Origin of the sequence: Nocardioides sp. CF8, from assembly GCF_000389985.1 — a bacterium.
Classification (GTDB): Bacteria; Actinomycetota; Actinomycetes; order Propionibacteriales; family Nocardioidaceae; genus Nocardioides; species Nocardioides allogilvus.
Genome location: NZ_CM001852.1, coordinates 2563488 through 2618026 on the forward strand (window position 1 = coordinate 2563488; position 54539 = coordinate 2618026).

The 54539-nt window shown below is 69.1% G+C and carries 63 protein-coding genes (1 of these 63 only partly in view); 25 read left to right on the forward strand and 38 right to left on the reverse strand.

All coding sequences use genetic code 11. From position 1 onward, the window contains the following. From CF8_RS12445 to CF8_RS12460, 4 genes are all read right to left on the reverse strand, one after another. On the reverse strand, positions 1 to 894 hold an 894-nt coding region (locus tag CF8_RS12445; RefSeq protein WP_036490909.1), incomplete at its 3' end, for a BtrH N-terminal domain-containing protein. Between the two features lie 175 nt (positions 895 to 1069). Next, positions 1070 to 2272, reverse strand: coding sequence for an NAD(P)/FAD-dependent oxidoreductase (locus CF8_RS12450; protein ID WP_010833467.1), 1203 nt, complete (start codon positions 2270 to 2272; stop codon positions 1070 to 1072). Then, positions 2269 to 3660 (reverse strand): cytochrome P450, encoded by a 1392-nt coding sequence (locus tag CF8_RS12455; protein WP_010833468.1) that lies wholly within the window; start codon positions 3658 to 3660, stop codon positions 2269 to 2271. Before CF8_RS12455 ends, CF8_RS12450 begins: the two co-directional genes overlap by 4 nt. A 22-nt stretch (positions 3661 to 3682) precedes the next feature. Next, the gene (locus tag CF8_RS12460; protein ID WP_036493038.1) at positions 3683 to 4003 is read right to left on the reverse strand and encodes a 2Fe-2S iron-sulfur cluster-binding protein; all 321 of its coding nucleotides are present in this window, start codon (positions 4001 to 4003) and stop codon (positions 3683 to 3685) included. 108 nt (positions 4004 to 4111) lie between these two features. Between CF8_RS12460 and CF8_RS12465 the strand changes: the two genes are divergently transcribed. The 5 genes from CF8_RS12465 to CF8_RS12485 all read left to right on the forward strand — a co-directional run bounded on the left by CF8_RS12465 (position 4112) and on the right by CF8_RS12485 (position 8465). Continuing rightward, positions 4112 to 5134: a helix-turn-helix domain-containing protein gene (locus CF8_RS12465; RefSeq protein ID WP_036490912.1), complete on the forward strand. Its 1023-nt coding sequence runs from the start codon at positions 4112 to 4114 to the stop codon at positions 5132 to 5134. Positions 5135 to 5736: 602 nt separating this feature from the next. Continuing rightward, positions 5737 to 6402 carry an ArsR/SmtB family transcription factor gene (locus CF8_RS12470; protein WP_036490915.1) on the forward strand — a complete coding sequence of 222 codons (666 nt, stop codon included), beginning with the start codon at positions 5737 to 5739 and terminating at the stop codon, positions 6400 to 6402. Further along, on the forward strand, positions 6399 to 6866 hold the full coding sequence (locus CF8_RS12475; protein WP_010833472.1) for a hypothetical protein: 468 nt from the start codon (positions 6399 to 6401) through the stop codon (positions 6864 to 6866). The genes CF8_RS12470 and CF8_RS12475 overlap by 4 nt, the downstream gene beginning before the upstream one ends. Beyond that, entirely contained in the window at positions 6859 to 7569 is a 711-nt protein-coding gene (locus tag CF8_RS12480) for a DsbA family protein (protein ID WP_010833473.1), read from the forward strand. Before CF8_RS12475 ends, CF8_RS12480 begins: the two co-directional genes overlap by 8 nt. Further along, positions 7566 to 8465, forward strand: a complete 900-nt coding sequence (locus tag CF8_RS12485; protein WP_010833474.1) for a cytochrome c biogenesis CcdA family protein — start codon at positions 7566 to 7568, stop codon at positions 8463 to 8465. Before CF8_RS12480 ends, CF8_RS12485 begins: the two co-directional genes overlap by 4 nt. Positions 8466 to 8492: 27 nt before the next feature. On the opposite strand, the gene CF8_RS12490 is transcribed toward CF8_RS12485, so the two are convergent. Together CF8_RS12490 and CF8_RS12495 are read right to left on the reverse strand one after the other, a co-directional pair. Then, entirely contained in the window at positions 8493 to 8759 is a 267-nt protein-coding gene (locus CF8_RS12490) for a metal-sensitive transcriptional regulator (protein WP_010833475.1), read from the reverse strand. Then, positions 8759 to 9163, reverse strand: coding sequence for a DUF302 domain-containing protein (locus tag CF8_RS12495; protein ID WP_010833476.1), 405 nt, complete (start codon positions 9161 to 9163; stop codon positions 8759 to 8761). The genes CF8_RS12490 and CF8_RS12495 overlap by 1 nt, the downstream gene beginning before the upstream one ends. 154 nt (positions 9164 to 9317) lie before the next feature. Here CF8_RS12495 and CF8_RS12500 point away from each other — a divergent pair, with 154 nt between their 5' ends. The 10 genes from CF8_RS12500 (at position 9318) to CF8_RS12545 (ending at position 19310) form a co-directional block, all read left to right on the forward strand. Next, on the forward strand, positions 9318 to 9620 hold the full coding sequence (locus tag CF8_RS12500; RefSeq protein WP_010833477.1) for a rhodanese-like domain-containing protein: 303 nt from the start codon (positions 9318 to 9320) through the stop codon (positions 9618 to 9620). A gap of 7 nt (positions 9621 to 9627) precedes the next feature. Then, on the forward strand, positions 9628 to 11118 hold the full coding sequence (locus tag CF8_RS12505; protein ID WP_010833478.1) for an MBL fold metallo-hydrolase: 1491 nt from the start codon (positions 9628 to 9630) through the stop codon (positions 11116 to 11118). Between the two features lies 1 nt (position 11119). After that, positions 11120 to 11944, forward strand: a complete 825-nt coding sequence (locus tag CF8_RS12510; protein WP_010833479.1) for a sulfite exporter TauE/SafE family protein — start codon at positions 11120 to 11122, stop codon at positions 11942 to 11944. Positions 11945 to 11982: 38 nt separating this feature from the next. Further along, positions 11983 to 14145, forward strand: a complete 2163-nt coding sequence (locus tag CF8_RS12515) for an MMPL family transporter (RefSeq protein WP_010833480.1) — start codon at positions 11983 to 11985, stop codon at positions 14143 to 14145. 312 nt (positions 14146 to 14457) lie between these two features. Then, a complete protein-coding gene (locus CF8_RS12520) occupies positions 14458 to 14661 on the forward strand; it encodes a YgaP family membrane protein (RefSeq protein ID WP_036490917.1) in 204 nt (67 codons plus the stop codon). Then, on the forward strand, positions 14658 to 15275 hold the full coding sequence (locus tag CF8_RS12525; protein ID WP_036490918.1) for a class I SAM-dependent methyltransferase: 618 nt from the start codon (positions 14658 to 14660) through the stop codon (positions 15273 to 15275). Before CF8_RS12520 ends, CF8_RS12525 begins: the two co-directional genes overlap by 4 nt. 460 nt (positions 15276 to 15735) lie before the next feature. After that, entirely contained in the window at positions 15736 to 16323 is a 588-nt protein-coding gene (locus tag CF8_RS12530; protein WP_198016846.1) for a hypothetical protein, read from the forward strand. 520 nt (positions 16324 to 16843) lie between these two features. Then, on the forward strand, positions 16844 to 17122 hold the full coding sequence (locus CF8_RS22035) for a hypothetical protein (protein ID WP_156887217.1): 279 nt from the start codon (positions 16844 to 16846) through the stop codon (positions 17120 to 17122). 83 nt (positions 17123 to 17205) lie between these two features. After that, positions 17206 to 18705, forward strand: coding sequence for a S8 family serine peptidase (locus tag CF8_RS12540; protein ID WP_010833484.1), 1500 nt, complete (start codon positions 17206 to 17208; stop codon positions 18703 to 18705). Positions 18706 to 18824: 119 nt separating this feature from the next. Then, complete coding sequence (locus CF8_RS12545; protein ID WP_198016847.1) at positions 18825 to 19310, forward strand: SRPBCC family protein; 486 nt, start codon at positions 18825 to 18827, stop codon at positions 19308 to 19310. Between the two features lie 57 nt (positions 19311 to 19367). Here the strand turns inward: CF8_RS12545 and CF8_RS12550 are convergent, their stop codons facing one another. After that, positions 19368 to 19646, reverse strand: a complete 279-nt coding sequence (locus CF8_RS12550) for a hypothetical protein (protein WP_010833486.1) — start codon at positions 19644 to 19646, stop codon at positions 19368 to 19370. A 167-nt stretch (positions 19647 to 19813) separates the two neighbouring features. Between CF8_RS12550 and CF8_RS12555 the strand changes: the two genes are divergently transcribed. Next, complete coding sequence (locus tag CF8_RS12555) at positions 19814 to 20632, forward strand: ERCC4 domain-containing protein (protein WP_156887218.1); 819 nt, start codon at positions 19814 to 19816, stop codon at positions 20630 to 20632. 193 nt (positions 20633 to 20825) lie between these two features. Further along, positions 20826 to 21167 (forward strand): hypothetical protein, encoded by a 342-nt coding sequence (locus CF8_RS12560; protein ID WP_036490920.1) that lies wholly within the window; start codon positions 20826 to 20828, stop codon positions 21165 to 21167. Positions 21168 to 21308: 141 nt separating this feature from the next. On the opposite strand, the gene CF8_RS12565 is transcribed toward CF8_RS12560, so the two are convergent. The 7 genes from CF8_RS12565 to CF8_RS12590 form a co-directional block, all read right to left on the reverse strand. After that, positions 21309 to 21641 carry a hypothetical protein gene (locus CF8_RS12565; protein WP_036490923.1) on the reverse strand — a complete coding sequence of 111 codons (333 nt, stop codon included), beginning with the start codon at positions 21639 to 21641 and terminating at the stop codon, positions 21309 to 21311. Positions 21642 to 21745: 104 nt separating this feature from the next. Further along, positions 21746 to 23365: a putative helicase gene (locus CF8_RS12570; protein WP_010833488.1), complete on the reverse strand. Its 1620-nt coding sequence runs from the start codon at positions 23363 to 23365 to the stop codon at positions 21746 to 21748. Positions 23366 to 23567: 202 nt separating this feature from the next. Then, positions 23568 to 24440, reverse strand: a complete 873-nt coding sequence (locus tag CF8_RS22040) for a hypothetical protein (RefSeq protein ID WP_156887219.1) — start codon at positions 24438 to 24440, stop codon at positions 23568 to 23570. 304 nt (positions 24441 to 24744) lie between these two features. After that, on the reverse strand, positions 24745 to 25209 hold the full coding sequence (locus tag CF8_RS20990; RefSeq protein WP_010833489.1) for an MGMT family protein: 465 nt from the start codon (positions 25207 to 25209) through the stop codon (positions 24745 to 24747). 53 nt (positions 25210 to 25262) lie between these two features. After that, entirely contained in the window at positions 25263 to 25733 is a 471-nt protein-coding gene (locus tag CF8_RS12585) for a tRNA (cytidine(34)-2'-O)-methyltransferase (RefSeq protein WP_010833490.1), read from the reverse strand. A gap of 47 nt (positions 25734 to 25780) precedes the next feature. Next, entirely contained in the window at positions 25781 to 25942 is a 162-nt protein-coding gene (locus CF8_RS22045) for a hypothetical protein (protein WP_156887220.1), read from the reverse strand. Between the two features lie 31 nt (positions 25943 to 25973). Then, a complete protein-coding gene (locus CF8_RS12590) occupies positions 25974 to 26369 on the reverse strand; it encodes a helix-turn-helix domain-containing protein (RefSeq protein WP_232211503.1) in 396 nt (131 codons plus the stop codon). A gap of 134 nt (positions 26370 to 26503) precedes the next feature. Between CF8_RS12590 and CF8_RS12595 the strand changes: the two genes are divergently transcribed. After that, positions 26504 to 27997: a SulP family inorganic anion transporter gene (locus CF8_RS12595; RefSeq protein ID WP_051204487.1), complete on the forward strand. Its 1494-nt coding sequence runs from the start codon at positions 26504 to 26506 to the stop codon at positions 27995 to 27997. Here the strand turns inward: CF8_RS12595 and CF8_RS22580 are convergent. From CF8_RS22580 to CF8_RS12615, 4 genes are all read right to left on the reverse strand, one after another. Then, positions 27981 to 28247, reverse strand: a complete 267-nt coding sequence (locus CF8_RS22580; RefSeq protein ID WP_010833493.1) for a haloacid dehalogenase, type II — start codon at positions 28245 to 28247, stop codon at positions 27981 to 27983. The genes CF8_RS12595 and CF8_RS22580 overlap by 17 nt on opposite strands. 465 nt (positions 28248 to 28712) lie before the next feature. Further along, entirely contained in the window at positions 28713 to 29114 is a 402-nt protein-coding gene (locus CF8_RS12605; RefSeq protein WP_010833494.1) for a four-helix bundle copper-binding protein, read from the reverse strand. Positions 29115 to 29167: 53 nt separating this feature from the next. Then, positions 29168 to 29878 (reverse strand): PAQR family membrane homeostasis protein TrhA, encoded by a 711-nt coding sequence (gene trhA, locus CF8_RS12610; protein WP_232211504.1) that lies wholly within the window; start codon positions 29876 to 29878, stop codon positions 29168 to 29170. Between the two features lie 25 nt (positions 29879 to 29903). Continuing rightward, complete coding sequence (locus tag CF8_RS12615) at positions 29904 to 30470, reverse strand: dihydrofolate reductase family protein (RefSeq protein WP_010833496.1); 567 nt, start codon at positions 30468 to 30470, stop codon at positions 29904 to 29906. Positions 30471 to 30643: 173 nt separating this feature from the next. On the opposite strand from CF8_RS12615, the gene CF8_RS12620 reads away from it, so the two are divergent. Together CF8_RS12620 and CF8_RS12625 are read left to right on the forward strand one after the other, a co-directional pair. Then, a complete protein-coding gene (locus tag CF8_RS12620; RefSeq protein WP_036490936.1) occupies positions 30644 to 30865 on the forward strand; it encodes a DUF7218 family protein in 222 nt (73 codons plus the stop codon). A gap of 11 nt (positions 30866 to 30876) precedes the next feature. After that, positions 30877 to 31722: a DUF72 domain-containing protein gene (locus CF8_RS12625; RefSeq protein ID WP_010833497.1), complete on the forward strand. Its 846-nt coding sequence runs from the start codon at positions 30877 to 30879 to the stop codon at positions 31720 to 31722. 6 nt (positions 31723 to 31728) lie between these two features. Here the strand turns inward: CF8_RS12625 and CF8_RS12630 are convergent, their stop codons facing one another. Genes CF8_RS12630 through CF8_RS12640 form a run of 3 tightly spaced genes read right to left on the reverse strand, consistent with a single transcriptional unit; the run spans position 31729 to position 35161 of the window. Continuing rightward, positions 31729 to 32556, reverse strand: a complete 828-nt coding sequence (locus CF8_RS12630; RefSeq protein ID WP_010833498.1) for a bifunctional allantoicase/(S)-ureidoglycine aminohydrolase — start codon at positions 32554 to 32556, stop codon at positions 31729 to 31731. Further along, on the reverse strand, positions 32553 to 33899 hold the full coding sequence (gene allB, locus CF8_RS12635) for an allantoinase AllB (RefSeq protein ID WP_010833499.1): 1347 nt from the start codon (positions 33897 to 33899) through the stop codon (positions 32553 to 32555). Before allB ends, CF8_RS12630 begins: the two co-directional genes overlap by 4 nt. After that, the gene (locus CF8_RS12640; RefSeq protein WP_036490941.1) at positions 33896 to 35161 is read right to left on the reverse strand and encodes a DUF6986 family protein; all 1266 of its coding nucleotides are present in this window, start codon (positions 35159 to 35161) and stop codon (positions 33896 to 33898) included. Before CF8_RS12640 ends, allB begins: the two co-directional genes overlap by 4 nt. A 110-nt stretch (positions 35162 to 35271) precedes the next feature. On the opposite strand from CF8_RS12640, the gene CF8_RS12645 reads away from it, so the two are divergent. After that, positions 35272 to 35547 carry a GlsB/YeaQ/YmgE family stress response membrane protein gene (locus CF8_RS12645; protein WP_010833501.1) on the forward strand — a complete coding sequence of 92 codons (276 nt, stop codon included), beginning with the start codon at positions 35272 to 35274 and terminating at the stop codon, positions 35545 to 35547. Between the two features lie 16 nt (positions 35548 to 35563). Here the strand turns inward: CF8_RS12645 and CF8_RS12650 are convergent, their stop codons facing one another. Next, the gene (locus tag CF8_RS12650; RefSeq protein WP_156887221.1) at positions 35564 to 36334 is read right to left on the reverse strand and encodes a YczE/YyaS/YitT family protein; all 771 of its coding nucleotides are present in this window, start codon (positions 36332 to 36334) and stop codon (positions 35564 to 35566) included. Between the two features lie 24 nt (positions 36335 to 36358). On the opposite strand from CF8_RS12650, the gene CF8_RS12655 reads away from it, so the two are divergent. Next, entirely contained in the window at positions 36359 to 36766 is a 408-nt protein-coding gene (locus tag CF8_RS12655) for a hypothetical protein (protein WP_156887222.1), read from the forward strand. A gap of 107 nt (positions 36767 to 36873) precedes the next feature. Here the strand turns inward: CF8_RS12655 and CF8_RS12660 are convergent, their stop codons facing one another. After that, positions 36874 to 37191 (reverse strand): MerR family transcriptional regulator, encoded by a 318-nt coding sequence (locus tag CF8_RS12660; RefSeq protein WP_232211505.1) that lies wholly within the window; start codon positions 37189 to 37191, stop codon positions 36874 to 36876. A gap of 79 nt (positions 37192 to 37270) precedes the next feature. On the opposite strand from CF8_RS12660, the gene CF8_RS12665 reads away from it, so the two are divergent. Continuing rightward, complete coding sequence (locus CF8_RS12665; RefSeq protein WP_010833505.1) at positions 37271 to 37699, forward strand: Hsp20/alpha crystallin family protein; 429 nt, start codon at positions 37271 to 37273, stop codon at positions 37697 to 37699. 109 nt (positions 37700 to 37808) lie between these two features. Here CF8_RS12665 and hisH read toward each other — a convergent pair whose 3' ends face one another. Genes hisH through hisD form a run of 4 tightly spaced genes read right to left on the reverse strand, consistent with a single transcriptional unit; the run spans position 37809 to position 41462 of the window. Next, positions 37809 to 38450 (reverse strand): imidazole glycerol phosphate synthase subunit HisH, encoded by a 642-nt coding sequence (hisH, locus tag CF8_RS12670; protein ID WP_036490949.1) that lies wholly within the window; start codon positions 38448 to 38450, stop codon positions 37809 to 37811. Further along, positions 38447 to 39064: an imidazoleglycerol-phosphate dehydratase HisB gene (hisB, locus tag CF8_RS12675; RefSeq protein ID WP_010833507.1), complete on the reverse strand. Its 618-nt coding sequence runs from the start codon at positions 39062 to 39064 to the stop codon at positions 38447 to 38449. Before hisB ends, hisH begins: the two co-directional genes overlap by 4 nt. Next, positions 39061 to 40167: a histidinol-phosphate transaminase gene (locus CF8_RS12680; RefSeq protein WP_010833508.1), complete on the reverse strand. Its 1107-nt coding sequence runs from the start codon at positions 40165 to 40167 to the stop codon at positions 39061 to 39063. The genes hisB and CF8_RS12680 overlap by 4 nt, the downstream gene beginning before the upstream one ends. Further along, positions 40164 to 41462 (reverse strand): histidinol dehydrogenase, encoded by a 1299-nt coding sequence (gene hisD, locus CF8_RS12685; protein WP_010833509.1) that lies wholly within the window; start codon positions 41460 to 41462, stop codon positions 40164 to 40166. Before hisD ends, CF8_RS12680 begins: the two co-directional genes overlap by 4 nt. Before the next feature lie 89 nt (positions 41463 to 41551). Between hisD and CF8_RS12690 the strand changes: the two genes are divergently transcribed. Continuing rightward, positions 41552 to 42214, forward strand: a complete 663-nt coding sequence (locus tag CF8_RS12690) for an LON peptidase substrate-binding domain-containing protein (RefSeq protein WP_010833510.1) — start codon at positions 41552 to 41554, stop codon at positions 42212 to 42214. Positions 42215 to 42224: 10 nt separating this feature from the next. Continuing rightward, complete coding sequence (gene ybaK / locus CF8_RS12695) at positions 42225 to 42716, forward strand: Cys-tRNA(Pro) deacylase (protein WP_010833511.1); 492 nt, start codon at positions 42225 to 42227, stop codon at positions 42714 to 42716. Between the two features lie 14 nt (positions 42717 to 42730). Here the strand turns inward: ybaK and CF8_RS12700 are convergent, their stop codons facing one another. From CF8_RS12700 to CF8_RS12750, 11 genes are all read right to left on the reverse strand, one after another. Beyond that, positions 42731 to 44407 carry a DUF3352 domain-containing protein gene (locus CF8_RS12700; RefSeq protein WP_010833512.1) on the reverse strand — a complete coding sequence of 559 codons (1677 nt, stop codon included), beginning with the start codon at positions 44405 to 44407 and terminating at the stop codon, positions 42731 to 42733. Positions 44408 to 44450: 43 nt separating this feature from the next. After that, entirely contained in the window at positions 44451 to 44981 is a 531-nt protein-coding gene (locus CF8_RS12705) for a hypothetical protein (protein WP_010833513.1), read from the reverse strand. Next, entirely contained in the window at positions 44978 to 48532 is a 3555-nt protein-coding gene (gene dnaE / locus CF8_RS12710; RefSeq protein ID WP_010833514.1) for a DNA polymerase III subunit alpha, read from the reverse strand. The genes CF8_RS12705 and dnaE overlap by 4 nt, the downstream gene beginning before the upstream one ends. Positions 48533 to 48675: 143 nt before the next feature. Beyond that, positions 48676 to 49647, reverse strand: coding sequence for a DUF2332 domain-containing protein (locus tag CF8_RS12715; RefSeq protein WP_010833515.1), 972 nt, complete (start codon positions 49645 to 49647; stop codon positions 48676 to 48678). Positions 49648 to 49657: 10 nt separating this feature from the next. Then, positions 49658 to 50194, reverse strand: a complete 537-nt coding sequence (locus CF8_RS20995) for an AAA family ATPase (protein ID WP_010833516.1) — start codon at positions 50192 to 50194, stop codon at positions 49658 to 49660. Then, positions 50191 to 50901 (reverse strand): GNAT family N-acetyltransferase, encoded by a 711-nt coding sequence (locus tag CF8_RS21000; protein ID WP_010833517.1) that lies wholly within the window; start codon positions 50899 to 50901, stop codon positions 50191 to 50193. The genes CF8_RS20995 and CF8_RS21000 overlap by 4 nt, the downstream gene beginning before the upstream one ends. Continuing rightward, positions 50891 to 51832 (reverse strand): RluA family pseudouridine synthase, encoded by a 942-nt coding sequence (locus CF8_RS12730; RefSeq protein WP_010833518.1) that lies wholly within the window; start codon positions 51830 to 51832, stop codon positions 50891 to 50893. The genes CF8_RS21000 and CF8_RS12730 overlap by 11 nt, the downstream gene beginning before the upstream one ends. Then, complete coding sequence (locus CF8_RS12735) at positions 51829 to 52398, reverse strand: signal peptidase II (protein ID WP_010833519.1); 570 nt, start codon at positions 52396 to 52398, stop codon at positions 51829 to 51831. The genes CF8_RS12730 and CF8_RS12735 overlap by 4 nt, the downstream gene beginning before the upstream one ends. Then, positions 52371 to 53213, reverse strand: coding sequence for a TraR/DksA family transcriptional regulator (locus CF8_RS21580; RefSeq protein ID WP_010833520.1), 843 nt, complete (start codon positions 53211 to 53213; stop codon positions 52371 to 52373). The genes CF8_RS12735 and CF8_RS21580 overlap by 28 nt, the downstream gene beginning before the upstream one ends. Positions 53214 to 53391: 178 nt before the next feature. Beyond that, a complete protein-coding gene (locus tag CF8_RS12745; protein ID WP_036493069.1) occupies positions 53392 to 54159 on the reverse strand; it encodes a DivIVA domain-containing protein in 768 nt (255 codons plus the stop codon). 136 nt (positions 54160 to 54295) lie between these two features. Further along, positions 54296 to 54539 carry the 3' portion of a YggT family protein gene (locus CF8_RS12750; protein ID WP_010833522.1) on the reverse strand. 47 nt of this gene lie beyond the right edge of the window, so only the last 244 of its 291 coding nucleotides appear in the window; its start codon lies off the right edge, out of view; its stop codon occupies positions 54296 to 54298.

Below are 54539 nucleotides of genomic sequence, written 5' to 3' on the forward strand. Positions count from 1 at the left end.
TGCCACCGCGGCTGCTTCTGCGGCTTCGGTTGAACCGAGGAGCTCGGCAACCTGCGCGCAGCCCTGGGACTGCAACAGCCGGAAGAGTCCCCCGCCGGTTCCTGCCTTGTCGACGAAGACCGGCAGCACCCGTAGCGCTGCCTCCAGGTCAACGGGGTCCAGCTCGTCCGGCCACGCTGCGACATCCTCGGCGAACGCCTGAACACCGCCCAGCCCCGAACCTGCGCATGCCCCGGGTGGCAGGATGGACAGGTCCACCAAGTCGTCGCCTCCGGTGAGCATGGAATGGGCGGACGCCGCGAACGCTTCAGCAGCGGTAACCGCCAGGTCCGGCAGGCTCTCTGGCCAGCGGACCGCGAAGGTGGCATGTCTCGTCGGAACCGGGAATGCGGTCGAGCTGCGAGCCTCGGCAAGCGCTTCGTAGGGCACTTCCTGGATGTCCTCGCGGTCGTTGTCAGCGACGAAGGCGGTGTTCGTGGCGTCGTCGTAGCCGATCACAACGATGTCATGTCGGCTCATCTGGAGTCGGACGCGCAGGTAAGGCAGCTTGGCGATGTCTGCCCACACCATGACGGGCCTGCCGGCGTCGAGCTCGTCGACCACCCACTGCCACCCGAGGATGGGGTCATCGGACTGCTTGAACTCGACGGCAGCGCCCAGCCTGCCGAGCACATCGAGCTCCATATCTCCCCCACGGCCAACGAGGTAGACGGGCGGCACCATTCCAGGGACACGAAGGTAGCTGAAGCCCAGCCCACCTCCGAGGGCGAAGACCAGGCCCTCCTGGGGCGGGCCGTCCCACCCGAGGCCTGCCCACTCGACCAGGTCGCGCAACGCGCCCGACCCGCAATGGCCCGCGCTGCGGTGGGGATAGTCCAGCAACACCCTGCTCACGCGGTCAGCTCCGATCCATGGATGGCTGTTTCATGCCGCACGACCGCGGCCGTGATCAGCGCGACGTTCACGATCGTGTTCTGCATCGGAGGTCCTTCCCCGTCAGGTGGAGCGAGCGAATGCGGAAGCGTTGATCAATCAGCGGTGGCAGCGCGCCTGAGCGGAGCAGACGAGATCAGTCGGCTGCGATCTGCAACAGCTCGGCGCGATCGGCCTCGAGCCCTTCGGTGATCTTCTGCTTGCTTCGCATGAAGTCGCGCGGTCGGTTGACGCAGTCGGCCGCGATCAGTTTCTGCTCACGCAGGTAGAAGCAGGTGAAGTCGCGGTCTTGAGTCGGGTCGCCGCTGAGCAGGATCTCGTCGTACCCGGTGCTCAGGCCGGCGATCTGGAGCTTGAGGTCGTACTGGTCGGACCAGAACCACGGCAGCGCGGTGATGGTCTTCTCCTTGCCGCACATCGTCGCCGCTGCGGCTTTTGCCTGCTCGCTGGCGTTGGGCACCGACTCCAGCCGGATCCTGCGCCCGTAGCGTGTCATCCAGTGGCTGGTGCAGTCGCCTGCAGCGACGATGTCGGGGTCGTTGGTGCGGGCGTGGTCGTCGATGACGACGCCGTCGTCGACGAGAAGGCCTGCGGCGGCTGCTAGTTCGGTGTTGGGCTCGATCCCCACGCCGATGACCACGAGGTCGGCGCGAAGCCGCTCCCCGCCGGCGAGCTGGACCTCACGGACGCGAGCGTCGCCTGTCATGGCCTCGACCAGGGCGCCGGTGCGGATCGTGACACCCGCCTCGCGGTGGATCCGCTCGTAGAAGGCTGACACCTCAGGCGCCGTGACCCGCATGAGCACCCGCTCGGCGGCCTCAAGGACGGTGACGTCCAAACCCAGTGCAAGGAGGGACGCTGCGGTCTCCAAGCCGATGTAGCCGCCGCCGACGATCACCGCATGTCTGCCCGGCTGCGCCGACTCCCGGATCTGCTCCACGTCGGCAAAGGTGCGCAGGTAGTGGACTCCCGGGAGATCGGCTCCCGGGACCGGAAGCAGCCGGGCTCGCCCGCCAGTGCACAGCGCGAGCTTGTCGTAGGACAAGCTGTCGCCATCGGCCATCACGAGCCGGCGCTCTGCTCGCTCGATCGACTCCACGCGGGCATCGAGCAGCTCGATCTCCTGCTTCGCGTAAAAGTGCGGCTTGCGGATCGCCAGCTCGCCGATGGCGCTCTTTCCCGACAGGTAGGCCTTGGACAGCGGCGGCCGGTGGTACGGAAGGACCGCCTCGTCGCCGATGAGGACGACTCGCCCGGACCACCCTTGCTGACGCAAGCCCGCTACCACCTGCGCGCCGGCGTGACTGGCTCCGACGACGAGCGCGGTCCCCTGCGTCATGCTGGGGTCTTCGGGGTCAGGCGCACCGTGAGCTTGCTGATTCCTCGGACGAAGTTGGACTGGACGTACTCGGGTTCGTCGACGACCTCGATCTTCTCGAAGCGGGTCAGCAGTTCCTCCCACAGGATCCGCAGTTGCATCTCGGCCAGGCGGTTGCCCATGCATCGATGCACGCCGAAGCCGAACGCGATGTGGTTGCGGGCGTTCTTGCGGTCGATGACCAGTTCGTCGGGACGATCGAAGACCCTCTCGTCGCGGTTGCCCGAGGCGTACCACATGACGAGCTTGTCGCCCTTGCGGATGAACTGTCCGTTGAGGACGGTGTCCTTCTTGGCGATCCGGCGCATGTAGGCCAGGGGGGTCTGCCACCGGATGATCTCCGAGACCATGTTCGGGATGAGGTCGGGGTTCGCCTTCAGTTTCTCGAACTGGTCGGGGAACTGGTTCAGAGCCAGCACGCCGCCACTCATCGAGTTTCGCGTGGTGTCGTTGCCCCCGACGATGAGCAAGGTCAGGTTGCCCAAGAACTCCATCGGACGGTCGATGAGGTCCTTGGTGTCCTCGTTGCTCTGCAGCATGGTGATGAGGTCGAAGCCCGGCTCCTCCCCTGCGGCGAGGCGAGTCTTCTTGTCGTGCCACAGCGCGCTGAGACCGCGCGCCATGTCAACCATGCCGCGGAAGACCTCGTCGTTGTCCGAAGGTCCTCCGTTCGCCTGCTCCATCGAGGTCGCCAGGTCCGACCACTCGACGAGCTTGTGTCGCTGCTCGTAGGGGAAGTCGAGCAGTGTGGCCAGCATGCGCGCCGTGAGTTCGATGGAGACCCGGTCGACCCAGTTGAAGGGTTGGTCGACGGGAAGCTCGTCCAGCACCTCCTTGACGCGGGACCGGATCAGGCCTTCCATCTCGCGCAAGTTCTTGGGCGCGACAACTCCCTGAACTGCCGCCCGCTGTCGGTCGTGTCGCGGCGGGTCCATGGCGATGAACATGGCGATGTCCATGAACCGCGGCGGCTCGCCGATGATGATGAAGGGCTCGGCGGAGAAGGCCTCGTGGTTCTTGTCGACGGCGATGATGTCGGCGTGGCGGGTGATCGACCAGAACGGTCCGAAGGGGCTGTTGGCCTGGTAGTGCACGGGCGCCTCGTTGCGCACCCGCTCGAAGTAGGACTGCCACCGGCCCTGCCGATACAGAAAGGGATTGCTCAGGTCGATGTCGGCGAGCTCGACCTCGTCCACCGGCGGGATCGGCCGCTCGACGAAGATCTTCTGCCCATCGGTCCGAGTCACGAAGCGACGGGTCTTGTCGTAGAGATGAGCCCCGCGGATCTGCAACTCCATCGGGACGACCGACTTGACCTTCTCACCAATTTCTTCTGCAACGTTGAACATCAACGGTCCACCTTCTCCTCAATCACATCTGGAACTCGGGCAGGTGGACGGTGAGCCCGTCCCATCCGTCGGTCACGTTCATCTGGCACGAGAGCCGAGATGTCGGCTGACGCTCGGGGGTCATCGACAACATCTCCTCCTCGACCGGGCCGGACCCACCCACCGTGTCGGCCCACTGTTCGTCGACGACCACGTGGCAGGTGCCGCAGGCGGCCTCGCCACCGCAGTCGCCGTCAATGCCGGGAATCCCGTTGTCCACCGCGACCTGCATGAGCGACTGGCCCTCTTCGAGCGGCGCCTCGTGCTTCTCGCCGTCGTGCGACACGAAATTGACAGCTGCCATGTTGACCATCTCCTCACTGAAACGTCCTTCCAGTGTTGGCCAGCCCCATGCATGGGGCTATGGTCACCAGAGTCATAAGGTTGTGATTTTGGATCAGAGGTCGATTGCATGAGGAGCGACGAGGTCGGGGTGCCTCCGTTGGCATTCGTGCAGCTGCTCAACAGCAATACGCTGGATGCGGGCTCGGTGGCCCACTTTCGCCGCATCATCGCCCGTCAGTTCGCTTCCGAGACGGAGCTGGTCGAACGCAACGTGCAGGTGCCCATCCGTTGGTTCCGGGAGGTCTACCCAGACCTGGACACCGACAACGCCACCCTGCTCGGCGTGGCCTTCGCCAAACAGGCACAGTTGACCTCGTTCGGACCTCTCAGCCTTCCGCTGGTCAGCTCCAGTTCGGTATCCGAGATCTTCGAGTTGCTCGGCTACCTTCCCGTCATCTCAACCGCTCTGCGCCCCCACTTCCATCACAACGAGCGTGGGCTGACAGTGGGCCTGAGCGGTCACACCGGCGACCCCTCCCTCGACTGCTTTGTGATCGCGTACGCCGGCTCAGCCCTGCTGCGGCTGCTCGACATGCTGGCTGGCACCCTCCCCACAGTGACGCTCAAGCTGGGCTGGCCGGCACCCCGGTCACAGCCTCGGCCCGAAAGCGCCTTCGGCGCGAGATTGATCTTCGACTCGCCCGCGTCATTCGTGGACGTCCCCGGCGACATCCTGGACACGCCTTGCCGGTTCGCCGACCCGGTGGCCTACCGCTTGGCCATTAACGAGCTGCGGCGCACCCTGGATCGACGCAGCACCGCCAACAGTGTCACGGAGAGTGTGAGGCGCTTGCTCGAGCAGGACCCCGAACGCCACCTCGGCCGTGAGGTGGCGGAACTGCTTTCCTTGTCTCCCAGCACCCTGAAACGGCGCCTGAAAGACGAAGGGACAACGTTTCGTGACGTCCGTCAGTCGTTGCTACGCGAGCGTGCGATCCTGCGGCTACTCGACCGCTCGATGTCGGTCAGCCAGATCGCCGCAGACCTCGGCTACGGAGACCTCACGAACTTCTCTCACGCCTTCAAGCGCTGGACCGGGCAATCCCCCAGCGAGTTCCGGAGCGTAGGCGGCCTCGAACGGGACGAGTGAGAGTTGGCAGTTGTTGGGAGCTTCGCGGCGCGCCGATGATGAGCGAGCCACCGTCATGTGCCGCGCCATCCACGCCTCCCAGGGAAAGCCGCCAGCGACGAGACACTAGCCACGTCGGTGCGGTCGGCGGGATGTACAGCCCGCATGTCGGTCGTTCGTCGCCACGCTGGGGCGTCGTTTTGATGGTTGTCATCGCACGAGCGTGAAGCGGGCTGACGCAGGTGCTCCGGCTCAGCCGCTGACGCCGCTGATACGGGATAGCCTGCTACATATCCGTTACAAACAGCCGGTCATCCTCGACGTTTGCGCAGGTCAGCATGGGTCAGTCAGTCAGTACTACGACATATAGTCACTTGTGAACGTAAAGCTCGAACTCACCGTTCGGGTACCGAGGGCCCTGGCTTAGCCGGGGCCCTCGTTGCGCCTCCGCGTCGTCGCGGGCAAGCCCAGGCGAAGGACTCAGCAAGGCGTCGCACCAATCCCGACTACTGCCCGTGCTTGCACCTCTCGGCGGTCGGTTAAGGGGCAGCGGGTGGGGTGCCCGCACTGAGCGAGCCACAGGTCCGCTACGCTCCCTTCTCCAATGATCTTTGGAGGACTGGATGAGTGACGCGAAAGACGGGCTGTTCGCCGAGCTGGCGGTGGTCGGCAAAGCGTTCGGTAGCGCCAAGCGGCTCGAGCTGGTGGATCTGCTCGCTCAGGGGGAGCGCACCGTCGAGAGCTTGGCCCGTGCAGCCGACATGGGGGTCAGCACGGTGTCGGCTCACCTACAGGTGTTGAAGTCCTCAAACCTGGTGCGGACGCGTCGGGACGGGACGCGCGTCTACTACCGACTGGCGGGCGATGACGTGGTTGCGCTGTACGGCGCGATGCTGACCGTTGCACGTACCCGGTCCGCCGACGTGGAGCAGGCGTTGGCGGCCTACCTCGGCGTTCCAGGCTCAGGTGAGATCGACATCGTGACCCGACAAGAGCTGCTCGACCTCCTCGAGGCTGGGTCGGCCGCTGTGATCGATGTCCGACCTTCGGAGGAGTACGCCGCGGGGCACATCCCAGGCGCCCGCAGCCTTCCGTTCGAGGAGCTGCCGAACGCCGTGGCCGACCTGCGGGCCGGCGGCGAGGTGATCACCTACTGCCGCGGCGCCTACTGCGTCCTCGCGCACGACGCCGTCCGGTTGCTCGCTACCGAGGGGATCCACGCCCGCCGCCTGGAGGACGGGATGCTGGAGTGGAGAACTCACGCACTCCCGGTGGAGGTCGGCGCGTGATCGCGGCGCTTCGCCTCTGGCCTGCTCGGCGATGGCTGACGGCGCTCGCTGCTGGTGCCGCGTTCGTCCTTGTCGTGGCGATTCCAACGGACCTGATCGACACTCCGATCTTCGGCCGCGAGGTGCCTCCCACGTGGTGGTCCTGGCCGTCTCTCATCCTCTCCTCGATCCTGGCTGGGCTACTGGTCGGGTCCTATGTGGCCGCCCCGGCACGTATGGGTGATGACCGCCAGGTCCAGCGCGGCGGATGGGTCGGCAGCGCGTTGACCTACTTCGCCGTCGGCTGCCCGGTGTGCAACAAGCTCGTACTCCTCGCTCTCGGTAGCGCGGGAGCGATGACCTGGTTTGAGCCCATCCAGCCGCTGCTGCAAGTTGCCGCGGTCGTTCTCCTCGCCTGGGCGCTACGGCGACGTCTGCTCGGCGAGATCTCCTGCCCCACCGATCTGAAGGAAGTTCATGCCTGAGTCGCATCCTGCCCGTAAGAGCCCCATCCTGCCGGCGATCGTCGCGCTCGCCGCCGCCGTCGCGCTGATCGCAGCGCTCGCCGGCGTATTCTCCGGCGACGACGAGGCCGACAGGTCAGTCGGGTCCCCCACAGACTCGCAGCGGTCGAGCACGAGCGACGACTCGCTGGCACGACGCCAGGTCGACGACCCGATGGCCAAGGGCGAGGCTGACGCCCCCGTAGTACTCATCGCCTACTCCGACTTCCAGTGCCCGTTCTGCGGCAAGTGGGCTCGCGACACCGCCCCGGCCTTGGAGGAGCAGTACGTCACCGACGGCACCCTCCGCATCGAGTGGCGCGACTTCCCCTACCTCGGGCCGGAGTCGGCGACTGCCGCTCTGGCCGGCCGCGCGGCCGCCGCGCAAGGCGCGTTCTGGGAGTTCCACGACGCCATGTACGCCGATCAGCTGCCGCCGAACAGCGGCAACCTAAATCAGGAGTACGTCGAGGGAATCGCCGATGAGCTCGGCCTGGACGTGCAGCAGTTCCGTTCCGACATGAAGTCCCAGACGACCGAGCAGCTTGTCGACGCCGACTTCCAGGAAGGCCAGGAACTGGGCATCACCGGAACGCCATCGTTCCTGATCAACGGCGTCCCGGTCATCGGCGCCCAACCAACCGAGGTGTTCGAGGACCTTATCGAGGAGGCCGACGCCGGATGATCGAGATCGGCGTCCTCGCGGCGTTCGCCGCCGGGGTCCTCGCGCTCCTCTCACCGTGCAGCGCACTGCTGCTGCCGTCGTTCTTCGCCTACGCGTTCGCCACCAAGCGCGCACTGGTGACCCGGACACTGGTCTTCTACGTCGGCCTGCTGATCACCCTGGTTCCGCTCGGGACCGGCGCCGCAGCCGCGTCACGCCTGATCTACGGCCACCGACCGCTTCTGATCGCGGTCGCCGGCTGGACCATCATCGGGCTGGGTGTCCTGCAGCTGCTCGGCAAGGGCTTCGCGCTGCCATTCGCTAGCCGCCTCCAGAGCTGGTCGGCCGCCCGCACGAGCCAAGGATGGGTCTCGACCCTGATCCTGGGGGCCGTCTATGGCCTCGCGGGCTTTTGCTCCGGCCCTGTGCTCGGCGCCATCCTCACAGTTGCCGCCACCCAGAGCACGCCGTGGCGAGGCGGAGCCCTCCTTGCGGTCTACGCACTCGGGATGGCAGCACCTCTCCTGGTGCTCGCCGCCATCTGGGACCGTTTCGATCTCGGCCGCCGCCGCTGGCTACGCGGCCGCACCCTGACCTGGGGGCCGCTGCGCGTCCACACCACATCCGCCACGGCCGGCGTCCTCTTCGTGATCATCGGAGTGGTGTTCCTCCGCTACGACGGCACCGCCGGCATCACCGGGGCCTTCGGCATCGCCGATACCGTGGAATTGGAGTTCACCGCCCAACAGACGGCAGCGACGTGGGCCGCCGCGGCGCCGGACTGGCTGTTGCCCGCAGTCATCCTGCTCGGGGCACTGACGGTCGCTTGGCGCCGACGCCACGGCAACTCGCAGAATGATGACCCGGCGTCTACCCCGAAACACGAGAAGATCGACGAGGACATGCGCTCCCGATAGCACCCCAGCGCGCCTGGTGGGGCCGCCTCAGGCAAGGGCGAGGAAGAGCTTCTCCATCTTCTTGACGTCAACGTCGTCAAGACCCTCGTCGGACTCGGTGAGGCACTGCTGCAGGCCGGTGGCGACGATGGCGTAGCCGGCGCGGGAGAGCGCCTTGTTGACGGCGGCCAACTGTGTGAGGACGGACTCGCAGTCAGAGCCCTCCTCCATCATCCGGATCACGCTGGCAAGGTGCCCGTTGGCGCGCTTCATGCGGGTGATGATCGCCTTGATCTCGGTGGGTTCGAGGTCCATCAGTTCTTCTCCAGTGCGGCCAGGGCCGCGGTCAGCCGCTGTCGTGCGTCGGTCGCGACGGTGCGGAGGGTGTCGCCGGCGTGACCGGCGAGGGACATCATGGCGTCGGGGTCGAAGGCCTCGACGACCGTGGTGGTGTCGTCGAGGGCGCGGACGACGACGTTGCAGGGCAGCAGTGCGGCGATGGAGGGATCGGCCTGCAATGCCTGGTGCGCTAGCTGGGGGCGGCAGGCCCCCAGGATGATCTGGGGTGCGACGTCGACATCGAGCTTGGCCTTCAGCGTGGCCTTGAGGTCGATCTCGGTGAGGATGCCGAACCCCGCGGCGGCGAGCTCAGCGCGCACCGCCTCGACGGTCTCGTCGTAGGGGCGGGGCACCGTGGTTTCGAGCGTGTACTGCGTCATGGGGTCTCTTCCTCTCGGGTACCGATCACGAGGTCCGTGGCTAGGCTGCACCCACAACTGTACAACCCCCCTGGGGGATGTGTTAATGTTTGGGCATAACCCCCCCGGGGGTTCCGTTTGGGTAGTTCGACGAGCCAGCAAAGGAGTCCCCTCTATGCGTGAAACCACCATCGACCAGCTCGCTGCGGCGCTCGATCAGGGCGCGTCGGTGGTCGACGTCCGTGAGCCTGCGGAGTTCCGCGAGGGTCACGTGCCGGGTGCGGTCAACATCCCGATGGGTCAGCTGACCGCCCGGCTGGGCGAGATCGACCGCGATCGTCTGGTGCACGTGGTGTGCGCCTCGGGCAACCGCAGCAGCGCGATGGCCGACGTTCTGACCGCTAACGGCTTCGAGGCGATCAACGTCGCCGGCGGCACCAGCGCCTGGGTCCGCTCCGGGCTACCGATTGAGAAGTGAGGCGAACATGACTGACGCCACCACCACCGAGACACCCGCACCGGCCTCGGCGACCGAGGAGGCCCAGCAGCGGCCGGCCGAGGGACTGACCGTCCGCACCCTCGAGACCTCATCGCTCGGGGACCGCACCTACGTGGTCCACGACGGCGAAGCCGCCCTGGTGATTGACCCTCAGCGCGACATCGACCGGGTGTTGGAGGTGCTCGAGGCCGACGGCGTGCGACTGACCCACGTGTTCGAGACCCACATCCACAACGACTACGTCACTGGTGGCCTGGCGCTCGCGCAGGCAACCGGAGCGGCCTACCTGGTCAACGGCGAGGACGAGGTGTCCTTCGACCGCACCCCGATCGCCGACGGCGAGGTCGTCGAGGTGGGCGACCGGATGCGCGTCCGTGCGATCGCCACCCCCGGTCACACCTTTACCCACCTGTCCTACGCGCTCTCTGTCGACGGGCCTGACGGCGAGGAGCCGTACGCCGTGTTCACCGGCGGCTCGCTTCTCTACGGCGCCACCGGTCGACCCGACCTGCTCGGAGAGGAGCACACCGACGCCCTGGTGCGTCACCAGCACGCATCGGCGCACAAGCTCGCCGAGCAGCTGCCCGACGAGGCCGAGGTCTACCCGACTCACGGGTTCGGGTCGTTCTGTTCGGCCACGCAGTCCGAAGCCACGGCCTCGACGATCGGCGAGGAGAAGCGCTCGAACCCGGTCCTGACCCAGGACGAGGAGACCTACGTCCGCGAGTTGCTGGACGGCCTCGGTGCCTGGCCGGCGTACTACGTGCACATGGGACCCGCCAACGCCGCCGGTCCCTCCGCGCCCGACCTCTCCCCGGTGCAGGAGGCCGACGCGACCGAGCTGCGGCGCCGGATCGACGCGGGTGAGTGGGTGGTGGACCTGCGCAATCGCAAGGCCTTCGCCGCTGGGCATGCCCCTGGAGCGTTCAACTTCGGACTCGACGGTGCCTTCTCGACCTACTTGGGCTGGCTGATCGAGTGGGGCACCGCCGTGACCCTGCTCGGTGAGACCGCCGAGGACGTGGCCACCGCCCAGCGTGAGCTGGTTCGGATCGGCATCGACCGGCCCGCAGCCCAGGCCACCGGCGGTCCGCAGGACTGGACCGACGGCGACCTCGGTAGCTTCCCGACCGCCACCTTCGCCGATCTGGCGCAGGTGCGCCACCACCGCGACGTCGTCGTACTGGATGTGCGCCGCGCTGACGAGTACGAGGGTGCAGCGATCGCCGGGGCGGTCAACATCCCGATCCACGAGCTGCCCCGCCGCGTCGGCGAGGTGCCGGCCGGTGAGGTGTGGGTGCACTGCGCCAGTGGTTACCGCGCCTCGGTCGCTGCCTCGTTCGTCGCCGCCGCCGGCCGGACCCCCGTCGCAGTCGACGACTCCTTCGAGAACGCCGAGAAGGTCGGCCTGCACCTGGTGCGCCCCGAGGGCGACACCACCGACCCCACCGACGGTGCCGACGGGCCCGACGTCTGAGATGACACTGCTCCTCGCCGTCGCCGCCGGCGCGCTCATCGGCCTGTCCCTGGGGGCACTCGGTGGCGGCGGCTCGATCCTGGCCGTGCCGGTGCTGGTGTACCTGCTCGACCAGTCCGCCTCCCAGGCGACGACCGGGTCGCTGGTGGTCGTCGGCGTCACCTCCCTGATCGGGGCGATCGCCGCGCACCGCGCGGGCAACGTGCTGCTCGGCCGCGGCCTGGTCTTCGGCCTGGTCGCGATCGGCGGGGCGGTGGCGGGAGCGGAGGCGTCCGATCGGGTCTCCGAGGAGGTCCTGTTGGCCGCCTTCGCCGCCCTGATGCTGCTGGTCGGCGGGATGCTGGCCTGGCGCCAGCTACGCCACCGTCGCGGAGACGACGCTCGGCACGTCGCGCGGCCCACCCTGGACGACCCGATCATCACGTTCAGCCCGACGTTCGCCTGCCAGTGCCCCCGGGCCCTCAAGGTGCTGCTGACCGCCACCGTCGTCGGGGCGCTGACCGGCTTCTTGGGCGTCGGCGGAGGCTTCCTCGTCGTACCCGCCCTCCTGCTCGCCCTCGCGCTGCCGATGGAGTACGCCGCCGGCACGTCCCTGGTGGTCATCACCATCACCAGCGCCGCAGCGCTGGTCGTCCGGGCCGGTTCTGGCGACCCACCGGACTGGGCGACCGTCGCCGTCCTCACGGCGACGTCAGCGGCAGCAGCCGTCGCAGGGGCCCGCCTCGCCGACCGTGTCGACACCCACCGCCTCCAGGCGGCCTTCGCCGTCCTGGTCCTCGGCGTCGCCGTCTACACGGCCGCCCGCGCGGTCCCCGCCCTTCTCTGATCACACCGATCGCTCACCCCTCACCGAACGGAACATCCATGAGCACCACCACCGCCCCGTCGAAGGGCGCCCCCGACTTCACTCCCGGCTTCCGCCCCGGACCCCTCGGCCGCCTCGGTCTCTGGGTGAGCGGCCACGCCAAGCTCGTCACCGGCGTCTGGCTGCTGCTCATCGTGGGCCTGGGCGCCTTCGCTCCCCAGGTCGAGCACAACCTGTCCGGCGCCGGCTGGCAGGCCGACGGCTCGGAGTCCGTCGCCGCCCGCGAGCTCGCCCAAGAGAGCTTCGGCGGTAACGCCTCCTCGGCCATCCAGGTCGTCGTGCACTCCACCGACGGACCCGTCACCGAGGGCCCCGGCGCCGAGGTCCTCGCTCAGGTGACCCGGATGCTCGAGGCCGAACCGCGCATCGCTGAGGTGATCGCGCCGATGCCCGGCGCGACCATCAGCCAGGACGGCAGCACCGCGATCATCCTTGCGGGCGCGGGTGCCGACACCAACGAGATGGTCCGGGTCGCCACCGACCTCAAGGGGGACCTCCAGGACCTCTCGGTCGAGGGCATCCAGGTCAACCCCACCGGGTCCTCGCTGCTGTGGTCGGACTTCAACGAGGCCAACCTCGAGGCGATGCTTAAGTCCGAGATGGTCTCCTGGCCCGTCACCATGGCGATCCTGGTGCTCGCCTTCGGCGCCCTGGTCGCCGCAGGCCTTCCCCTGATCCTGACCCTCGCAGGCCTCGTCGCCTCCGCCGGATCGTTGGTCCTCATCAACGAGCTCGTCCCGGTCTCCATCTGGGCGATGAACTTCGCGATGATGTTCGCCCTCGCGCTCGGCATCGACTACGCGCTGTTCCTCGTCGTGCGCTACCGCGCCTCCCGCATGGGTTCCGGCAACTCCGCGCGTCAGGCGGTCGCCGAGACCATGGACACCGCCGGAAAGGCCGTCCTGCTCTCGGGCGCTACCGTCTTGATCTCGCTGTCGGCGGTGATGCTGGTGCCCTCGCCGTCGTTCCGCTCGATGGCCGGCGGGATCATGCTCTCGGTCGTCTTCGTCCTGGCCGCAACCCTCACCCTGCTCCCGCTGGTGCTGTTCAAGCTCGACCACAAGATCAACAAGCTGTCCCTGCCCTGGGTAAAGACGGGCGAGCACCGCTCCCCGAAGTTCGCCGCATGGGGAGAGCGACTCTGGAAGCGCCCCCTCGTCTGGGGCCTGGGCGCACTCATCGTGCTGCTCGCACTCGCCGCACCCATCATCGGCCTCAAGACCGCCATGCCCTCCATCAAGGTCCTGCCCGAGGACGCCAGCGCACGCGTCGGCTACGACCTCGTCCAGGAGTCCTTCGGCGAAGGTGCGCCCGGCACGCTCCAGATCGTGATGAAGGCCTCCGACGCCGACGCCGCGAAGACCGTGCTCGCCTCCGACCCCGGCATCGCCGGAGCAATGCCCTCAATGCCGGCAGCCGACGACAGCGGACTGGTCCTGATCCAGGCCGTTCCGACCGTCGACCCGTCCGACCCCGCTCTCAACGACACCGTCGACCGGCTGCGCGCCGACCTGCCGTCGAGCGCCCTCGTTGGAGGCGCGGCGGTGGAGAACCTCGACCTCAAGGCCCAGCTCGACGAATCCACGCCGCTCGTGATCGGGGTCGTGCTCGTGCTCGGGTTCCTGCTGTTGCTGGTGGCGCTCCAGGCGCCGCTGATCTCGTTGCTCGGCACGCTGGCCAGCCTGCTGTCGACGGCTGCGGCGTTTGGCGTGGCCCGCCTGGTCTTCCAGGAAGGCATCGGCGCTGACTTCTTCGGCTTTGAGAGTCAGGGCTTCCTCGACGCGTGGGCCCCGGTGTTCTTCTTCGCCATGATCTTCGCGATCGCGATGGACTACACGGTCTTCCTGCTCGCGTCGGCCAAGGAGCACTACGAGCACTCGGGCGACCCTAAGGACGCGATGGTCGGCTCGCTCGCCCACTCTGGACGGGTCATCTTCGCCGCCGGCGCGGTCATGGTCGCGGTGTTCTTCACCTTCGCCCTCTCCGGCCCGCTGCCCCCCAAGGAGATGGGCATCGTGCTCGGCGTCGCTGTGCTCCTCGACGCCTTCCTCGTGCGGCTCGTGCTGCTGCCGGTCATGCTGCGCCTGACCGGCAAGGCGGCGTGGTGGTCGCCGGCCTGGCTTCGCCGTGTGTTGCCGACCATCACGTTCTCGCACGGCTGAGCGCTCCTCGACCGCCGCGGCGTATCCCCCTGCGCCGCGGCACGTGGTCCGGGCGCCCGACCCCACGGGGGTCCGGACCACACCTCCCCTTCCAGACTCACCACCCTCACCCCTCCCGCACGATCACCCGAACCAAAGGAGCTCCACCATGTGCCGAGCAGTCACTTGTAAGAAGTGCGGCAAGACCACCTGGGCCGGCTGCGGCCAGCACGTCGACCAGGTCCTCGCCCGCGTCCCTCGCGCCGACCGGTGCGCCGGCCACCCCCACGAGTCCGGCACCGGGTTCTTCAGCCGCCTCTTCGGAGGCAAGGGATGAACCTCGACCGCGCCGTTCTCCTCCTCGCCGGCACCATGACCCTGCTCAGCGTCCTGCTGGTGGCGCTCGTGTCACCGTGGTGGCTGCTGCTGACCGCCTTCGTCGGGCTCAACCTGCTCCAGTCGTCCATCACCGGCTTCTGCCCCGCGGCCGTCATCTTCCGCCGGCTCGGCGTCAGCAGCGGGTGCGCCTTCCGATGAGCGACGACGGCTCTCACCACTGGGATGCTGTCTTCGCGTCGCGTGACCTCGACACGGTGTCGTGGTTCGAAGAGACGCCAACCCACTCCGTGGAGCTCCTGCGCCAACAGCCCGGCTCGGTGATCGACATCGGAGCCGGCGCGTCCCGGCTCCCCGACGCGCTCCTCGCCGAGGGCCGCGACGACATCACCGTGCTCGACATCTCCCGCGAAGCGCTCGCAGTGACGCGCGAACGGCTCGGCTCCGCGGAAGGGCGGGTCGCCTACGTCGTCAGCGACGTCCTGTCTTGGGAACCCTCGCGCACCTACGACGCCTGGCACGACAGAGCCGTACTCCACTTCCTCACCGAGCCGGCCAACCACGCGGCGTACGTCGACCTGGCCGCCCGCACCATTTCCCCCGGCGGCCTGCTGGTCCTGGCCACATTCGGCCCCGACGGACCCACGTCCTGCTCGGGCCTGCCGACGGCCCGCCACTCCGCCGAGGACCTCGCCGCCCTCGTCGCGCGTGCCTTCACCCTTACCCATGCCGAAACGCGGATCCACCGCACCCCCGGCGGCTCCGAGCAGCAGTTCACCTGGATCAGCGCTCGGCGCACGGATGGCTCTCATTGATCTGCGCGACTCCCCGGGCTGGCGACGTTCAGCCGATCTAGAAAGCGGCTGACATCTAGATCAATCTAGGCGCTCCCACTCATCCGGGGACGCCCAGAGCAACGCGGTAGCCTGTTACACATCCGGTACAAACAGCCGGCCAACCTCGACGTTTGCGCAGGTCAGCATGGGTGAGTCAGTCAGTACTACGACATCTGAGGCTCGCCTCCCCGCTGGTCTCGCCGGTGATGGAGTCAGCCAGCAACCTGCCGCTGGTTGAGCAGCGAGGAACGAGCGTGTCGAAACCAAGGCACTGACGTCGTACGGCGGTCACCCACCCGGGTGGCCGCCGTTCGTCATTGGCGCATCTTCACGATCGGCCTCCCCCGGCGCCGCGTGACGCCACACTGCAACCGTGCGCATCGGAACTTGGAACCTGGCGGGGCGCTGGGACGCCCGACACCTCGCCCTCATCGAGACGATGGACTGCGACGTCCTGCTGCTCACCGAGGTGTCCGAGCGCGTCGATCTCCCGGCGCACGATCTGCACCTGGGATGTCTGGAGATGACGCTCAAGCGGCGCTGGGCGGCAGTCGCGTCCCGCCTTCCGATGCGGCCGTTGCCCGACCCGCACGGAGCCTCGGCCATGGCCGAGATCGAGGGCATCCGCTTCTGTTCCTCGATCCTGCCTTGGCGCTCCTGTGGCACCCGTGATCTCTGGGTGGGCGTCAACACCGCGGAGAAGACCAACACCGCCGTCGTTGCCCTGGAAGCCGCGGCACCCGAGGTGTGGGGCGGCGACTGGAACCACGCCCTGTCCGGGCGGGAATGGACCGGCTCCATCGCCGGACGAGCCTCGATCCTCGAAGCGGTCGAACGGCTGCGACTGCATGTGCCCACGGCCTCTTCGCCACACCAGATCGACGCTCTCCTCAGCATCGACCACATCGCCGTCCCGACGACCTGGGTGACGGGTGCTGCGCAGCGGTATCGAGCGTTCGACAGCGAGACCCGGATCTCCGATCACGACGCCTACGTGGTCGAAGTCCATCCGCGAGGCGTCGGCTGACAACGCGCGAGAGCACTGGCGAGCTCTTCGGGTCGGCCTACAGTGAGGTATGGCAGTGAAGCGCTCGATTCCGGACCGGTCCGCACCGACAGCTGCACCGTCAGGTGCCGTGGAGCACGTCGCCGCTCTGGGGGGCGTCGTGCTCTCTGTCCTCATCAACCGCGTGTACGGGCGCGGCCGACCACGCCCCCTGCACCCCCGTGGCGAGGCCCGGAACGCCTCCTGGACCATCGACACCCGCGGACCGTCACCCACGGGCGTGCCCTGCCTGGACGACCTGGGCCAACGGCCGTGCCAAGTGCGGCACAGCCGCGCGGTCGGTCTGCCGTCCGGGTGGCCCGACATCGAGGGCGTCGCCGTCCGACTGCCCCGTGGTTCGGAGGGCGGAGGTACCGGCGGTGGGATGGGCGAGAACAACTTCGGGGGCGACCTTCTGCTGGCTGGCACTGGTGACGGAATGGTGAGTCGCCACCTGCTCGTGCCGCGGCGGAGCGAGGGCACGTGCTCGACCCTGCTCCCGATGCGCACACCGACGGGCCCGCTCCTGGTGCGGTTGCGGCCTGCCGGGTCGGAGGACTGGGAGATCGCCTGGTCCCGTCCGGGTGGGGCCTGGCATCGGGTCGGGACGTTGACCGTCACGGACGAGCCCGTGCCGGAGCCGCACTTCGAACCGGTGGACAGTCCGCCCCACGGGCTGGAGCACTATCCGGTGGCAGCACTGCTGCGCCGTCCGTCGTATGCCCAGGCACGCCGCCAGGCAGGCCTCGCGGAAGCGGACGATCCCGTCCCGATGGAGTGACCGCTCGATGTCTAGCCCACATTGATAACCGCCGGGGGCGCGCGTCGTTGGAAGGTCAACCACTCGCTACGGAGGTCCACCCCATGCTTCGACCCACTCGGCGTCTTGCGGCGCTCGTCGCCGCTCTCACGACCGGCGCCGCTACCGCGCTCATCGCCCCGGTGTCGGCAGGAGCGATTCCTGAGCTGACGGCAATCGCCGTACCCTCCGTGCCGACGGACGAGGCAGGACACGGGAAGGTCATCGTGGCCTTCGACGGTGTGGTCCCGGCGGGCACGCTCGACGCACTGCGCAACCTGGGTGTGGAACGGGCGATCGAGCTGCCGACCATCGCAGCCGTCGCGGTGACGGCGGACCTCCCGGTCGTCAACGTGCTCAGCAGCCTGCCGGGCGTCATCTCGGTGGAGCCGCAGCGCCGCTTGGTGTCATACCTCTACGCCTCGAAGGGGCAGATCAACGCCCTCGGCGTCGACCAGCCCTCGACGTACACCACTCGGGTCGACGGCAAGCGGGTCACCGGGACCCGGCCGGGCGTGACCGGCGAGGGCGTGACCGTGGCGGTTCTCGACTCCGGGATCTTCGCTCCCCACCCCGACTTCGGCGACCGCGTGGTGAAGGGCCTCAACTTCTCCTACGCCGAGGCGGCCCAGCAGGTCGGCTTCACGGCTGACCAGTGGGATGCGTACGCCGAGTCGACCGGCACCCTGGCGCTCCAGGACGAGATCGGTCACGGCACCCACGTCGCCAGCACGGTGGGTGGCGACGGCAGTCTCTCCGCCTCGCAGGGCGGCCCGGACCTCGCCGGCGTCGCGCCGGGTGTCGACTTCATCTCGATGCGGGTCGCGACCCCCGGCTTCGGCATCGTCGACGACCTCGACTGGGAGGAGGCTGCTCTGGCCGCCTTCGACTGGACCATCCGGCACCGCGAGGAGTACGGCATCGACATCACCCAGAACTCCTGGGGCCTGCTCCCGACCGAGCCGAACTGCCTCGGACTGGACTGCGGCGAGCCGACCGACTTCGACGCGATGTCGCAGATGATCGCCTCGGTGGTCGACAACGGCATCCACGTCGTCTTCTCCGCCGGCAACGCCGGCCCCGAGCCCGGCACGATCGGTGGCTACCACGATGCCGCGAACGGAGCCGTCCTCGTCGGCGCTGCCTGCAAGTCCGTGGACTCGTCCGGCTGTGTTCCCGGCCAGGAGATCACGGGCTTCTCCAGCCGAGGAGCGGCCGACGGCACCGGCCCGCAGGTCGACGTCGTGGCGCCCGGCGACACGATCATGGCCGCCCTGTCGCCGTCCGTGCTCGCCCCGCTGACCGAGTGTGCCGAGATCCAGCAGCCCGGCTACTTCTGCATCTCTGGTACGTCGATGTCCTCACCGCACGTCTCCGGCGTTCTGGCACTGATGCTCCAGGCGAACCCTGCGGCAACCCCTGCCCAGGCGAAGCAGTGCTTGCTCTCGACAGCCGTCGACATGATGACCCCGGGCTTCGACATCCACTCCGGGCTCGGCATGGTCGACACCAAGGCCGCGCTGACCTGCGTCCACGCCCTCACGTTGACCAAGAAGAGGCGCTGACCGCACCTCAGAAGCGGCGGTGGCTCACCTTCCAAGAGTCCGCTCGACGGCCGGTCGTGCGGTCAGGACGGCGCCTGGTGCGAGGCTGTGCCGTGCTGAGGGAGGGACGGGTGGATGCCGTGAGAAGGGTCGTCGAGAACGACGTGGAGGTTGCTGCGACTCCTGACGCGGTGTGGGCTCGAGTCGTTGACGCGGAGGGCATCAACCACGAGATGCGCCCCTGGATGACCATGCGCATGCCGCGGGGAACAGCGGGGCTGACGATCGAGACCATTCCGCTCGGGCGGCCCGTTGGCCGCGCCTGGCTTCGACTCTTCGGGCTCATCCCCTTCGACTACGACCACCTGACCATCGTCGAGCTCGAGCCGGGCAAGCGGTTTCTGGAGCGCTCCACCATGTTGAGCATGCGGCACTGGGAGCACGAGCGGACGCTGACTCCTGTCCCGGGTGGCACGAGGGTGAGCGACCGAGTGATCCTTGAGCCTCGTCTGCCTGTTCCGGGCATGGCCGCGATCCTGGCGAGGTTCGTCGATGCCTTCTTCAAGCATCGACAGCGACGGCTGCGCGCGCACTTCGCCTCGGTGGCGCCTCCTCCGGCGACGTAGTGCCGGATGACTGCGATGCCGGACTCATCGGCCGGATGCTTGGGCGCTGAGCAATCCTCAGAGGGCCACGTCGTCCGGGACGACCCGTCTCACCATCAGGTCACCTGCCTCACGCCCAACGACGAGGCGCGTTCCGTCCAGCCGTTCGAGCGACTCGCGGACGACACCAAGATGGAGCCGCGTGTCGTGGGCGATGTCGGCGTCGCGGACGGGGACGACGTTCGGACCCCACTCCTCGGGCGGCACCTCGAAGGGATCGAAGTCCGTCTGCGCGGCTGCCCACAGCTGGAGGGCGGACTCGTGGACCATGTCGTCGATGATGCGGTCGTCCGGCATCTTCGCGACGCTACCTGTCATCCGCGGCAAACGGCACCTGTAGGTCATGGCTGGCTGCATTCGTGAACGACGACCCGAGCGTCGCCGGCTCCGGCGCCAGGTCGCTCGCGGCCGCGGTCCGCAACTGGCGGGCGAGTACCGTTGGGGGCGTGGTCGAGGTAGGTCCGGTGTTGGTCGACTACCGAGAGCGGAGCAGTGAGATCCCCGAGGCCTTGATCGCAGCCGGCCTTGACGTGCGACTGACCGATCTGCCGGTGGGCGACTACGTGCTCGGTCCCGGACTGGCGATCGAGCGCAAGGGCCCGCATGACCTGGGGGCGTCGATCCGCGATGGACGCATCTTCGAGCAGGCTGTACGTCTGCAGTCGGCCTTCGCCCAGTCTGTGCTCATGGTGGAGGGTGAACCGCGCGGGATCGCCGAAGACGCTTGGCGCGGAGCGGTGTGCCGACTGGTCGAGGACGGGTTCACCGTGTTGCACAGCCTGGACGCCGAGGACAGTGCGGCTTGGATCACTCGACTCGCCAAGCGTGCCCGCCGCGCTGGCCCGACCACTCACGCCGGTGGGCCGCGCCGCGCACCGCGCCACCCGTCCGCGCAGGCTGAGGCGATGCTCTCCGTGGTTCCGGGGATCAGCACCACCATGGCCCGCAGCCTGCTCGCCTCGTACGGCAGTCTTGCCGCGGTCGCCGCGGCCGCGCCCGAGGGTCTGCGTCGCCATCCCGGCATCGGGACGGTGCGTGCTGCTCGACTCGCGGAAGCGATGCACGGCGGGTATGTCGCAATCGTCGACCGCGAGCCAGAACCCGGTCGGCCCTCCCGCGGGGCACGACCGGCGCGCCGCTGGATCCTCACCGACCCCACTCCAGGCGCGGAAGTGCAATCCTTCGACCGTCGAGCCATCGCACTGCGCGCCCTGCATTCGGCTGCTGCCGGAACTCAATTGATCGACGGCCTCACCGGTGAGGTGTCAGCAACATCCAAGTGACCGAGATCTCCGTTAGGGCCGGATCGAGCTCGCTCGGCGGCACATCGACACACCCGGGCAGGCCATCCAGCGGGCAGGTCGCCCCGGAGCGGCACACAAGCGGCGGATAGACGCACTCGTCGCGGCCAAATGAGTGCGTCGCTCCCGCCTGGGCTGCCAGCATGAGGCTGTGCAACGACCCAGGGGAACAGCGGTGGCAATCAACGGTGGCTACGACTTCCAGCCGCAGTGGCTGGGCGGCATGCATCAAGTGACTGGGCAGATCGAGAAGTGGATTCCCGGTCAAGACACTCAGCCTGCCTGTGTGGTTCGTCTTAACGAGCCTCTGACTGCCACCGGCGACGTACGCGGCAAGCGGGAGCAACGGACCGGGGTGTTCGTCGTGCTCGAACTCCGGTACATCGGGCAGAAGTGGGAGTCATCGGGAAACGTCCACGTCGAGTTGTGCGACACCGAACCTGACGACAACACCTGGGCAGAACGCGACGTGGGTGCGTGGGTTGAGTCCCATGCGACCTACTCGTTCGCCGGTTGAAGCAATGCACCCATCTCGACCTGAGCGGATATTTCGGTGAAGCCTCAGGCGGCGGATAGACGCTGTCAGACACGTGGCCGTTCAGTCCGATGAGGTCTCAAAGGCTGCACGCGATCAGGGCGGCACCCGGTCACGATTGAGTCAACTCAGTCGGCTGCGATCGATCAGAATGGGGATCAACCGCTCTCTCCACGCGGAGAAGGGAATCTGACCTGAGGACATCCCTCCTGCCTCGAACTGTTCGCGGTGCAAAACGTCAATGTCGAGGTTGTTGACGTCCTCGCCGACTACAGCTCGGAAGGTGTCCCTCAAAAGGTCGTCCAACTCGAACACTGACTCTGGCATGTCAACTACCGCCAGGCGATCCTGCATCGCGCGCCAGACGAGCGGATCACCGCGGAGACCCCACTGAAAAGGTTCACGCTCAAAGAGCTCTCCGACGGCTTTCGGACCGCGATCGACGGGTTCACTCACAACGTCATCAAAGCACCCTCCACCGCGTCCCGGAAGCGGCGGAATGCAGCGCTTCGCCACGAGTAGTTTCCAGCCGCCGATGTCCGGCCCCAGCCCACGCCCAGTCAGGCGCCGCCCTCAGTCAACGTCGTGACGGGCAACCAGTCCGATCCAAGGAGCTGAGCGAGGTCCGCGAGCCCGGTGGTGTCGCTTCCCACCGTGTCGGAGGCGGCGGCGATCCGCTCCACCATCACCTTGCCGACTTGCTCCTCGACGGTGCCCTCGGCATAGGCGATGTGCCACGGCGAGACCTGGTGGTCGCGGTGGGTGCGGCCGGTGACCTGCCGTCCGGCGATGCCCGAGAAGCGGGCCTGGTGGAAGACACCGACCCGCGGCTCCGTGCTCGCTTGGCTGCCGTCGGCGAGGGTCTCGCCGGCGTGCAGGCTGATCGAGGCGACCGTGGTGAAGACGCAGACCTTCGCCTCCCCGGTCTGGAACCGGAGCCGCTCGGCCTCTGCGTCGAACCTGTCGCGGCCGTAGATCGAGGCGACCTCGATGCCGGAGTCACGCAGCCGGTCGGCGATCGGGTCAGCGGCGGTCGCGACGAACTCGACCGAGCACGCCACCTGCCGTTCGGCCTCGACCTGCTGGGCGATCCAGGCGACCGTCGAGTCGACACGGATCAGTCCAGCCTTCTGCCGGAAGCGCAGGAGCGCGGCCCGACCCTTCGCGACATTGCGGCCGCGCCGGGCGATGTCCATCTCACGACAGAACTCCCCCCATTCGGCCTCGTACGCCGCCCGCTCCCCCGGCGTGAGCGCCACCGGCATGCCGGAGATCGGCACCGGCCCCCAGGGCGCGGCGCGGTGCAGCATCGCCGGAGGCCGCTCCTCGTCGAGCCAGCCGCGCACCAGCTTGAGGTCCGCCGCGCGCCGAGCCGGATCGGTGGTCCACGTCGCGCCGTACCGTCCCTGTTCCACCCCGACACCGTGGCGCTCGAGCGCGGCGGTGAACGCGTCCCCGGGTTTGGTCGTGGAGGTCCAGTCCTTCATCGGCTCGCCGAGCACCTGCGCATAGGCCGGCGCAAGGTAGGGCAGCTCGAGCGGCGTGTGTCCGGGCGTCGCGGTGGTCGCGATGACGAACGGCGCCTTGTCGTGCGGCCTCCCGTGTCCCGAGATCCGCGCCCAGAGCTTCCATCGCTTCGTCGTCGTACGGCGCAGCGCGTGCGCCTCGTCCGCGATGATCACGTCCCAGGTGTGGTCCTTGACCTTCTCCAGCCGGTCCCACGTGATCACGACCCACTCCAGCCCGCCGTGCCCCAGGGCCGTGATCGTGCGGCACCAGTGGCCGATCGTGATCGCGGCGGGCCGGTCGGCCACGACGAGCACCCGTCGCGCACCGCGCAGGTCGCCCACGGCCGTTGCCCCGAGGACCGCGGAGATGGTCTTGCCCACGCCCGGCTCGTCAGCGAGCAGGAACAGCCGTCCGTCCGCCGCGGCGCGCTCCGCGATCGCATCGGCTGCCTCGAACTGGATCCTCCGGGGCTCGAGCTCGTCGGTCGGATTGCGGTCGGGAGTCGGATCGTCAGGATTGAGGTTGTTCTCGATGAAGCGACCGAGCGTGTAGGGCCCCGGGGAGTACGGCGCGAGGTGCGCGGGCAAGGCGCGCCCGACGTACAGGTGGGTCTTGACGGCAGGGTGCCAGGTGGCGCCGTCGACCTGCATCCCGTACGGCACGTCGAGCACCCACAGCCGCTCCCCCGGCCCCGCGTTCGGGAACGGTCGCTGTTGCTGTCGCGTGCCGCTGCGGCCCGGGGACGTGCTCCGTCGACGAGCGCTGGATCGTCGAGGGCTGGCCATCCCCGGACGTTATCGGGGTCTCGTCCACGAACAGTGCCGCCTCGCCCACGTGCAGCGCGGTCGGCCGCAGCCTGCTAACGGGCCACGACTACTGCGCGAAGAGGGACAAAAGTGATCCGTTGGCTGCCTTGAACCAAGCGTCGTTGGGCGTAATGACCATCGCGGGGATCCCGTCATGCACCTGGATCTCGCCCCCGCCGCACACAGTCGGAACATACTCACCATGCATGTCCACCACCTCCTCCGTGAACCCTTGGACGGCGAGCATGAACCGGTTGGGATTGGGATACGGATTCCCAAGCGAAATCAGCACGCCACCGTCTTGATCGTCAAACCCGGCAAGTGGGCCGCACACGAGGTCAACCGATCCCGCCCTGTTAGCAGCGTTCTCCCAGGCGACTTCTCCTGGAAGAGCTGGTGGTCGCTGATATGGGTACTCGGCCCACTCGAAGTAGACGAGGTCCTCTGCCTCAGACACCGCTTCGTCTTGAGCCTCAGCCTCGATTATGACTTCGACGGCAGATGGGTGGGCCAATTCAATCTGAGGAACACCCTCAAAGAGCGTGACAAGACCTGAAGCACAGAGCGTTGCGCCAGGGCGCACCTCCGCTGCGAGCTCAGCGAGTGATGCGCTCCAGATGACGAACGTGAACCGGTCATTCCGGGGATAGTCCTGGCCGAGGTTGAGAAACAGCCCCTCGTCTATCTCATCGGCCCCAGCCAGCGGTCCGCAGACCCGCCCTACGGAACCCTCTGCTTCTGCCGTCTCATCCCACCACAGCGCTGTGGCTCTGGCATCCGGTGCGTCGGATACCGGACTTGGGATCCGCGGGTCTTGGCGCGACTCAACCCCAGCTGCACCCGAGTCACTGAGGCCGTCCGTGCTGTCGCCGCCACAACTGGCAAGGAGGCCAACAGCGAGCAACGCTGCAGTCGAACGGAACCTGCTGGCCGTGGACACTCCGTGAGTATGACCGTCAGAGGCCCCAATTGTGCGGATCTGGGCAAGGTCGTCCGCTCGTGCAAACGATGCCATTGCTTGCCTCCGCACTGGCTCCTGGGGCTCAGGCTGCCGCGCTCTCGCCTCGCCCAGGGAGGAGCCGTTCAAGGCCATAACTGGGTCGACAACACCCGGGAGCGACCCGTTGGTATCTCCGATGTAGTGAGACAGCCCCACGGGGCAGATCTTCAAGGCACACGCGGGCGGATTGGCACACCACAGACGGCGCAGAACGCGATTGAGTTCGACGACCACTGCGTTGGACCTAGTGACTCGGCGCACAGTCTCGACAGGAGTATTGAATGGTCTCGTGCCTCCAGCACGGTTCGGGCTCGCGGTGCGGCTTCGCCTGGGACGTGCGCGTACCACTGCCGCTCGGGCGGCGGTGGGCAGTGGCGAGGCTGGCCACCCGTCCATCGGCCGTGAAGGCCACGCCCTCGCTCACCAGCACGGACTTGGCCCATTCAACCCACCGCCGACTGTCGTCGTCCTGATCGGCCAACAATGTGCCATCAGCTTTCACGACTCGCCACCAAGGAATGTCATGGTTCTCGGCTGGGGTGGTCATCCAGGCGTCGTTGTCGGGCCGGCTCCCGAGCACGTTGCCGACCGCGCGGGCGTGATTGCGAGTAAGGCCCACCCGCTCGGCAAGGTCGCCGTAAGTGATCACGGCGCCCACCGGGATGGCGCGGACCGCGGCAAAGACGTCTTCGGGGTTGATGCTGCTCATAAGCTGACGCTATCCGCGATAGATCGACGCCATCCGGACTTCCGGCACTCTCGTCACTCAGCCCCCGCAAACCCCTGCTGCCGCCAGGCCTCGTAGGTCACCACAGCAGCCGAGTTCGCGAGGTTGAGCGACCGGCGGCCGGCCAGCATGGGGATCCGGACCTGCTCGGTGACACGCCCATGACCGAGCACCTCGTCGGACAGCCCGGTCGGCTCGGGCCCGAAGAGCAGCACGTCGCCCGGGCGGAACTCGACGTCGGTGAACCACGTCGTCGCCCTCGCCGTGAACGCGAAGACCCGCGACGACGCCAGCGCCTCGCTGGCCAGGGCAGTGTCCAGGTCCGGGTGCACCACCACGGACGCCAGGTCGTGGTAGTCCAGCCCCGCGCGCTTCAGCTTGGGCTCGGAGAGGTCGAACCCGAGGGGCTCGACCAGGTGCAGGGTGGCGCCGGTGCCGGCAGCCAGGCGGATCGCGTTCCCGGTGTTGGGAGGAATGCGGGGCTCGAGGAACATCACGTGGAACACGCCGCACGATAACGCGGACCGTGCCTCAGGCCCGGGCGGCGCGCTCCTCAGTCGTCGCGCAGGGCCTGATGCTGCTCGACGTTCTGCCCTGCGTGCGGGTCCGGGACCGCGTCGGGCTCGACCAGCGCGATGGTGTCCTCCAGCGCGACTCCGGGCGGGAGGTTGCGGTAGTCCTGGCTGGGCCTCGAGCGGTCGTCGCGTGCGGTCACTCCTCGAGACTGGACCTCACCGCCGAGCCCGTCAGTCGAGCTGCTGCCCCAGCTGCGAGATGAACTCGTCCGCCATGGCCAGCTGCCGCTCCAGCTTCTCGCGCCGCTCGGAGGCATCGGCGAGGATCTCGACGAGCCGCTCCCGGGCCTCAGCGTGCCGGTCGCTCGCGTCCGGGTCGCGCAGCGCCTCGAGGTCGCGCATCGCGGCGCTCATCTGCTCGAGGGTGAAGCCGAGCGGCTTCATCCGGCGGATGACCAGGATCTTCTCGACGTCGGCCTCGGTGTAGAGCCGGAAGCCGCCGTCCGTGCGTCCCGACGGGCTGAGCAGGCCGACCTCGTCCCAGTGCCGCAGACTGCGCAGCGAGAGATCCGTGCGGGCGGCCACCTCGCCGATGTGCATGGGCGCGGGCTCGGGAGTCGACGTCACGGGTGGACCATCTCACACCGCCGGCGATTCCAACCCTTACGTAACGTGAAGTTAGGGTGTTCGCAGACTTCCGCCGGCGCTGCCGGCCCATGCTCGACCCGCGGACGACGATCGCCCGCCACGAACGGAGCCCCATGAGCACGACCCTCTCCCCCACTGCCGAGCCCTCGGTGCGTACGGCGCTGCGCTCCCCTCGCATGCTCCGGACCGAGGTCCTGGCCGGCCTGGTGGTGGCGCTCGCGCTGATCCCCGAGGCCATCTCGTTCTCGATCATCGCCGGCGTCGACCCGCGGGTCGGGCTCTTCGCGTCCTTCACGATGGCCGTCTCCATCGCCTTCCTCGGCGGCCGGCCCGCGATGATCTCCGCCGCCACCGGGGCCATCGCGCTGGTCATCGCGCCGGTGATGCGCGACTACGGCTACGACTACCTCATCGCGACCGTGCTGCTCGGCGGCCTCATGCAGATCGTGCTCGGCCTCGCCGGGGTCGCTCGGCTGATGCGCTTCATCCCGCGCTCGGTGATGGTCGGCTTCGTCAACGCGCTCGCCATCTTGATCTTCCTGGCCCAGGTGCCGCACATGGTCGACGTGCCATGGCTCGTCTACCCGATGATCGCCGTCGGCCTCGCGGTCATCGTCGGCTTCCCCCGCATCAACTCGGTGATCCCCGCTCCCCTGGTCGCGATCGTCGCGCTCACCGGCTTCACCCTGCTGGCCGCGATCACCGTGCCCGACGTCGGCGACGAGGGCCAGCTGCCCGACAGCCTCCCCGCCCTGTTCATGCCCGACGTGCCGCTCACGCTGGAGACGCTGCGGATCATCGCGCCGTACGCCCTGGCCATGGCACTCGTCGGCCTGCTCGAGTCGCTGCTGACCGCGAAGCTCGTCGACGACATCACCGACACCCACTCCGACAAGACGCGCGAGGCCTGGGGCCAGGGCACCGCCAACGTGATCACGGGCTTCTTCGGCGGCATGGGCGGCTGCGCGATGATCGGCCAGACGATGATCAACGTGAAGGTCTCCGGCGCCCGCACCCGGATCTCGACCTTCCTCGCCGGTGTCTTCCTGCTGATCCTGGTCGTCGGCTTCGGCGACGTGGTCGCGCTGATCCCGATGGCCGCCCTCGTCGCGGTGATGATCATGGTCTCGGTCGGCACCTTCGACTGGCACAGCATCCGCCCCGCGACCCTGCGCCGGATGCCGCGCTCCGAGACGCTGGTGATGCTCTCGACCGTCGTCGTCACCGTCGCGACGCACAACCTCGCCATCGGCGTCATCGTCGGCGTCCTGGTCGCGATGACCCTCTTCGCCCGCCGCGTCGCCCACCTCACCGAGACCCACCGCGAGCTCATCGAGGACGAGCACGGCAACGCCACGGCCGTCTACACCGTCACCGGCGAGCTGTTCTTCGCCTCGAGCAACGACCTCTACACGCAGTTCGAGTACGTCGACGACCCGGACCGCGTGGTCATCGACCTGTCCGCCTCCCACATCTGGGACGCCTCCACCGTCGCGTCGCTGGACGCGATCACGACGAAGTACGACCGCAAGGGCAAGTCGGTGGAGATCACCGGCCTCAACGTCGCCAGCGCGGAGCGCCACGGGCGGCTCACCGGCTCGCTGTGACCACCATCGCGCGCAGCTGATCGGCCAGGTCGACCAGGGAGGTCGCGGTGAGGTCGGGCTTCGTGAAGTGCTCGGGATAGGGACCGCCGGACCGGTTGATCCAGGCCGTGCCCAGCCCGGCGCGGGCGGCACCGTCCACGTCCCACGGGTGTACGGCGACCAGCATCGCGTCCATCGGATCGAGCGCGCACCGGTCGAGCGCGAAGGCGTAGGCACCGGCGGCGGGCTTCCAGGTCCCCGCCTCCTCCACGGAGAGCAGCGCCTCGACGTGGTCGCGCAGGCCGGCCCGGTCGAGCAGGCCCCTCGGCGACGGAGGCCGAGCCGTTGCTCAGCGTCACCAGCCGCACCGGCAGCTCCGCCAGCGCCCGCAACCCGTCGGGGACGTCGTCGTGCACGGACAGCGACCCGAAGCCCGCCATCACGTGCTGGACGGCCGCCTCCGTCTCGCGCTCGAGGGTGAGCCCGGCGAAGCTGGCCCGGAGGACGTCGGCGGCGATCCCGGCGAAGGGTGCGCTCGCGCCGACCGACGTCAGCGCGAAGCCGTCGCGCAGCACCGAGGCGAACCAGGTCGCGGCGAGGTGGGCCGGCGCGCCGACGTCCTCGAAGCGCGCCCCCAGGGGCGACAGGTCGGACAACGTCTCGTTGACGTCGAGGAGCAGCACCTCCGGTCGCCGGGGGCCGTCGGGGCTCACCGGGTGGTCACGGCTCGACAGGCTCACAGCGCGGCGAGGAGCGATCGGCAGGCTTCCTCGCACCGACGGCACACCTCGGCGCAGATGCGGCAGTGCTCGTGCATCTCGGCGTGCTGGGCGCACTCGTCGGCACACGTCCTGCACGCGACCGCGCAGGCCTCCAGGAGTGCTCGGGTGAGGTCGGTGTTGCGCCCGGTGTTCCGGGACAGGGCGTTGCCCGTGGCCAGGCAGATGTCCGCGCAGTCGAGGTCGGTGCGGATGCACGTCGTGAGCAGCGCGACCATCTCCTCGGCCAGGCAGGCGTCGGCGCAGGCCGTGCAGACCTGGGCGCACTCGAAGCACGCGGCGATGCACTCGCTGAGCTTGTCCCGATCGATCGTGCCGAGGTCCTGCGGGTAGGCGTCCAGCATCTTGTCGTGGGTCATGCGCGACCGGTACCCGATTCGCAGATCGCTATTCGGGTGTCGGCGCTGCGGCCTCAGCGCAGGGCGTACGTCGCGAGCGAGACGGCGACGTAGTGCGCGATGAACGCCAGGATCGTGAAGGTGTGGAACACCTCGTGGAAGCCGAACCACTCAGGCTTGGGGTTGGGCTTCTTCAGCCCGTAGATGACCGCACCGAGGGTGTAGAGCACCCCGCCGGCCGCCACCAGGACCAGGGTGGCGACCGCGACCGGGGTGCTCAGCCGTTCGGCACCGTCGATGAAGTCAGGGATGAAGAAGACCGCGAACCACCCCAGCACGATGTAGATCGGGGTGTAGAGCCACCGCGGCGCACCGGTCCAGAAGACCCGGAAGAGCACCCCGATCAGCGCACCGCCCCAGACACCGCCGAGCAGCCAGAGCCGGGTGTCGCCCTCCAGCAGCAGCATTGCGAACGCGGTGTAGGTGCCGGCGATCAGGACGAAGATGTTGGAGTGGTCGAGGCGGCGCAGCAGCGCCCAGACGGCCGGCTGCCAGGTGCCGCGGTGATAGATGGCCGAGGTGCCGAAGAGCAGCAGCGCCGAGGCGATGAACACCGCCGAGCCGACCTTCGTCTCCGTCGTCGGGGACAGCACGATCAGCACGATGCCGGCCGCGAGCACGAACGGGATCGACCCTGCGTGCAACCACCCCCGCAGCCGTGGCTTGAGCTCGGCCATCTTGTCGGCCATCACGATCAGGGCTGCGTCGTGGTCGAGGAACTTCACGCCCACATCATGGCGGATGGCGAGGTCAGCGGCGCACGTCCGCCACGATCTTGGTGATCCCATTGGCGTAGCTCTCCGACTCCACGACGTCGAGCAGGTCCTTGTCCTTGTCGCTGTCGCTGAAGAGCCGCTTGCCGGCGCCGAGCAGCACCGGGAAGACCAGCAGGTGGTAGCGGTCCACGAGCCCGGCATCCGCGAGGCTGCGACCGAGGGTGGCGCTGCCGTGGACGATGATCGGGTCGCCGTCGGTCTCCTTGAGCGCCGCCACGTCGTCGGTCGAGCGCAGGATGGTCGCCGGCCAGCGCGGGTCCTCCTGCTCCAGGGTCGTGGACACGACGTAGCGCGGCATCGCGTTGTAGCCGGCGAAGTCCTCGGTCATGGTCGGCCAGACGGGTGCGAAGGCCTCGTAGCTCGTCCGCCCCATCATCAAGGCGCCGGCCTCGTCCTGCTCACGTCCCTTGATCTCGTAGGCCGCGGGGTCGAACTCGATGTCCTGGAAGGTCCAGCCGGTGTTGCGGTAGCCGGGCTCGCCGCCCGGAGCCTCCATGACTCCGTCGAGGGACACGAACGCGGTGACGATGAGCTTGCGCATCTTCTTGCTCCTGGGTGTGGGTCTGGGGAACCTGTCTCCCGTCCTACGAACGCGGACCGCCACATACGACAGGTGCACTAAGAATTTCTTGCCGGGTGGCTCGGTGGCAAGGGCTGCATGCCGTCCGAGCTCAGGGGTACCTCGAAGGTCCACCGGTTCGAGGAAGGACGACCATGCCCAGCAAGGACAGCAACGTGAAGAACGAGAAGCAGTACGAAGCCCTCAAGGACAAGGGCATGTCCAAGGAGCGCGCCGCCAAGATCGCCAACGCCGAGGACTCCTCCAAGCACGGCGGGGAGAAGAGCCACTCCGGCTCCGGCAACAGCTCGCAGGGCGGCACGACGGCGCAGAAGAAGAAGGCCGGCCGCAAGGGCGGGAAGGCGTCACACAGCTGAGATCCCCGGCAGTGACCCCGCCCCCTGGGAGCGACGAGGACACCGGCTCGGTGTGGGTCGGCACCTCGGGCTGGCAGTACGACTCGTGGCGCGGCGACTTCTACCCCGAGGGTCTCCCCCGGACCAAGCAGCTCGCCTACGCAGCGACCCAGCTCAACACGATGGAGCTCAACGGCTCGTTCTACTCGCTGCAGCGGCCGGCGTCCTATCGCCGCTGGCACGACGCGACACCGGCAGGCTTCCTCTTCGCGGTGAAGGGCGGGCGCCACATCACCCACTTCAAGCGACTGCGCGACGTCGAGGTGTCGCTGGCCAACTTCTTCGCCTCGGGAGTGACCCTGCTTGGCGACAAGCTCGGCCCGATCCTGTGGCAGCTGCCCGAGCGCGTGGAGTTCGACCGGGACGTCCTCGCCGAATTCCTGGGCCAGCTGCCGAGGTCGGTGGCGGCCGCCACGGTCCTGGCCCGGCGCAACGACCGGCAGCTCGACACGGCTGACCTCACCGCCTCGCGCCGGCCACTGCGCCACGCGCTCGAGGTCCGTCACCGCAGCTTTCGCGACGACGACTTCCTCGGCCTGCTCGACGAGCACGATGTCGCCTGCGTCGTGGCCGACAGCGCCGGGAAGTGGCCGATGCTCGACGAGTCGACGGGCAGCTTCGACTACGTGCGGCTGCACGGCCACACCGAGCTCTATGCCAGCCGCTACAGCGACCGGCTGCTCGACACCTGGGCCGACCGCTGTCGGGCGGGCGCGAGCGCGGGCCGCGACGTCCATGTCTACTTCGACAACGACATGCGTGGCCACGCGCCGCACGACGCCGTACGCCTCAGCCAGCGCCTCGGACTGCGACCGTGAGCCGCGTCAGGCGAACGGGCGCCCCAGCCGGGCGTGCCGGTTGACGTCCTTGTAGAGCAGGTAGCGGAAGCGTCCGGGTCCCCCGGCGTAGCAGGCCTGCGGGCAGAAGGCGCGCAGCCACATGAAGTCACCCTCCTGCACCTCGACCCAGTCGTTGTTGAGGAGATACATCGCCTTGCCCTCGAGCACGTAGAGCCCGTGCTCCATCACGTGCGTCTCCGGGAAGGGGATCACCCCGCCGGGCTGGAAGCTGACGATGTTGACGTGCATGTCGTGGCGCACGTCGAGCGGGTCGACGAAGCGCTGTGTCGTCCAGGCGCCGTCGGTGCCGGGCATCTCGACGGGTCGTACGGCGACCTCGTCGGTCACGAAGGCGTCCGGCACCTCGATCCCGTCGACCGCTTCGTAGGCCTTGCGGATCCAGTGGAACGTCGCCGTGGTCGCACTCGTGTTGTGCAGCGTCCACGAGCAGCCGGGCGGAAGGAAGGCGTAGCCACCGGGACCCAGCTCGTGGCGAGCGTCCTCGATCGTCAGCGCGAGCACGCCGTCGACGACGAAGAGCACGCCCTCGGCGCCCGGGTCGGGCTCGGGCCGGTCGCTGCCACCGCCGGGCGAGACCTCGACGACGTACTGCGAGAACGTCTCCGCAAACCCGGACAGCGGCCGGGCGAGCACCCACAGGCGGGTGTCGTCCCAGAACGGCAGGGCGCTGGTGACGATGTCACGCATCGTGCCGCGGGGCAGGACGGCGTACGCCTCGGTGAAGGTCGCCCGATCAGTGGTCAGGTCGCTCTGCGCGGGCAGGCCGCCCCGCGGGACGTAGTAGCCGGTCATGCTCCTCCTCGGGTCAGCAGGCGGCCGAAGGGCCGGCCGTGCTCGGTGGTGTCGATGCGCCGACCGCGCAGCCAGGTGCTGCGGACGACCCCGGCGAGGGGACGGTCGGCGTAGGGCGTGAAGGCGTTCTTGTGGTGCAGGCGCGCGGCGTCGACGACGAAGGCGTCGTCGGGCGCGAAGACGGCGAAGTCGGCGTCGTAGCCGATCTCGACCAGGCCCTTGCGACGAAGGCCGGCGTGCCGAGCCGGGGCCTCGCACATCCAGCGTGCGACGTCGACCAGCGTGCAGTCGCGCCGACGGGCCTGCGTCCACATCGCCGACAGCCCTACCTGGAGGGAGGAGATGCCGCCCCAGGCGACCCCGAAGTCGCCGGTGTCGAGGCACTTGAGGTCGGCGGTCGCCGGCGAGTGGTCGGAGACGACCATCTCGATCACACCGTCGCGCAGGCCCTCCCAGAGGAGCTCGCGGTTGGCCGCCTCCCGGATCGGCGGGCAGCACTTGAACTCGGTGGCGCCGTCGGGGATCTCCTCGGCGGAGAAGGTGAGGTAGTGCGGGCAGGTCTCGGCGGTGATGGCGATGCCGTCGCGACGGGCGGAGGCCAGCATCGGCAGCACGTCGGAGCTCGAGACGTGCAGGATGTGCACGCGGCACCCCGTCCAGCGGGCCAGCTCGATCACCTGGGCGACCGCGAGGTTCTCGGCCCCGCGCGGCCGGCTGTGCAGAAAGACGTCGTAGGTCTCGCCGTGGGCGGACGGCGCGTGGTCGATCGCGTGGGTGTCCTCGGCATGCACGATCATCAGCCCGTCGAAGGCGCGCAGCTCGCGCATCGCCGCCTCGAGCTGGTCTGGGTCGAGGTGCGGGAACTCCTCGACGCCCGAGTGCAGCAGGAAGCACTTGAAACCGAGCACGCCAGCGTCGTACAAGGGCCTCAGCTCCGCCACGTTGCCCGGGATCGCGCCGCCCCAGAAGCCGACGTCGACGAAGCACTGTCCCTCCGCGGCTTTGCGCTTGAGGTCCAGGGAGGCGACGTCGCAGGTCGGCGGGATGCTGTTGAGCGGCATGTCGACGATCGTCGTCACGCCGCCGGCGGCCGCCGCGCGGGTGGCGGTCGCGAAGCCCTCCCACTCGGTGCGCCCCGGCTCGTTGACGTGCACGTGGGCGTCGACCAGTCCGGGCATCAGCACCTCGTCGACGGCCAGCTCGACGACGACGGAGCCCGTGAGGTCGGAGTCGAGCGGCTCGATGGCCACGATGGTCCCGTCCTTGACGCCGATCACCCGGCCGACCTCGCCGGCGGCACTCACCACGCGCTCGGCACGGATCACCAGGTCCAGCGCGGTCATCCGGCGGACCTCCGGGCCAGGCGCGCCAGGGCCGCGACATCGATGTCGACCAGGTCGTCGATCTCGGCCGCGTCGACGGCGCCGCACTCCAGGCCGCGGAGCACGAAGTCGGCCAGCGCGGCCGCCGTGGCCGGCTCGTCGAGATAGCCGGACTCGCCGCCGTGGACATAGGTCCGCAGCCTTGCCGCGGCCGCAGTCAGGCCCTCACGGTAGAAGGCGTACGTCGCCACGAACCGGCTCGGCAGCTGGGCCGGGTGCAGGTCCCAGCCCTGGTGGATCCCGCGCGCCAGCGATCTGCCGACCAGCCGCATGTGGAGCTGCCAGGCGGCGCGCACGGCGGCGCGGTCCCCCACCGGCAGCTGGTTGCTGGAGCCGTCGGAGACGAAGACGCCCGTGCCGGCCGCGGCGACCTGCATGACGTCCTTCGCATGGTCGGCGACGGGGTGCTCCATGCTCTGGTGGGCGGCCGCGACGCCCAGCGAGGCGGAGTAGTCGTAGGTCCCGTAGTGCAGGCCCGTCAGGCGGGTGCCGCCGGCGTGCACCATCCGGGCCACGAGGGCGGTGCCGTCGGCACCGAGGATCGCCTGCGGGGTCTCGACCTGGACCTCGAACCGCAGCGAGCCCGCCGTCAGCCCGTGCGCGTCCTCGGCTGCGTCCAGCACCGTGCCCATCGCGCCCACCTGGTCGACGGACGTCACCTTGGGCAGCGTGATGCGGAAGCCGTCGGTCAGCGCCTCCGCGCCCGCGAGCTCACCGACGAAGAGGTCGAGGCTGCGCAGGGCGCGTCGGCGGGTGGGGGCCTCGAACGACTTGATCCTGATCCCGTTGTACGGCGACGCGCCGCCCGCTCGCACACTGGCGGCGAGCGCACGTGCCGCCGAGAGGACGTCGGCGTCCTCCTGCGCGTCGAGCCGATCGCCGTACCCGTCCTCGAAGTCGATGCGCAGGTCCTCGACCGGCTCCCGCGCGAGCTTGGCCACGACCCGGGCGCGAACCTCGCGACCGAGGTCGGGCGGCAGGCCGGCCAGGGCGGTGATGTCCGTCCCGTGCTCGGCCAGGGCCGTGGTCGCTGCCTCGCCCCACGCTGCGATCGTGCCTGCGTCGTAGCGGTCGCCGGGGACGTAGACGGTGTGCACCGGCTGGCGGGAGCCGCGGTCGCCGGGATAGTCGGCAGCGAGGGCGGCGTCGGCGGCAGCCAGCGTCAGGTCGAGCGCGTCGGCGACGGCGTCCATCCGGGAGGCGTCCGCGTCGGGTCCAGACATCGCCCCTCCCTCGCACATCGGCGGGTCCTCGGTCGAGGACCATCCCGCTAGGCTTGAAAGTACTCCCGGCTGATCAGCCGGGTCCCTCATTCACCCCAGGAGCAGTCAACGTGTTCGCAATCCTCGGCTTCCTCATCTTCGGCCTCGTCATCGGCGCGGTGGCGCGGCTGCTCAAGCCCGGCAAGCAGAACCTCAGCATCCTCGCCACTCTCGGCCTCGGCGTCGTGGGCTCCGTGATCGGCGGCGTCCTCGCCAGCCTGATCGGCACCGGCAAGATCACCGAGCTCGACTTCCTCGGCACCGTGTTCGCGATCATCGCCGCCGTGCTCCTCGTCGGCACCGCCGAGGCGCTCACCAGCCGGTCGAAGACGCCCGAGCTGCGCTGATCCGTCCGGCCGCGGCTCACTGGGCCGCGGCCGGCTCATCCTGGTGCACGTCGACGCGCAGGACCCGGCTCGCCAGGTCGACGGCCGGTCCGAGCAGCACGATCACGGCGATGGTGCCGGGTCCGATCGTCGCGCCGAGGAGCCAGCCCACCAGCGCTCCCCCGCCCTGGACCGCGCTGTAGCTCCACTTGAAGGCGATCGGCGGATCCCAGGCCAGCGCGGCAGCCTCGGCCGGTCCGGCGCCCGTGTGGCTGCCGAGATAGACCGCCACCCCGACCGCGAGCACGGGGAAGGCCGCGGCCAGCAGCAGCACCCGCCACACCAGCGGGTCGGGCGTGCTGAGCACGTCCAGCGTCGCGGTCACCGTCAACCCCACCAGCACGACCTGGACCACGGTGCCGAGGCCGGGGCGGACCCGGCGCGCGGCCGCCATCGTGACGAGCGCGATGCCGACCAGCAGGTTGGCGATCCAGAAGGCCAGGCCGGTGCTGATCGCGATGCCGTTGACGAGCGTCGAGTAGCCGTCCGACCCGAGGTCGGCGGTCAGGAACATCCCGACACCGATCCCGAGCACCACGCAGCCGCATAGGAGCATCACGATCTGGCGCGCTGAGTAGGTCACGTCGCCAGCATGGCAGGCGATCGCGCTCGCACCACGTCCTCCGTCCGGCATGATGCCGTCGTGCCCCACCACGGTCTCCGCCCACGTCGCCTTCTTCCTGCCGCTGTGGCGGGGGGTCTCGTCACGCTGCTCGTGGTCCTGGGCGCTGTCTGGTGGACCGGCCACCGGGCCACCCTTCGCGTGGTGGCCGTGACCGGCGTTCCACACTGCGACGGCACCGAGCCGACCTCGCTGGCGGACCGGATGACCGGGTTCGAGCGGGTGGCCATCCCCCTGCGCCGTGACTTCACCTGCACCCTCACCATCAGGGTGCTCAACCAGGGGGACCGCGACGTGCACCTGGGCGATGTCACCGTGCCGGTCAGCGGCCCGCGGGCAGGATCGAGCTTCGAGGTCACCCACATCGGCGGCATCGCGGTGCCGGCTGGCGACGCCGTCGAAGCAGTGGCACCTCTCGACCTGGCCCTGGCCCCGGGAAACGAGCACCTGGTGGACCTGCGGGTGGTGTTCCGGCCCGACGGGTGCATCGAGAAGGAGGCGTGGATCAGTGTCCAGCCGGAGATCGCACTGGCAGCCTCCTCGCCGATCATGGCCTGACCGTCTTCGACCTCCCGGTCTTCGTCGGCACACCTGACAGCTCGTGCAACGCCTGATCGACGACGACCATCTCAGCTCGATGTGAGCCGCTGCGAGCCGATGGGGAGTCAGCCGTCGGCCACAGGCTCGCCCTGCTCGTCGGCGAGCCGCGCCTCGAGCGTCCGCACCCGCTCCTCGAGGACCAGGACGCGACCCACTCCGGCCAGGTTGAGCCCGGCAGCGAGCAGCTCGCGGATGCGGTGCAGCCGGGTGATGTCCTCGCTGCTGTAGAGGCGTGACCCGCCTGCCGTGCGGTCGGGTAGGACCAGTCCTCGACGCTCGTAGACGCGCAGGTTCGCGATCTCCATGGACACCATGTTCGCCGCCACGGAGATCGCGAAGACGCCCTCGCTGCGGGCCACCTGGGAGTCTTGATTTCTGCTCACACAATGAGTATATAAAACCTGCAACAACCATTTCAGATCCGAGCCGCGGGGCTCGGAGAAACAGAGCCAGGAGGTAGTGATGTTGCTTCGTACGACCGATCCCTTCCGTGACCTCGACCGGCTGGCCCAGCAGGTCCTCGGCACCACCAGCCGACCGGCAGTGATGCCGATGGACGCGTGGCGCGAAGGCGACCGCTTCGTCATCGAGTTCGACCTGCCCGGTGTCGCCCGCGACAGCATCGACCTCGACGTCGAGCGCAACGTGCTGACGGTCCGCGCCGAACGGGTCGCCCCCAACGGCGACTGGGAGTCCCTCGCTTCCGAGCGCCCGCGCGGCCTGTTCAGCCGCCAGCTCGTGCTTGGGGACAACCTCGACCTCGAGCAGATCGAGGCGGCGTACGGCGACGGGGTGCTGCGCCTCGTCGTGCCGATCGCGGAACGGGCCAAGCCCCGCAAGATCGAGGTCGCCCTCGACGGCGACCAGGACAGGACAGCGATCAGCGCCTGACCATCCGACGGGGGCGCGGCTGCAGGCGCAGCCGAGGTGGTGGGTGTCCCGGGGCAACGCCCTTACGCAGGAGAGCAGCCCCGGGGCACAGCCGCCCGGAGCGCCGGCCTCACAGCGACTGGATCCAGTTGTGCAGCAGCCGGGCGCCCGCGTCCCCGGACTTCTCGGGGTGGAACTGGGTGGCCGAGAGCGGTCCGTTCTCGACGGCGGCGACGAACCGGTCGCCGCCGTGCTCGGCCCATGTCACGAGCGGCGCGGAGGTACGGTCGTTGGTGACGAGGTCCCAGCTGCGGGCGGCGTAGGAGTGCACGAAGTAGAAGCGATCGTCCTCGACGCCGGCGAACAGCGCGGAGCCGTCCGGCACCGAGACGGTGTTCCAGCCCATGTGCGGGACGACGGGGGCCTCGAGGCGCGAGACGGTGCCGGGCCACTCGTCGCAGCCCTCGGTCTCGACGCCGTGCTCGACACCGCGCGCGAAGAGGATCTGCATGCCGACGCAGATGCCGAGCACCGGCCGGCCGCCGGCGAGGCGGCGACCGATGATGCGGTCCCCCTTGACGGCCCGCAGGCCCTCCATGCACGCGGCATAGGCACCGACGCCGGGGACGATCAGCCCGTCGGCGTCGAGCGCGGTCTGGAAGTCGTCGGTCAGCACGACGGTGGCGCCGGCCCGCTCGGCCGCGCGGACGACCGACCGGATGTTGCCGGAGCCGTAGTCGAGGACGACGACGACCGGGGCCTGGGTGCTCAGAGGGTGCCCTTGGTCGACGGGACGCCCTGCTCACGCGGGTCGAAGGCGATCGCGTCGCGGAACGCGCGCGCGAACGCCTTGAACTGCGCCTCGACCAGGTGGTGCGGGTCGCGACCGGCCAGCACGCGGACGTGCAGCGCGAGGTGGGCGTGGAAGGAGATGGTCTCGAAGACGTGACGCGTCAAGGAGCCCTGGTAGGCGGCGCCGTTGACGTCGTTGCCGCCGATCGCGACATAGATCTGGCCCTCGGGCTCACCGGTGTGCACGCAGTAGGGCCGACCGGAGACGTCGACGACAGCCTGCACGAGCGCCTCGTCGAGCGGCACGGTCGCGTCGCCGAAGCGGCGGATGCCGGCCTTGTCGCCCAGGGCCTGGCGCAGCGCCTGGCCGAGCACGATCGCGGTGTCCTCGACGGTGTGGTGGGCGTCGATGTGGGTGTCGCCGTTGGCGTGCACCTTGAGGTCGATGAGCGAGTGCCGCGCGAAGGCGGTGAGCATGTGGTCGTAGAACCCGACGTTGGTGGTGATGTCGGAGCGACCGGTGCCGTCGAGGTCGAGCTCGACCTTGATCTGTGACTCCTTGGTCGCCCGCTCGACGCTGGCAGTACGGCTCATGTCTGGTCCCTCATCGGCTCGGTCTTCACAACAACAGTCAGTGCGTCCTTGAACGCGGTCATCTCGTCGGCAGTCCCGATCGACACCCGCAGCCAGCCGTCAGGCCCGGTCTCCCGGATCAGCACGCCGTGCTCCAGCAGACCCTGCCAGACGGCGTGCCGGTCGGCGAACATCCCGAACAGCACGAAGTTCGCGTCGCTGTCCGCGACCACGAATCCCTGCTCGCCCAACCACTCCACCGTGCGGTCCCGCTCGGCGCGCAGCTCGGCGACGTTGCCCAGCAGCTCCGGCGCGTGCCGCAGGGCGGCCGACGCGGTCGCCTGGGTGACGGCGGAGAGGTGGTAGGGCAGGCGCACGACCCGGATCGCGTCGCAGATCGCCGGGTCCGCAGCGAGGTAGCCGAGCCGGGCACCGGCCAGCGCGAAGGCCTTGCTCATCGTCCGGCTGACCACGAGGTTGCGGTGCTTCGACAGCAGCTCGAGCGCGCTCGGCGTGCCCGAGCGGCGGAACTCGCCGTACGCCTCGTCGACGACGACGATCCCGTCACCGGCTGCCTCGCAGAGCATCGAGACCGCCTCGGGCGGCAGCGCCGTGCCGGTCGGGTTGTTGGGCGACGGCAGCAGCACGACGGACGGCTGCTTCTCGAGGATCAGCCCACGGGCGGCGTCGAGGTCGAGGGAGAAGTCCTCGGCGCGGTGGCCGACGACCCACTCGGTCATCGCGTCGCGCGCGTATTCGGGATACATCGAGTAGGTCGGGGCGAAGCTCAGCGCCGTGCGCCCCGGGCCGCCGAAGGCCTGCAGGATCTGCAGCATCACCTCGTTGGACCCGTTGGCCGCCCACACCATCTCGGGCGTGATGCCGCTCCCGCCCGACGTGTTGAGGTACGCCGCCAACCCCTCGCGCAGGGCAGTGAACTCGCGGTCGGGGTAGCGGTTGAGCGTGGCCGCGGCACCCGCGACGGCTGCCGCGATGTCGGCCACCGCCTCGGGTGAGGGGCCGTAGGGGTTCTCGTTGACGTTGAGCTGCACGGGCACGTCGAGCTGCGGGGCGCCATAGGGCTCGATGCCGCGCAGCTCCTCCCGGATCGGAGGAAAGGTCATCGGGCGAACCGCGCGCTCACGCCGGCACCGTGACCGGGCAGGTCCTCCGCCTCGGCCAGCGCCACGACGTGACCGGCCACCTCCGCGAGGGCCTCGCGGGTGTAGTCGACGACGTGCATCTGCTTGAGGAACGAGCGCACGCTCAGCCCCGAGGAGTGGCAGGCGCAGCCGCCCGTGGGCAGCACGTGGTTGGAGCCTGCGCAGTAGTCCCCCACCGCGACCGGCGACCAGGGGCCCACGAAGACAGCACCGGCGTTGCGGACCCTCGCCGCCACGGCCCGAGCGTCACGGGTGTGGATCTCGAGGTGCTCGCAGGCATAGGCGTTGGCGACCTCGAGGCCGTGGTCGATGTCGTCGACCAGCACGATGGCGGACTGCTGACCGGCCAGCGCCTCGCCGATCCGCTCGCCGTGACGGGTCACGGCGACCTGCTTGGTCAGCTCGGCCTCGACGTCGTCGGCCAGCGCGACCGAGTCGGTCACCAGCACCGACGCGGAGGTCCCGCCGTGCTCGGCCTCGGTGATGAGGTCGGCGGCGACATAGGCAGCCTCGGCGGTGTCGTCGGCGAGGATCGCGATCTCGCTCGGGCCGGCCTCGGAGTCGATGCCGACCACGCCGCGCAGCAGTCGCTTCGCAGCGGTGACGTAGAGGTTGCCGGGGCCGATCACCATGTCGACCGGGCGGCACGGGCCGGCGCCGTAGGCGAACATCGCGATCGCCTGGGCGCCGCCGACGGCGTAGACCTCCTCGACACCGAGGAGCGCGCAGGCGGCCAGGATGGACGGGTCCGGCAGGCCGGTGGCCTTGGTCGGCGGCGCGGACAGCGCGATCGAGCCGACGCCGGCGACCTGGGCGGGCACGACGTTCATCACGACCGTCGAGACGAGGGGTGCGGTGCCGCCGGGGACGTAGAGGCCGACGCGGTCCACGGGGACGGACCGGTGCGTCACGACGGCGCCGGGCGCGACCTCGATGACGGTGTCCTCCTCGAGGTCCGCCACGCAGGTCTGGCGCAGTCGCCGGATCGACTCGTCCAGCGCGGCACGGACCTTCGGGTCGAGTCCCGCCAGCGCCTGCTCCAGGGCAGCGGCCGGCACCGCGAGGTCGGTGAGGCGCACTCCGTCGAAGCGCTCGGTGAGCTCGACCACGGCCTCCTCGCCGCGGGTGCGCACGGCCTCCAGGGTGGGCCGCACCTGATGGGTCGCGGCTTCCACGTCGAAGTCGGCGCGCGGCAGCACGGCGCTGTGGTCGACGGTGCCCCGCTGGGTGCCCCTGAGGTCAATGCGGCGGATCATGGATCGATTCTAGGGAGTCGCCGCGCGCAACCGGACCTTCTCGACGGTCGGTGGACAGGGACCGCCGACCCGTTAGGTTGTTGAGCGTGATGCAGACGCTGCCGATGTTCCCGCTCAACACGGTGCTGTTCCCCGGCGTCTCCGTCCCGCTGCACGTGTTCGAGGACCGCTACCGCGCCCTGGTGCACCACCTGCTCAGCATCGACGACCCCGCCGAGCGCGTCTTCGGCACGGTCGCCATCCGGGAGGGCTACGAGGTCGGCGACCACGGGGCCCAGTCGCTCTACCGCGTCGGTGTGCGGATGCAGCTGACCGACGTCGAGAGCAACGAGGACGGCACCTTCGAGATCATCGCGACCGGCCGCGACCGGATCGTCCTCGGCGGCCTGGAGACGTCCGGCGAGTTCGCCAACGGCGAGGTCACCGAGTCCCCCGACCAGCCGATCGAGGGCAGCCGGGAGCTCCACGACCGGGCCCGCGCCACCTTCACCGCCTATCGCGCGGCCGTCAGCGACATGCAGGGCACAACCTTCTCCGGCAGCCTCCCGAGCGATCCCGGCTATCTCTCCTGGACCCTGGCCGCGCTCGCCCCGCTGCCGATGGCCGAGCGGCAGTCGCTGCTGGAGGCGGAGAGCCCGGAGGCCCGGCTGGAGCTGGTGACCTCGTTGCTGCGCGAGGAGCTGCGCGCCATCAACGTCATCCCGTCGCTGCCGGCGACCGACGTCGCGCGCACCGCCTGGTCCCCCAACTGAGGCGATCGCGATGGCGAAGAAGAAGCGCCCGGCGGGCGGCACCCCGGCGACGCTGGCGCTGACCGCGGCCGGCGTCGGGTTCGAGCTGCACGCCTACGACCACGACCCGCGCGCCGCGTCGTACGGCCTGGAGGCCGCCGCGGCGCTCGGCGTGGAGCCGGCCCGCGTGTTCAAGACCCTGCTGGCAGTCCTCGACGGCGAGCTCGTGGTCGCGATCGTGCCCGTCGCCGGGCAGCTCGACCTCAAGGCGCTGGCGCGGTCCCTCGGCGGCAGCAAGGCAGTGATGGCCGAGGTGGGCGCGGCCGAGCGCGCCACGGGCTACGTCGCCGGCGGCATCTCCCCTGTTGGGCAGAAGAAGCGTCACCGGACCGTGCTCGACGAGTCCGCGCTCGAGCACGGCACGATCTTCGTCTCGGGCGGACGTCGCGGCCTCGACCTGGAGCTGGCTCCGTCCGACCTGGTCGCGACCACCGAGGCGGTCACGGACCGGGTCGGGCGGTAGGGCTGGCTCCGCGATCAGTCGGTGGTGAGCCGCATGATCGTGTGCGACGTGTCGCCGTCCATCCAGCCGGTGATGCCGAAAGCCGACAGCGGCTCCGCGTTCTCCGCGGCGGTCGGGTCGTCGCCGGCGAGGTCGGAGAGCCAGTTGCCGGCATCGAAGTTGACGAACAGCACGACGCTCGCGTCGTCGGCGCCCTCGACGACCGACGTGTAGGCCGCCGAGTCGCCGAGGCCGCCGTCCTCCAGGAGGGTGGCGCGGTAGTCGGCGTTGGGACTGATGGTGACCGAGTCGTCGTCGCTCTCGGCCTCGAGGAGCGAGGCCTCCTCACCCAGCTGCGGACGAAGCTTGTCCAGCACCGACTCGATCTCGGCCGGGTCCCCCTCGATCGTGACGCCGACGGGGAGCTCGGCCGGGCCACCGTTGAAGAAGGCCTCGGGATCGAAGTCACCACCGAGCGAGATGGTGACGGCCTCGCCAAGCAGCCTCTCGGCGTCCTCGGGCAGGTCGAGCCCGGTCTCCTCCGAGAGCATCGTCACGAACTCGTCGGGCGACTCGCCGCTCGTGGCGGCCATCTGGTCGAGGACCGTCTGGAACCAGCCGTCGGTGAAGCCCATGCCGAAGGCCGCGATGGTGTCCTCGGGCAGGTCGGCGATGCCGTCGGCGCCGTCCTCGGCCGCGAGCAGCGTGGCGCTGGTCATGCCGGCGTTGCCGGCGACCTCGACCTCGAAGGAGCCGTCGTCGAAGCGCATGGTGGCGGCAGCGCCCTGAAAGTCCGCCAGCGCCTCCTGGACCTCCGGGGGGACGCTCGGCGACTCGCCCGGCGTGGGCGGCTCGAGCTCGCCGGTGCCAGGGTCGAACTCGTTCATGTCGAGCGAGGGCCCACCGAGCATGCCGCCCATGGCACCCATGTCGGCGAGGTAGCGGCCGAGGAACTCGCCGGCCTCGGGGGCGGCATACATGCTCACGATCCCGGGCTCACCCGCCTCGCCGGTCCACTGCTGGAAGTCATCGTCGTCGGCCAGCGAGCCCTGCTCGGTGGCGTCGACGACCTGCTGGGCCTCGGCCTCGTTCTTGCCGATCACGATCCAGTCGCCGGAGATGACGTAGCCGCCGGCGTCCTCCGACTCCTCCGCGTCACCGCCACACACCTCGAAGAGGTGGTCGAGACCGTCCTCGGCCTTGCCTGCGTCCTTGACCTGGACCACGAGGATCGGCGCCGGGGTGTCGCCGCCGAGGTCGGCGGCGCCCATCGCTGCCCGGTCGCCGAGCCAGGGCTCGACGTCCTCGGCGTAGTCGAGACCCTCGCACTCCCCCGACTTCACGATCTCCTCGACGAGCCGCTCACGCAGGTCGTCGTCGGTCTCCAGGCCGATGCGGTCCCGGAACATGGGGAACTTGCGCAGGGTCTTGATCGCCTCGATCTTCTGCGCGCCGCTCGGGTCGAGGTCGATGCTGACGTAACCGAGGGTGCTGGCCGGCATGGCCTCGGCCGGCTGTGATCCGGTGCCGAGGAAGGAGGACGCAGCCCACACCGCGCCGCCACCCACCGCGAGGACGCCGACGAGGCCACCGAGGGCCAGCAGGCGCTTGCGGCTGTCGCTGGAACCAGCCGGATCGCCGGCGACCGGAGCGCCCGCGGACGACTCGAGGAATTCCGGGCCGCCGGAGCCTGGTGGAGTGGTGTTGGACATGAGAACCCCCGTCGAAAAACGCTGGATGCGTGAGGGCCGCAGCCTACCGAGCGGACCCGGTCCCCACTGCCGAAGCCCGGTGTCCGGTGTCTCGACCGGCCGCGACCAGGAATATGTAGACGCAGGCGAGCATCGCGCCGATCGGGAACGCCGCATAGGCGCTGGCCCCGGCAAGCGTGAGGTCACTGGGGATGGGGGTGAGGTCGTCCTCGCCCACCGCCAGGACTCGCGGGTCGGGCGGGCCCAGGGCGTGCCCGACCTGGAACATCACCCACGCGGCCAGCACCGAGCCCACGACGATCGCACCGAAGCCCACCAGCGCGTGCCGGGGCCACCACCAGGCCAGCGCGAAGGCGGTCACCGCGCCGGCGAGCACCGCCACCACGACGTACCAACCCGTCCCGGAGAAGGCGTGGTCGGGTCCGGCGGGCTCGAGGAACCACTGGTCCTGGTAGGCGACGCCGTCGGGGGCGTCCCACAGGGCTTCCCAGAGCACGCCTGCCAGCGCGCCGGAGAGCGCGAACACGGCCACGAAGACGACCGCCTGGACGGCCGCACCACTGCGCAGGCTCATCCCGACAGGCACCCCGGGCCGAGCAGCTGCTTGAGGTCGGCGAACAGGGCCGGCGAAGGAGTCACGCGGTGGTGGTCGCCGACCTTGAGCACGATCGTCTTGTCGCGCATGCGGACGTTGAGCAGCACCTCGGTCACGCCGGGGTGGGTGGCGAGCACGTCCTTGAGGCTGTCGACCACGCCCGGGTTGATCCGCGTCTGGGGCAGGTTGACCGTGACCGGGCCCGACGGACCGTCGGACAGGTCGGGCACGCTGACTTCCTGGGCCCGGAGCTCGGGCTGGTCCTTGTCCCGGGAGAGCTGGCCCTTGACCCGGATGATCGCGTCCTCGACCAGGTGGGTGGAGGCGAGCTGGTAGGCGCTCGGGAACAGCAGCACCTCGATCGCGCCGTCGAGGTCCTCAAGGGTCACGGTCGCCCAGGAGTCGCCCTTCTTGGTGATCTTGCGCTGGACGCTCGTCACCAGGCCGCTGATCGTCAGCGTCGAGCCGTGCGGGCGGTCCTCGTCGAGCATCAGCTGACCGATGGTGCAGTCGGTGCCGGTCTGCAGGACGTGCTCGAGACCGAGCAGCGGGTGGTCGGAGACGTAGAGGCCCAACATCTCGCGCTCGTGCCCCAGCAGCGTCATCTTGTCCCAGTCGTCGATCTCCGGGATCGCGACGTTGACGCCGAACCCGCCGTCGGCCTCGTCGAGGCCGCCGAACAGCGAGTCCTGGCCGATCGCCTCGTTCTTCTTGATGTCGATGTACTGGTCCACGGCCATCTCGTGGATCGTGACGAGGGCCCGGCGCTTGTGCTTCATCTCGTCGAACGCGCCGGCCTTGATCAGCGACTCGATGACGCGCTTGTTGCAGACGTGGACCGGCACCTTGGCCATGAAGTCGTTGAAGTCGGCGTAGCGCGCCTCCTGGCGCCCCGTGACGATGCCCTCGACGACGTTGACGCCGACGTTGCGGATCGCGGTCAGGCCGAAGCGGATGTCGTTGCCGACCGGGGTGAAGTTGGCGTGCGACTCGTTGACGTCGGGCGGCAGCACCTGGATCTTCATCCGGCGGCACTCGTTGAGGTAGATCGCGGACTTGTCCTTGTCGTCGCGCGTCGAGGTCAGCAGCGCCGCCATGTATTCGGCCGGGTAGTTGGCCTTGAGGTAGGCGGTCCAGTAGGACACCAGGCCGTAGGCCGCGGAGTGGGCCTTGTTGAAGGCGTAGTCGGAGAAGGGCAGCAGCGTGTCCCACAGGGCCTTGATCGCGGCGTGGCTGTAGCCGCGCTCGGTCATGCCCGCGGAGAAGCCGGCGAACTGCTTGTCCAGCTCCTCCTTCTTCTTCTTGCCCATCGCGCGGCGCAGGATGTCGGCCTGTCCCAGCGTGTAGCCCGCGAGCTTCTGGGCGATGGCCATGACCTGCTCCTGATAGACGATCAGGCCGTAGGTCTCGCCCAGCACGTCCTCGAGGGCCTCGGCCAGCTCGGGGTGCAGCGCCTCGACCGGCTCACGGCCGGTCTTGCGGCGGGCATATTTGTTGTGCGAGTCGGCGCCCATCGGGCCGGGGCGGTAGAGCGCGCCCACGGCCGAGATGTCCTCGAAGGTGTCGGGTCGCATCGAGCGCAGCAGCGCCCGCATCGGGCCACCGTCGAGCTGGAAGACGCCGAGCGTGTCGCCGCGCTGGAGGAGCTTGTACGTCGCCTCGTCGGTCAGCTCGAGGTCCTCGAGCACGACCTCCTCGCCCCGGTTGACGGCGATGTTCTTCACCGCGTCGTCGAGCACCGTGAGGTTGCGCAGCCCGAGGAAGTCCATCTTGATCAGGCCCAGCGACTCACACGTCGGGTAGTCGAACTGGGTGATCATCGCGCCGTCGGAGGGGCGCTTGAGCATGGGGATGATGTCGAGGAGCGGCTCGCTGGACATGATCACGCCGGCCGCGTGCACGCCCCACTGCCGCTTGAGGCCCTCGATGCCGACTGCGGTGTCGACGACCTTCTTGACATCGTTGTCTGACTCGTAGAGCGCGCGGAACTCGCCGCCCTCGCCGTAGCGCTTGTGCTCGGAGTTGAAGATCTCCTGCAGCGGCACGTCCTTGCCCATGACCGCGGCCGGCATCGCCTTGGTGATCCGGTCGCCCATCGCGAACGGGTAGCCGAGGATGCGCGAGGAGTCCTTGACGGCCTGCTTGGCCTTGATGGTGCCGTAGGTGACGATGTAGGAGACGCGCTCGTCGCCGTACTTCTCGGTGACGTAGCGGATGACCTCGCCTCGACGGCGCTCGTCGAAGTCGATGTCGAAGTCGGGCATCGAGACGCGGTCGGGGTTGAGGAACCGCTCGAAGATCAGGCCGTGCACCAACGGGTCGAGGTCGGTGATGCGCATGGCGTAGGCGACCATCGAGCCCGCACCCGAGCCGCGGCCGGGGCCGACGCGGATGCCGTTGTTCTTGGCCCAGTTGATGAAGTCGGCCACGACGAGGAAGTAGCCGGGGAAGCCCATGCTGGTGATGACGCCGACCTCGAAGTCGGCCTGCTTGCGCACGGCGTCCGGGATGCCGGCGGGGTAGCGGACGTGCAGGCCGCGCTCGACCTCCTTGACCAGCCAGGAGTCCTCGTTCTCCCCCTCGGGGCAGGGGAACTTCGGCATGAAGGTGCCGCTGCCCTCGGTGAAGGCCACGTCGCAGCGCTCGGCGATCCACAGCGTGTTGTCGCAGGCCTCGCGGAGGTCGTACTTGTCGACCCACAGCGAACGCATCTCGGCGGGCGACTTGATGTAGTAGCCGTCGCCGGAGAACGCGAACCGCTGGCCGGGACCGTCGCCGGCCGGGATGTCCATCGTGGAGCCGGAGTTGATGCAGAGCAGGTGCTCCTGGGACTTCGCGTCCTCCTGGCGGACGTAGTGGGAGTCGTTGGTGGCCAGGAGCGGGATCTGCAGGTCCTTGGCGAGCTTCAGCAGCCCCTCGCGGACCCGACGCTCGATGTCGAGGCCGTGGTCCATCAGCTCCATGAAGTAGTTGTCGCGCCCCAGGATCTCCTGGTAGTCCGCGGCGGTCTGGCGGGCCGCGGCGTAGTTGTCGTGGCGCAGGTGGACCTGGATCTCACCACTGGGGCAGCCGGTCGTGCCGATGATGCCGGCGCTGTGCTGCGAGAGCAGCTCGCGGTCGGCGCGCGGGTGCTGGAAGAAGCCGTCGCGCCAGGCGCCCGTCGAGAGCCGGAAGAGGTTGTGCATCCCCTCGGTGGTCTCGCTCAGCAGCGTCATGTGGGTGTAGGCACCACGGCTGGAGACGTCGTCGGGACCGCCCTTGTAGAAGTTGACCCGCTTGCGCTCGAACCGGCTGATGTTGGGCGTGAAGTAGGCCTCCATGCCGATGATCGGCTTGACCCCGGCGGCCTTGCACTGGCGGTAGAACTCGTAGGCGCCGAACACGTTGCCGTGGTCGGTCATCGCCACCGCCGGCATGCCGAGCTCGGCGGTGCGCTCGGCGAGGTCCTTCAGCCGGGCCGCGCCGTCCAGCATCGAGTATTCGGTGTGGACGTGCAGGTGCGCGAAGTTGTCTCCTGAGCCGGCCGACATGAGGGGGTCTTCCACACCTTCCGGGGGGTCGCAGGAATGCCGCAATCGAGTGGGTCACCGACGCGTCTGAGGGGGAAGGGCGCCAGCCTACGTCAGTCTGTCAGGGCCCACCGACAGGACACTCGGTGCCGTTCGCGGAGCGCTCAGAGCCAGTCGATCGCGTGCCCGTGACCGTGCGTCAGGGCCACCGCACGACCGTCCAGCCCCAGCACGAACCGGCCCACGGGCACCTCGAGATCGCCACGGACCAGGGGCAGGACGTGCGGGGCCTCGTTGCTCACCCACCGGCACGTCCCGTCGGCCACGAGCCCCGTCATCAGGTCGTGGAAGCGCGCTCGCTCCCCCACCTCGAGGTAGGCGATCACCGCGCTGTGGAACACGACGGGCGTCCCGTGCCTGCCCGCCTCGGCCACCAGGCCGGGCAGCGCCTCGAAGAGGTCGCCCCGGATGATCTCGGGCGGGTCCTCGGCTGCGATCCGGACCGCCTGCTCGAGCCGCTCGCGCCGCTCCTGCTGCTCGGGCCACACGAGGGTGCGCAACCACGCCATCGCCTCGTCGTCGCGTACGTCGAGGGGGTTGAGGTCCGCCCCGCCCCGCCAGGCGACCTCCGGGTGGCTGCGCGGGAGCGGGACGTCGCCGCTCGCGTCGGCGCGCAGGGTCGGTCCACCACTGCCGGTCAGCGCGCCCAGCGGTGGCCACGCGTAGTCGTAGCGGTCGGGGAACAGGCAGAGCCCGGCGCTGGCACCGACCTCGACCAGGCTCAAGGGACCGGACTGCTCCGCGACCTGCGCGAACACCGGCACCAGCGTGGCGAGCCGGCCGACCTCGTTGGTCTGGGTGGCGCGCTCGCGGATGGTCTCCTTGATCGCCGTCTCGTGCTCGAGCAGGGTCCGCCTCAGCTCGGCGTAGGGGCTCGGCGCCGCCGCGCCGTGCAGCCGCGCCGCGGCGAAGACCAGGTTGGGTTGCTGCTTGAGGCGCGGCAGCTCGGCCAGCCAGCCGTGGATCTCGGCGTCCTCGGCCACGCCGAGGGCCCAGTCGACGAAGCAGTCCGAATCCCCCTCGGCGTACGCCGCGAAGTCGCGGTAGCGCTCGGCCATTTCCCCGTCCAGCTGCATGGCGAGCAATCTAGGACACGAGGTTGTCGATCTGGTCGACGGCCACGTCGATGCGACCCCGGTCCGACCGCACGAACACCGCCCGGTCGACGACCGCGAGCTCGCGGGCGAGCGCACCGGCCATCAGGACCGCCTCGGTGCCGCCCAGCGAGCGCAGGATGCGCTGGGACGCGGAGACCCACTGCTTGTCGGAGCGACGCTGCCACCGCATCGCCAGCTCCTCGTCGGGGGCCTCGATGTAGACGTGCACGTAGGGGACGCCGCACACCGTGGCCAGTGACCTGAACTGGGACAGCTCACGGTCCTCCATGATCAGCTGCGGCAGGACGACACCTCGACCCGTGGCGAGCTGGGCGGCCATCAGCTCCCTGGCCAGTGGGCGGATCCGGGCGCCGGCACCGACGTAGTCGTCGCGCCACCCGCCCATGAGAGCGCGCAGGAAGTCGATGTCGCAGTTGAGCCAACCGGGGCGCGTCGCGACCAGCCGCTCCGCGATCGTCGACTTCCCCACCCCCGGCGCCCCGTTGAGGTGCAGGAGGACGCTCATCGCGACGCGTCCAGCGACTCACTGATGATCGCGTGCATGATCCGCGCGACCCGCTCGGGGCCGAGCTCGGGCACGATCGCGGCCACCCGGTCGACGATCTCGAGCTCGCGCTCGGCGTCCCGGGCCGGGTCCTCGACCGACGAGACCGTGCGCTTGTGGTCGCGGACGACCCGGGTCAGGGCTGCCCGGCGGGCCAGGACGTCACCGAGGACGAGGTCGACGTCGTCGATCAGCGACCGGTAGTGGGCCAGCGGGTCCGCCCCCGGCCACACCAGCTTGAGGTCCGGCGCGTGCTCCTCGTTGGCCGAGCCGTCGGTGCGCTCGAGCTCCACGAAGCCGTGCCGGCGGTAGAACGCCCGGGCCGGCTCATTGACCTCGAAGACCCACAGCCCGAAGCCGTCCGGGCGCACGGACTTGGCCAGCTCGACAAGGGTCGAGCCGATGCCCCCTCGCTGGGCACCCGGGTCGACGTACAGGCCGTCGAGCCAGGTGGGAGTCAGGTTGGCGAAGCCGACGACGGCTCCGCCGTGCTCCGCGACCCAGACCTCGCGCTCGGTGAGGTCCCACGTGCGGACCCAGGAGCGCACGTCGTCGGGCGGATGGATGCCCGGGGGCATCGCAGCCACGGCCCGGGCCGCGAGGTAGACCTCCGCGACCGTCGGGAGGTCCGCCTCCGTGGCGAGCCTGAGAGCTGCGTCAGTGCTCATCTCGGATGACCTCGAGCGCGTGGGCAAGGTCATCGGGGTACGTCGACTCGTACTCGACGTAGTCGCCGCTGTCCGGGTGCTCGAACCCGAGCTTCAGGGCGTGCAGCCACTGACGCTCGAGGCCGACGCGCTTGGTCAGCGTGGGGTCGGCGCCGTAGGTGATGTCGCCGACGCAGGGGTGCTTGAGCGCGGCCATGTGCACCCGGATCTGGTGGGTGCGGCCGGTCTCGAGGTGGATCTCCAGCAGCGAGGCGAAGCGGTGTGCCTCGAGCGTCTCGTAGTGGGTGACGCTGTGCCGGCCGTCGGCCATGACCGCGAACTTGTAGTCGAACTTCGGGTGCCGCGCGATGGGTGCGTCGATCGTGCCGCTCAGCGGGTCGGGGTGGCCCTGCACGAGCGCGTGGTACGTCTTGTCGACCGTGCGGTGGCGGAAGGCGTTCTTGAGCACGGAGTAGGAGTGCTCGGACTTCGCGATCACCATCACGCCCGAGGTGCCGACGTCGAGGCGCTGGACGATGCCCTCGCGCTCCTTGGCACCGGAGGTGGAGATCCGGAAGCCAGCACCGGCGAGGTGGCCGACCACGGTCGGGCCGGACCAGCCGGGAGACGGGTGGACAGCGACCCCGACGGGCTTGTCGATCACCACGATGGCGTCGTCGTCGTGGATGATCTTGATCCCCTCGACGATCTCGGCGCGGACCTCCAGCGGGTCGTTCTCAACGGGGATCGTCACGTCCAGCATGGCACCGGCGTGCACCCGGTCGCTCTTGCCGACGGCGGCCGAGTCGACCTGCACGAGGCCCTGGGAGATGAGGTCGGCCGCCTTGGTGCGCGACAGCCCGAACATCCGGGCCATGGCGGCGTCGACGCGTTCCCCGGCGAGACCCTCCGGCACGAGCACGGTCCGGTGGTCGGCATAGCTGCTGGTCATGTCTTGCTCGAGTCTGTGGTGGGGGGGATGCGCTCACCGCGCAGGGTCACGCCGCGCATGCTCTGGATGATAATGACGCCCGCAGCACCGACGATGCACATGTCCGCGATGTTGAAGACCGGCCAGTGGGGCAGCATCAACCAGTCGATGACGTGGCCGCGCAGGACGCCGGGCTCACGCACGATCCGGTCGGTGAGGTTGCCGCCGACGCCGCCGAGCAGCAGCCCGAGGCCCACGGCCCACAACGGGCTGGCGAGCCGCAGGCTCAGCACCAGGACGACGGACACCGCCACGATCGCCAGACAGCTGAGCACCACGGTGAACTCGGTGCCGGTGCTGAACGCCGCACCGGGATTGTGCGTGAGGTGGAGGACGAGCAGGTCGCCCACGACGCTGATGTCACGGTCGGCCAGCGCGGTCAGCGCCCACTGCTTGGTGCCGACGTCCAGGACGTAGGCAACCGCGCCGACGACTGCGAAGAGCCACCAGGTGCTGCGACGTCGGGAGTCACCGGAGACCGGACCCGTGTCGCTGGGATTCAGCGACGCTCCTCGCGCTGCTTGCATGACATGCACAGTGTGGCACGCGGGAAAGCCATGAGCCGCATCTTCCCGATCGGCTGACCGCACGACTCACACACGCCGTAGGTGCCGTCGTGGATGCGCCCCAGGGCGCGGTCGATCTGGGCCACCATGTCGCGCTCGTTGTTGACGACCGTCAGCTCGTGGTCGCGCTCGAAGCTGGTCGCGCCCATGTCGGCCTGGTCGTGCCCGGCACCGTCACCGGCGTCGCGCATCAGGCCCTGAAGGTCGTGCTCGGCGTCCTCGATCAGGTGGACGAGCTTGTCGCGCTGGAAGTGCAGCTCGGCGAGCACTTCCTTGACGTCCGTCTTGGTCCAGGCGTCCTCGCCGTCCTTGACCGCCAGCGACGAGATGGGCGCCTTCCTCGGGGCGGTCTTCTTCGCAGCAGGGGCCGACTTCTTGGCCGTCTTGGCAGGCGCCTTCTTGGCCACGGGCGCGGTCGCCACCGCCTTGGCGGGTGCCACCTTTTTCGCCACGGTCTTCGCCGGCGCCTTCGCGGCGGGGGCCTTCTTGGCAGCGGGCGCGGTCTTCTTCGCCGGTGCCTTCTTCGCAGCCGGAGCGGCCTTCTTCGCCGGTGCCTTCTTCGCAGCGGGCGCAGCCTTCTTCGCCGGCGCCTTCTTCGCAGCCGGAGCAGCCTTCTTCGCCGGCGCCTTCTTCGCAGCCGGCGCAGCCTTCTTCGCCGGCGCCTTCGACGTACTGGCGACGGTGTCCGTGGTCGTGGCCGCGCCGCGTCGACCGATCACCTTCTTGGCCGCCGCAGCAGCGCTTCCGGCGAGGGACTTGCGAGTGCTGCGTGCCATTGGAAGGGGCCTCCTTGTGGGCCATGGGTCGTGTGGTCCGAGCCACATACGTGGCAGGAGGGTAGTCGCTGGCGGAGCACTGCTCCAAACGGCTCGCCCATGGGGGTGAGAACGGCCGGCCCCGCGAAGGGACCGGCCGTTGTCGAGATGCGTGTGGTGCGTGGTGCGAGGGGGCTGGTCAGCCCTCTTCCTCGCCCAGGATCGAGCGGAGGCGCTTCGGCGCGGGAGCGTCGCCCGAGGGGACCTCCGCCACCGACGCGTTGCCCTGCAGCGACTCGAGCTGCTGGGTGAAGTAGGTCTTGAGGCGCGAGCGGTATTCGCGCTCGAAGGAACGCAGCGTCTCGACCTCTGCGTTGAGCTTGTCGCGCTCCTTCTCCAGCTCACCGAACATCTGCTGACGACGCTCGGCGGTCTCCGAGTCGAGCATCTGCGAACGCTGGCGGGCGTCGGCCTCGAGGCGGTCGGACTTGGCCTTGGACTCGGCCTCGAGACGCTCGGCCTTGGTGCGGGCGGCGCCCACGACCTTGTCGGCCTCGTTCTTGGCCTCCTCGACGAGCTCGTCGGCATTGCGCGTGGCGAGCTCGAGCAGACGAGCCGCGGCGTTGGACGCCTGCGGGACCGTCTCGACCCGGATGGTCTCGACGCCGCCGGCCGGAGCAGCAGCAGCAGCAGCCACGGGAGCGGGCGTCGGCACGGGAGCAGGAGCCGGGGTCGGCTTCTCCTCCTTGACCGGCTCGGGGGCAGCGACCGGGGCCGCTGCGGGCGTCGGCGAACCCGACTGGGCCGCGGAGAGCTTGGACCGAAGGTCCTCGTTCTCCTTGGTCAGCCTGGCGAGCTCTGCTTCGACCTCGTCGAGGAACTGGTCGACTTCTCCCATGTCGTAGCCCTCACGGAGGCGGACAGGAGTAAATCGCTTGTTACTCACGTCCTCAGGCGTCAGCGGCATGACCTCACCCAAACTTTCACGTCGGCGAACTGGTTAACAGATTAGGGAAATTACTGTGCACGACAAGCCTGTGCATCCACAGACACACTAGACCCCACGGCACGGACGGCGTCAGTGACCCGTGTGGCTGATGGTTCTACCTCGCAACGCTGCCGATCAGGCCCCACACCAAATACGTCGCCACCATCACGATCAGGAAGCTCAGGTCCAGGGCGAAATTGCCGATCCGCAGCGGCGGAATGACCCGGCGCAGCGCCTTGATGGGTGGATCGGTGATCGAGTAGACACCTTCGAGCAGCACCAGCAGCACGCCTCGCGGCGACCAGCTCCGGGCGAAGACCTGGACCCAGTCAACGATGAAGCGCACCCACAGGCAGCCG

Coding starts and splice junctions, on each gene's coding strand:
- CF8_RS12450 (WP_010833467.1), bottom strand. CDS start 2,272: ATGACGCAGGGGACCGCGCTCGTCGTCGGAGCCAGTCACGCCGGCGCG.
- CF8_RS12455 (WP_010833468.1), bottom strand. CDS start 3,660: ATGTTCAACGTTGCAGAAGAAATTGGTGAGAAGGTCAAGTCGGTCGTC.
- CF8_RS12460 (WP_036493038.1), bottom strand. CDS start 4,003: ATGGCAGCTGTCAATTTCGTGTCGCACGACGGCGAGAAGCACGAGGCG.
- CF8_RS12465 (WP_036490912.1), top strand. CDS start 4,112: ATGAGGAGCGACGAGGTCGGGGTGCCTCCGTTGGCATTCGTGCAGCTG.
- CF8_RS12470 (WP_036490915.1), top strand. CDS start 5,737: ATGAGTGACGCGAAAGACGGGCTGTTCGCCGAGCTGGCGGTGGTCGGC.
- CF8_RS12480 (WP_010833473.1), top strand. CDS start 6,859: ATGCCTGAGTCGCATCCTGCCCGTAAGAGCCCCATCCTGCCGGCGATC.
- CF8_RS12485 (WP_010833474.1), top strand. CDS start 7,566: ATGATCGAGATCGGCGTCCTCGCGGCGTTCGCCGCCGGGGTCCTCGCG.
- CF8_RS12490 (WP_010833475.1), bottom strand. CDS start 8,759: ATGGACCTCGAACCCACCGAGATCAAGGCGATCATCACCCGCATGAAG.
- CF8_RS12495 (WP_010833476.1), bottom strand. CDS start 9,163: ATGACGCAGTACACGCTCGAAACCACGGTGCCCCGCCCCTACGACGAG.
- CF8_RS12500 (WP_010833477.1), top strand. CDS start 9,318: ATGCGTGAAACCACCATCGACCAGCTCGCTGCGGCGCTCGATCAGGGC.
- CF8_RS12505 (WP_010833478.1), top strand. CDS start 9,628: ATGACTGACGCCACCACCACCGAGACACCCGCACCGGCCTCGGCGACC.
- CF8_RS12510 (WP_010833479.1), top strand. CDS start 11,120: ATGACACTGCTCCTCGCCGTCGCCGCCGGCGCGCTCATCGGCCTGTCC.
- CF8_RS12515 (WP_010833480.1), top strand. CDS start 11,983: ATGAGCACCACCACCGCCCCGTCGAAGGGCGCCCCCGACTTCACTCCC.
- CF8_RS12520 (WP_036490917.1), top strand. CDS start 14,458: ATGAACCTCGACCGCGCCGTTCTCCTCCTCGCCGGCACCATGACCCTG.
- CF8_RS12525 (WP_036490918.1), top strand. CDS start 14,658: ATGAGCGACGACGGCTCTCACCACTGGGATGCTGTCTTCGCGTCGCGT.
- CF8_RS12530 (WP_198016846.1), top strand. CDS start 15,736: ATGGACTGCGACGTCCTGCTGCTCACCGAGGTGTCCGAGCGCGTCGAT.
- CF8_RS22035 (WP_156887217.1), top strand. CDS start 16,844: ATGCGCACACCGACGGGCCCGCTCCTGGTGCGGTTGCGGCCTGCCGGG.
- CF8_RS12540 (WP_010833484.1), top strand. CDS start 17,206: ATGCTTCGACCCACTCGGCGTCTTGCGGCGCTCGTCGCCGCTCTCACG.
- CF8_RS12550 (WP_010833486.1), bottom strand. CDS start 19,646: ATGCCGGACGACCGCATCATCGACGACATGGTCCACGAGTCCGCCCTC.
- CF8_RS20990 (WP_010833489.1), bottom strand. CDS start 25,209: ATGAGCAGCATCAACCCCGAAGACGTCTTTGCCGCGGTCCGCGCCATC.
- CF8_RS12595 (WP_051204487.1), top strand. CDS start 26,504: ATGAGCACGACCCTCTCCCCCACTGCCGAGCCCTCGGTGCGTACGGCG.
- CF8_RS12605 (WP_010833494.1), bottom strand. CDS start 29,114: ATGACCCACGACAAGATGCTGGACGCCTACCCGCAGGACCTCGGCACG.
- CF8_RS12615 (WP_010833496.1), bottom strand. CDS start 30,470: ATGCGCAAGCTCATCGTCACCGCGTTCGTGTCCCTCGACGGAGTCATG.
- CF8_RS12620 (WP_036490936.1), top strand. CDS start 30,644: ATGCCCAGCAAGGACAGCAACGTGAAGAACGAGAAGCAGTACGAAGCC.
- CF8_RS12630 (WP_010833498.1), bottom strand. CDS start 32,556: ATGACCGGCTACTACGTCCCGCGGGGCGGCCTGCCCGCGCAGAGCGAC.
- allB (WP_010833499.1), bottom strand. CDS start 33,899: ATGACCGCGCTGGACCTGGTGATCCGTGCCGAGCGCGTGGTGAGTGCC.
- CF8_RS12640 (WP_036490941.1), bottom strand. CDS start 35,161: ATGTCTGGACCCGACGCGGACGCCTCCCGGATGGACGCCGTCGCCGAC.
- CF8_RS12665 (WP_010833505.1), top strand. CDS start 37,271: ATGTTGCTTCGTACGACCGATCCCTTCCGTGACCTCGACCGGCTGGCC.
- hisB (WP_010833507.1), bottom strand. CDS start 39,064: ATGAGCCGTACTGCCAGCGTCGAGCGGGCGACCAAGGAGTCACAGATC.
- CF8_RS12680 (WP_010833508.1), bottom strand. CDS start 40,167: ATGACCTTTCCTCCGATCCGGGAGGAGCTGCGCGGCATCGAGCCCTAT.
- hisD (WP_010833509.1), bottom strand. CDS start 41,462: ATGATCCGCCGCATTGACCTCAGGGGCACCCAGCGGGGCACCGTCGAC.
- CF8_RS12690 (WP_010833510.1), top strand. CDS start 41,552: ATGCAGACGCTGCCGATGTTCCCGCTCAACACGGTGCTGTTCCCCGGC.
- ybaK (WP_010833511.1), top strand. CDS start 42,225: ATGGCGAAGAAGAAGCGCCCGGCGGGCGGCACCCCGGCGACGCTGGCG.
- CF8_RS12700 (WP_010833512.1), bottom strand. CDS start 44,407: ATGTCCAACACCACTCCACCAGGCTCCGGCGGCCCGGAATTCCTCGAG.
- CF8_RS12705 (WP_010833513.1), bottom strand. CDS start 44,981: ATGAGCCTGCGCAGTGGTGCGGCCGTCCAGGCGGTCGTCTTCGTGGCC.
- dnaE (WP_010833514.1), bottom strand. CDS start 48,532: ATGTCGGCCGGCTCAGGAGACAACTTCGCGCACCTGCACGTCCACACC.
- CF8_RS12715 (WP_010833515.1), bottom strand. CDS start 49,647: ATGCAGCTGGACGGGGAAATGGCCGAGCGCTACCGCGACTTCGCGGCG.
- CF8_RS20995 (WP_010833516.1), bottom strand. CDS start 50,194: ATGAGCGTCCTCCTGCACCTCAACGGGGCGCCGGGGGTGGGGAAGTCG.
- CF8_RS21000 (WP_010833517.1), bottom strand. CDS start 50,901: ATGAGCACTGACGCAGCTCTCAGGCTCGCCACGGAGGCGGACCTCCCG.
- CF8_RS12730 (WP_010833518.1), bottom strand. CDS start 51,832: ATGACCAGCAGCTATGCCGACCACCGGACCGTGCTCGTGCCGGAGGGT.
- CF8_RS12735 (WP_010833519.1), bottom strand. CDS start 52,398: ATGCAAGCAGCGCGAGGAGCGTCGCTGAATCCCAGCGACACGGGTCCG.
- CF8_RS21580 (WP_010833520.1), bottom strand. CDS start 53,213: ATGGCACGCAGCACTCGCAAGTCCCTCGCCGGAAGCGCTGCTGCGGCG.
- CF8_RS12745 (WP_036493069.1), bottom strand. CDS start 54,159: ATGCCGCTGACGCCTGAGGACGTGAGTAACAAGCGATTTACTCCTGTC.